Raw genomic sequence first — 57,671 nt, forward strand, 5'->3', positions numbered from 1 at the left:
ACTCTAGTTGCCAACGCAAAAACACCTCCAAGTTGTCCTCCACATCTTACGACATGGGGTCTTTCACTTGAAGGTGTTTTAATTTGTCTCACGTTATGGGGTCAGTCCCGATGTGTTGCTCTGGCAGCAACACAAGCAAAGAAAAAGCCGGCTTTTGGCGGATGTGTTGCTCTGGGAGCAACACATGCAAGAAAAACGCCGGCTATTGGCGGATGTGTTGCTCTGGGAGCAACACATGCAAGAAAAACGCCGGCTATTGGCGGATGTGTTGCTCTGGGAGCAACACATGCAAGAAAAATGCCGGCTATTGGCGGATGTGTTGCTCTGGGAGCAACACAAGCAAAGAAAAAGCCGGCTACTGGCAGATGTGTTGCTCTGGGAGCAACACATGCAAGAAAAATGCCGGCTATTGGCGGATGTGTTGCCCAGGGAGCAACACAGTATATTACCGGTTAAAGAGAGGTAACTGTTACCGTTCCATGAGTGAAATAGTCGGTGTCTAGCTTAAGAGAGGTATCAGATACCGTTCAATGAGTGAAATAGTCGGTGTCCAGCTAAAGAGAGGTAACAGATACCGTTTAATGAGTGAAACAGCCGGTCTCTAACTAATGAGAGGTAACTGTTACCGCTTATGAGCGACATATAGCGAATTCTCGCTATTGACGCAGTCCTCAGCGCTAGCTACTCACCACGTACAGCCAAAACAAAAAGAACCATCCCAAAAGCAGCTAACACACTTATGGGATGGTTTAAAGCTAGGTTCGCGCATGCAACCGCCGGCGGTATTCGCCGGGGGTCTGGCCGGTGTGCTTGCGGAACATGCGGTTGAAGAAGCTGACGTCGTTGAAGCCGACGTCGAGGGCAATGTTGAGCACCTTGTTGTCGGTAGTCTCAAGCAGATTCACGGCATGCCGGATTTGGACGGCATGCTTATAGTCGAGCAGGCTGAGGCCGGTCGTTTCCTTAAACTTGGCGGTGAAAGAAGAGACGCTCATGCCGCATAATTGGCTTAATTGCTGCAAGGTGAGCGGCTGATAATAATGCAGCTCCACGAAGTTGACGATGGACTCCATCCATTCCTTGTCACTGACGGCAGCGGGCTGCAGCGTATTGCGGTTCTCGTGATGGAACCGGCTGAGCCAGACGAGACATTCAATCCATCGCGTCTTAATAATGAGCTGATAGCCTTCCCGTTGTTGACGGAATTCATCGTAAATGATTTGGAGATGGGATTGGATTTGAAGCTTCTGACTGGGCTGAAGGGAGTGATAGGGCACGAAGGATTGCGTTTTGCGCAGAAAGGGGACCAGATAGAAGAAGTTGACGAACGACGGCATCTGCTGCAGCACTTCCATCTCGCGCTGAAGAAAGGAGGCCTCGAAGAGAACATTGTACACAATCGTTTCCTTCTCCGGTGAGCAAGTATAGCTATGATAGACGTTGGGCTCCAGCACGAAAACATCCCCGGCAACAAGCTGGTACGTATGGCCGGACATTTCATGAAGCGCGCTCCCTTCCACGACGAAGACAAGCTCCACAAAGTCATGCGTATGCGAAGGGATATGCTCGCCCTTCTGGATGGTATAGCGATCAATATGGAAGGGGAAATCTTCCTGATGGAAGTAATTCTCACCTCGGAATACGGTCATGGGTTCCTCCTGGTGGGGGGACTGGTTTTTAGGTTCTTACGGTTTAAGAATAGGAAATGAATACCGCGCGAAACCTTCGGCATTATAGCGGTAGCGTTCGCAGATGATATAGTCCCGTGGTTGCGGGTCTGGCTGCAAATCATTCTCTACAATAAAGGCGTCGACAACTTCTCCGGCGCCGTCAAAATCGCCATCTTGGCTTGCTGCAACGACACAGCTTTGTGCGGGGACGGTCATACGTGCATACCATTCCGGTATTCCATCAAACGTAGAAACTTCAACGGATAATAGATAAGCATGCGTATTCGGGACATGCTGCCCAGCAACCTGCGGCCACATGCCATATTGTACGGAAGCGTTAATAATCTGAGGCATATGTGCGGCAAGTCCAAGCAAGCTTTCTTTGGCGTGACGGTACTTGCTCCCCATGTCTTGGAGGCCAATGCAAGGGATGCCGATCAATTTCATTTCCGCATGATCAACGATCTGAGCCCTCTTCTCCGGCAATACCGAAATGTTCAGCTGTCTCACCTAATCACCTCTAAGGAAGATTCATACATTTCCATATTAAGGGAACATCAGTTCCTAGTCAATGAACAAAAAGAAAGGGACAGCACAGCAAATGCTGCCCTGTCCCCAGCCTCTATATAAACACTTCCAATATAAGATCAATTGCGCGATCCGAATCAACGTGAATGCAAACGTCAACCGGGGAGCCGACAACCGGCTTTCTCCGCAGGTCAGCAACGGTCATACCTAAGGTTAGCTCGCCTTTACACTCTACCGAAAGATGCATTTGCTGCGTTTGCACAATGCCGGGCTCCAGTGCAACTAGCACTGCAAGAGGGTCATGCAATGGCGCGCATTGCTGCAAAGCATCCGACTGGCGGTAGAAATTGAAGTAGTAGGACATGGACCGATTCAGGAAGCTGACAATCTCGCGATTCTCCGGCTTGTAGGTTTGCTCCAGCAGATCCAGATGAGATTGACGAAGCCGCGTTTGATACGTGACATCCAAACCAACCATCGTGATCTTCAAGCCGGATTGGAAGACGAAGTCGGCTGCTTCCGGGTCGCCCCAAATGTTCGCTTCGGAAGTCGGCGTCACATTGCCGGCAACGTGAACGGCTCCGCCCATCACGTAGAGATGCTTGATTTTGGATGGGAGCTCTGGGTCCTTCTTCAGCGCATGCGCGATGTTAGTGAGTCTGCCGAGCGCAACGATTACGAGCTCGTTCTGCAGTTCATCTGCCGTGCGAACGATGAAATCGGCTGCGGGTTCCGAGACAGGACGCTGCGTAGATGCGGGAATCTCTACATCTCCGATTCCGTTAACGCCATGCACATGCGTAGGGAAAACTTCTACTTTACGAGTAAGGGGCTGTGAAGCGCCTTGACTGACTGGAATTTTGTTTTCTTGTCCGGCTAGCTTCAGGATTCGCAGCGTATTCTCGGTTGCTTGATCAACGGGAATATTGCCAAAGGTCGTGGTAATCCCTACGATATCCGCTTTGCCGGATTTAATGCCATACAGGATGGCTAGTGCGTCATCGATCCCTGTATCCGCATCGATGATCATTTTCTGTTGGTTCATTTTGCTACCCCTTATCCAGTTGTTAAATCATGCTACAATCCAGTATAACCTTACGGACGCGCCAGCACCAATATTAGGGTGAAAAGTATTGAACATTTTCGCGATGAAAATTAAACTTAGTAGTATTCATTCCTTACGATGTAAGGGCAAAGGAGTAGACTAAAGATGTCGATTGATCGCACAGAAGTAAAACCTGAAATTGCGGCCTACCTCGAGAGGATCGGCTACCAAGGTCCGCTTGACGGCAGTGCAGCAGCGCTCGCCGGTCTGCAAGAATGTCATCAGTACGCGGTGCCTTATGAGAATTTGGACATTATAAACGGCATCCCGCTGTCCCTGCAAATCGACGCCCTCATGGACAAAATCGTTCACCGCCGCCGCGGCGGTTACTGCTTCGAGCTTAATGCGCTGTTCGGCTGGCTGCTAAGGGAGCTGGGATACCCGGTTACGGATCTCGTTGCTCGCTTCTGGCGTGACGTCGATACGCTGCCGCCGAAAAGGCGCCATCATGTGCTGAAGGTAGAAGCTGAAGGGCAAACCTATTTAGTCGATGTTGGCGTTGGAGGCATCGTACCCCGCCGGCCGATTGAACTGGTAGAGAAATTAGAACAGACGCAAGGTGAAGAAGTCTACCGAATGGAGCGAGACAGCGAGTTTGGATGGTTTCTGTGTGAGCTGAAGCGAGGGGAGTGGAGCCGTATTTATTCCTTTACGGAAGAGCCGCAGCTTGCGGGCGATTATGAGTTTGCGACCTTCTGGTGTGAGCATGCACCGGATTCTGTTTTTAGAAAAGCTCCGATCCTGGCTGTCCGGACAAAGGAAGGACGCAATACGGTATCCGGAGAGGAATTCCGTATTTTCGCTGGCGAGGGCGCACCTGTTATCCTGCAAACAGGAACGAAACAAGAGTTTGATGAAGCGCTGGAGAAGTATTTTGGCATCAAGCTTTGATTTAATAGGGGAATAGAAAAAAGCTCTACTCGCAGTCGATCGATTGCGGTAGAGCTTTCTTGTCGTTAGGCTTTCACTTTCCTCATAGCTAACAGCATACGGAAGCAGAGCAAGGCGAATAGCGCAATACCGCCATAGAGCATGAAAGCAAGTCCATAATGATGGACGTAATATTTGACATGCAGCCAGCGATCGCCCAGCAGGAAGCCGATATAAATAAAGAGAACGCTCCAAGACAGCGCGCCGGTGTAAGCATACAGCATAAATGTACTGAATTTCAGCCTCGACATCCCCGCCATATAAGCGGTTATGTGGCGAAGTCCCGGAACGAAGAAGCCCAGGATGAGCAGCAAGTTTCCGTATTTAGTCATCCACCCTTGCGCACGTTCAATCTTAGCTGCGGAAATGTGAATTTTCGGACCATATTTGAGCAGGAAAGGAAGCCCGAATCGGATGCCGATCAGGAAGCTCAAGGTTATACCTAATGCAGAACCGAGAAAGGCACATAACACGACAAGCAGTGGATGCAGTGTTCCGTTGCCTGCAAGGTAGCCGGAGTAGGTGAGCAGTACTTCGTCCGGGACAGGCACACCGACAATGCCAAGCGCAAGCGCGAACGTTAATCCGATATATCCATAGCGGAAAATGAGCAGTTCTAATAGATATTCCAAGCGGTGCAGCCTACTTTCTTATGCGGGTTCAAGTCGAATTCGACTTCCTTGATGACGCTTTTGTTATATGAAAATGAAGTTGTTTTATATTTCTTCCCTTCTCATTATGGACTATACTAGGGTCGAATCCAATTTATAAAAAAGGTGGCCATCACATTGACACGTAAATTGCGTTGGGGCGTTATCGGCTGTGCCGGAATCGCCGTACATTCCGTTATTCCGGGCACGAAACAATCCGAAACCGGAGAAGTGACAGCGATTGCAAGCCGTGACTTGGCAAAGGCGGAAGAAACCGCAGCGAAGCTCGGAATCGCCAAAGCTTATGGAAGCTATGAAGAAATTTTGAATGATGCGGATATCGATGCTATCTATATTCCACTACCGAATCATTTGCATATGGAATGGTCCATCCGTGCGATGGAAGCAGGCAAGCATGTCCTTTGCGAGAAACCAATCGCACTGAATGCCGAAGAGGCTGCGCGCATGGCGGATGCTGCTGCTAAGAACGGCGTTCACCTGGCAGAAGCGTTCATGTATCGCCTGCATCCTCGTTATGAGGATATTCAAGCGATTATCGCTTCCGGCGAAATCGGTGAGCTTCGCGGTATTCATGGGACGTTCACATTCAATAATGCAGGCGATTCCAAGAACGTGCGTTACCGCAGAGATTGGGGCGGCGGTTCCATCTACGATGTAGGCTGCTATCCGATTAGTGCAGCAAGATTGCTGCTCGGTGCTGAGCCGGAGGCGGCAACCGTTCATGCTTTAATTTCCCCTGAGCACGACAATGTCGATATGATGGCATCGGGTATTCTGGAATTCCCGAACAGCGTAGCGCTGACATTCGATTGCGGCATGTGGGCGGCTTTCCGCAACACGCTTGAAATCATCGGAACAGACGGCCGCATTGAAGTGCCTGAAGCGTATATCGGCAATCCTACTTTCTTTGTACATTCGAAAGACGGCAAGCGTGAAGTGACGCAGCCGGCATTGAATCAATATGCACTGCAAGCGGATGAGTTTGCCCGTGTAGTATGGGGCGAGAAAGAAGCTTCCTTCACGCCTGCGGATGCAGTGGCCAATATGAAAGTTATTGATGCTTGTTTGAAATCAGCTTACTCGCGTACTCGGGTTAGCATCTAATCGATGTAGGAGGTCAATGAAACGATGAAACAAATCACACTACCCGGCGTTAAGCAGGGCATCTCTCAGCTTATCATGGGATCGGACTATTTTGCACCAGAAGTATATGAATTGGTGTCTGAGAATTTGGATGCGTTTACGGCAATCGGCGGTAACACCATCGATACGGCCTTTATTTACTATGGCGGCAAGAGCGAGCAAGCAATCGGCATGTGGATGGAGGAGCGCAAAAACCGCGATTCTATTAATGTATGGACGAAAGGCGGCCATCCGAACCACGAGGGTCCGACAGTAAATAAGAAAGCCATCTACGACCAGCTGATGGTCAGCTTGGAGCGTCTGCGCACGGATTATATTGACTTGTACGCTCTTCATCGTGACGATATTAACGTCCCGGTTGGCGAAATCGTTGAGATTCTCAATGAGCATATCGAAGCAGGTCGTATTCGTTCATTCGGCGGCTCGAACTGGACGACAGCCCGTCTGCAAGAAGCGAATGAGTATGCGGCAAAACATGGTCTGCGCGGCTTTGAATTCAGCAGCCCTAACCTAAGTCTTGCGAAAGCACAAGAGCCGTATTGGGCGGATTGTATCAGCGTTGATGAGGAGATTCTGGGCTGGCATGAGCGTACGGAGCTGCCGCTGCTGTCTTGGTCGGCACAAGCACGAGGCTTCTTCACAGGCCGCTTTACGGCTGAAGATCGTACTGATGCAGATTTGGTACGGGTATTCTACAATGACGACAATTGGGAGCGTTACCGCCGTGCAGAGCAGCTGGGCAAAGAGAAAGGCTTCTCTACGATCCAGATCGCGCTTGCATACGTGCTGAACCAATCGTTCCAATCGGCAGCGATTATCGGAGCGCGGAATGAAGCGGAAATGAAATCTTGTTTGGAAGCGACAACGATTACTCTGACGCTGGAGGAAATCAAATGGTTGGATCTGCGGACACGCTAATCGAGCTATGGCCGGAAGGTGCACCGCTTGCTGCAGGAACGACCGACGAGGATCGTCCGGCTCTCACGCCTTATTTGACCCAAGGCAGCGAGAGTGTTGTGATTGTCTGTCCGGGCGGCGGCTATGGGATGCGCGCCGATCATGAAGGAGAACCGATTGCGCTTTGGCTTAATAGTCTTGGCATATCGGCATTCGTTCTTCGTTATCGTGTAGCACCCTATCAGTACCCGTGTGCGCTGTATGATGCGCAGCGGGCGATTCGATATGTTCGGCTTCGTGCCGAAGAGCTTGGCGTGAACACGCGCAAGATCGGTATTCTCGGTTTCTCCGCAGGCGGACACTTAGTCTCTACAGCAGGCACTCATTATGATGCAGGGAATCCGGAGGCGGCTGATCCGATTGAACGCATGTCCTGCCGTCCGGATCTCACAATACTGTGCTACCCGGTTATTACGTTGAAGTCTCCGTATACACACGAGGGCTCCCGGATCAATTTGCTCGGCACGAATCCGTCCGAGGAGATGATCGAGCTGCTGAGCAATGAGCTGCAGGTTACACCGGATACACCGCCGACCTTCCTCTGGCATACGTCCGATGACGGGGCAGTTCCGGTCGAGAACAGTCTGCAATTCGCCTTGGCGCTGCGCCGTGCAGGAGTTCCGTTTGACCTTCATGTATATGAGCAGGGCGCACATGGCTTGGGACTGGCGGAATCAGATCCGCATGTGGCCAACTGGACAACGGTATGCGGACTTTGGCTGAAGCGCAACGGATTTTAGCAAATGGTATGGCAGTAGGCCTCTCTTGTGAGCTGTACGGTCCACGCGGATGTGGACGGTCCTTGCAGGGGAGGATTTTTTTTGAAGAATTCGGGTGATTATCCCCTTATGGCTATGGTAATCTAGTGAGGTAGTCTGTGCGATCCAAGAAGCTAAAGGAGAGTAGAATTGACGATGGACGAGAATCGAGCTTTTGAAGGCAGCTATCAGGGAGAAAAGGCAGTTTGGTTGAGATATGACCGCTACGAGGCGGCAATTCTGCCCGAGGTTGGGGGAAATCTGATCGCTTTCCGCGATGTGGCAAGCGGTACTCAATATCTGCATGAACCAACAATGGACGAAATGGAATCGTTTAAGGCGAGACCCTTCATTCACGGGATTCCGGTCTTATTTCCTCCGAACCGCTTCGAGGATGGCAAGTTTCCTTGGAACGGACGTACGTACCAATTCCCGGTTAATGAACCTGCAACGGGCAACCATCTGCATGGTTTTGTACATAGCGAGACTTGGGTTGTTGAAGAATTCCGCACAACTGCGAGCGAGAGTTATGTAATTGTATCGCTTCAAGTCGATGAGCAGAGTGCCGTATATACGTACCTGCCGCATAAATTCACGATTAGACTTCGTTATGCGATCAGCGCAGACGGTTTGCACCAGCATGTAATGGTTCGCAACGATGGCGATGATGTTATGCCATGTTTATTCGCTTTCCATACTTCGGTGAATGCGCCGTTCGTTCCGGGCGGTTCCGCGCAAGACTACCGCTTGAAACTGACAATCGGCGAGCGCTGGGAGATGAGCGAGCGCATGCTGCCGACAGGCAAACATCAGCCGCTGTCTAAGAACGAAGAGCTGATGAAAGGCGAAGGCGTTTATCCGTTCTTCGAATCGCTGGACAACCACTATACGGCTGCAGCCCAAAATGGCCGCAATCGGATGGAGCTGACCGATACGAAACATGGGATCACGCTCGTTTACGATGTTGGTACTTCGTACAAGCAGTGGATGATTTGGAATAACGGCGCAACAGAAGGTTTCTTCTGCCCAGAGCCGCAAATCAACCTTGTGAATGCGCCGCATGTGGACATGCCTGCGGATGAAATCGGCTTGTTCAGCCTTGCTCCGGGCGAGATTTGGGAAGAGACGGGACGCCTTTACGTGAAGAAAGCTTAACTAGCAGCTATAACAAAGTCCGCATCGGCTGTCGGCTCGCTCACTCCATAAGGAGGGATTGAGTCGCCTGCTGCTGCGGACTTCGTTATTTTAAGGAATGGCTTAGTAGGCTGTAGACATTCGTGTCATACGACTTGCCGTCCTGTACGATATAATCGCGCAGAACCCCTTCCTGCAGAAAGCCGAGCTTCGTTAATAAGGCATGTGAAGCCTTATTTTCCGGAAAAACAACCGCACCGATTCTTGTCAGTTCAAGCTGTTCAAAACCGTAGGCGACGATCGCTGCAACAGCCTCCGACGCATACCCTTTATGCCAGTGGTCCGGATGGAGTTCATAGCCGATCTCGGCTCTGCGATGCTTAGGCGCCCAAGCATTAAATCCAATCGTGCCGATGATACGGTTATCTACGCTGTCTTTGCGCTGAATTCCCCAACGCATACCGCGTTTCTCTTCATAATTACGAGCAAAGAGCTCCACGAAAGCGGCAGCTTGCTCCAATCGTTCGAGCGTTTCTTGTCCATAGTAACGCATCACGTCCACGTTCGAGAAACAATCCAATATCCCAGCCGCATCCGCGTCAGTTAACTCTCTTAAAATCAGTCTTTCGGTTTCTAATGTCGGAAACAGATAAGTCCCTCCTAGTCATGGCTGCGGCAGATGTCCCTTGCGGATTGCTGACGGCGTCGAGTTGCGAACCTTCTTAAACACTCTACCAAAATAAGTCATATTGGAGAAGCCCGCACGTTCGGCGATTTCGGCAACAGGATAATCGGTATCCAGCAGCATCCGCTCGGCTTCCTGCACGCGCAGCATATGAATGTATTCGATCAAGGTTTTGCCGGTGACCTGCTTGAAGATTTTGCAGAAATGAGTCGGACTTAAATTCACCATCCGCGCGGCGTCGTTCACGCTGATCGATTCCTGGTAACGCTCGCGCAGCGTTTGGAGCAAATGCGTGAAATCATATGGCTTCTGTGCGCGCGGCAGAGATAAGTCCGTGTGCTGCTGGGCATATCGAAAATAAAGCCCGAAGATCCGCAGCAGCTCTGCTTTCACGAGCAGTTCATACCCCGGCTGCTTCCCTTGGAATTCCTCTACCAGCCTCGCGAAGGAATGATTCATCTCATCGATGTAGGGAGCTGTCGCCTGCATCAAGCTTGGCCACTTCACCTGCTGCTGCAAGTAGGGCACGAAATAATGATGCTCCGTAATATCAAGCCCGCTTCCTCGCACCAATGCCTCGTTAAACACGATGCATATAAGCTCTGTATCCGGCTCGAGCGTCACAACGCCATGGAGCTGCTTCGTATTGATAAACGCTAATTCGCCCTTATTCAATGGCATAAAAGAAGCATCGACTTGCACACGGGCGCGTCCTTCTTTGACATACACCCACTCCATATGATCATGCCAATGCAAATGCACGTCCCTCACGATAAACACATTGATGGGAAAGGTACGGTCGGGAATCCAAGTATTCTCTTTAAACGGACTTACCGTCATAGGGACAGCCTCCTGTCTATACGTACGATTTTACGTCATAAGCGGGTTGAATCTCAAATGGAATCGCTTTTATAGTCTAACAGATCATAAGATTGTACGAATTGTTCGCAATTTTGTTTCTAGTTTCAACCTCCTGCTTTCGGTACGATAGGAGCAGATACAGCATCTGGAATCGATCGGAAAGGTGATGGAACAAATCGTGAACAATATTCGAATCGGAACACTTGTTAACGGCAGTACAGCAGCATCGGTCCTCCCGCAAATCATCCCGCACGGCTTCGAGTCGTTCGGCTTAACGTTCTGGCAAACGACGCAAGGCACAGATTTGAAGGAGCTCGCTCACCAAGTCAGAGAGCAGCTGGCAGAGCGCGATATTGTGATCTCGACATTAGGCATATTCGGCAATCCTCTCACCGGCGCAGGCGACAACTATGATACATTAGCCAGCTGGGAGCGGTTAATAGATGCTGCAGAAGCTTTCGGCACGGACCTTGTCACCGGATTTACGGGAAGAATGCCCGGCAGCATTGACGAGTCCATGACGAGATTCGGTGAAGTGTTCGGTGAGTTGAGCAAACGGGCAGCGTCACGCGGCGTTCGGATCGCGTTCGAGAATTGCGATATGGGCGGCACATGGGAGCGCGGTGAATGGAATATTGCGCATAACCCGACGGCATGGGAAATGATGTTCAATACGGTGAAGGCGGACAACATCGGCCTGCAATGGGAGCCTTGCCATCAGATGGTGAGCCTGATCGATCCGATTCCGCAGCTTCGCAAATGGACATCTAAAATATTCAACGTCCATGGCAAAGATGCTACAATCGCATGGGATGTTGTGAAGGAATATGGCATTCACGGTCCGCGTGAATTTGTTTGGCACCGGACGCCGGGATTCGGCGATTCCAACTGGACCGATATTATCTCCATTCTGCGTCAAGCCGGCTACAAAGGCAGCATCGATATCGAGGGCTGGCATGATCCGGTCTACAGGGATGAGCTGGAGATGACAGGTCAAGTGCACGGTCTCAACTATTTGAAACGCTGCCGCGGCGGCGACTTTGTTCCTAATCCGGTATAGAAGGAGCTCGATGAACGATGAAGCATCGCATTGTGGTAGCAGGCTGCGGCGGCATGTCCAATACATGGATCGATTACGCGGTTGAACGGGAAAATGCTGAAATTGTCGGCCTAGTCGATATCTATGAAGAAAGCGCCAAAGCACAAGCGGCTAAACGCGGCCTGCAAGTACCGACCTTCACGGATCTGGCGACGGCTTTAGCAGAAACGGATGCCAATCTTGTGTTTGATGTTACCATTCCGGCCAGTCATAAACAGATCGTAACAACGGCCATGCGCGCAGGCTGTAACGTATTGGGCGAGAAGCCGATGGCCGAATCGTATGCTGACGCGGAAGAAATCGTAGCGGTAAGCAAAGAAACAGGCAGAAGCTATGCCGTTATGCAAAATCGCCGCTATAACAAGCAAATCCGTACTTTCCTGGATTTGATCGGCTCCGGAGCAATTGGGACGGTTGGCGCGATACATGCGGATTTCTTTCTCGGACCGCATTTTGGCGGCTTTCGCGATCTGATGGATAATCCGTTGATCGTGGATATGGCGATTCACACCTTCGACCAGGCCCGCTTCCTGAGCGGCGCTGATCCGGTTTCGGTTTATTGCCACGAATATAACCCTCCGGGCTCTTGGTACAAAGGAAATGCAGCGGCCGTTTGTATCTTTGAAATGAGCGACGGTTCGGTATTTACCTATAACGGTTCCTGGTGCGCAGATGGACTGAATACTTCATGGGAATCGAACTGGCGCGTCACCGGCAGCGAGGGAAGCGCGCGCTGGGACGGAGCAACGATGCCGTACGGCGAAAGCTTAGATCGTTCGAAAGCGGAGGGCTTCATTCGTGAAATGAAGCGGGTGGAAGGCAGTCAAGAATGGAACGGACGTGAAGGTCACTTCGGCTGCATGGACGAAATGTTCGCAGCACTCGAGGAGAATCGTCCGGCCGAGACGAACTGCCACGACAATATTAAGAGTGTTGCCATGGTGTTCGGCGCGGTAGAGAGCGCGCGTTTGGGCCAGAAGATTAAGTTGTAAGCTGCAAGAGCTGGAAGGAAGAGAGAGTCTGCCATTATGGCGGCTCTCTTTTTGTTGTGCGGTTAGAGTGCTTCCATTCGATACATAATAACGGAAAAACTATCCAGCGGAGGCATGTGTATGACTTCAACACAAGAGCATAATCTACCTACGCTTGCACATACCCTTCATGAGTTTCAGGACTGTAGTGACCTGATTCATCGAACAATCCCAAATTTAGGTGTCGATATTCTCTTTATTGGCAACCTGATTTCAGGGGACAAGCTTTACAGAGATTTGCTGAACCTGATCGAGTATACGGATCAAGAGCAGCTGCTGCATCTCGTAACGCAGTCGCAGTTTGTTCCTGTGACGGATAGCAAGAAGCTCATTATCGCTATATTGTCCGGACATGCAGCCTTTTTCTATGAAAATATGGCTTATGCAGTCGATGTTTCCGGCAATGAGGGACGCTCCGTTTCGCAGTCGGAACAGGAAACAACCATTACCGGCCCTCATGATGCGTTCACTGAGGATGCCGGCGTCAGTCTCGGATTGCTGCGCAAGCGGATTAAGAGCTCCCATCTTAAAGTGATCCGACTCTCTGTAGGGGAAGTCACGAAGTCGGATGTCTATGTACTCTACATCAAAGACATAGCCAATATGGAGTATGTGAACGAACTGAAGAAACGAATTCAGGACATTGAAATAGATGCGGTGCTCGATTCGAACATGCTGATTCAGCTTATCGATGACAGTCCATATGCCCTTTTTCCGCAAATATTGACCTCGGAGCGGCCTGACGCCATCGCTTCCAAGCTTGTAGCCGGAAGAGTGGTCGGGCTCATGGAAGGAAGTCCGACTGCGTTTAGCATCCCGGCCTCATTCGTGGAATTCTTCTCCTCTTCCGACGATTATTACATGCGCTGGATGCTCGGCTCGGCGACGCGAATTTTAAGGTTCATTGCTCTCTTCATCACCATGATCTTCACAGCGCTCTATGTGTCGGTCACAACCTATCATTACGAAATGATCCCGCAAAACCTCATTTTGACTCTGGCGGAATCCCGAAGCAGAGTGCCTTTCCCTCCCGTGTACGAGGCGTTGCTGATGGAGCTTACAATCGAGCTGCTCCGAGAAGCCGGCGCCAGATTGCCGACAAAAATCGGGCAAACCATCGGTATCGTCGGCGGTATCGTTATCGGTCAAGCCGGTGTGCAAGCAGGCTTAACCAGTAATATTCTCATTATTGCAGTTGCTTCCTCGACCATTGCTTCATTCGTTATCCCGAACTATACCATGAGCGCTTCGATACGTCTCATCCGATTCGGTCTGATCTTGTTGGCCGGATTCTGGGGGAATCTCGGACTGGCAATGGGCCTGGCTGCTGTCATTATTCACCTGAGCGGTATGACCAGCTTCGGGTCTTCTTACTTGACTCCAATCGCACCTAATCAGCCCGTGGAGTGGAGTGATGTGCTCTTCCGCGCTCCATTCAACAAATTGAATTACCGCCCTTCTCAGACGCGCACGAAGAATAAAGTTAGAAACAAAATGAAGAGGTGAGCTGCCTATGAATGGGTCAGAGAAGCTGTCCGCATTCCATATGACCATACTTGTCTTCATGTCGCAGTTTGGAGTCGTTATCTTCATGCTTCCGCAGATGCTGAGCAAGTCCTTCGGAACGAATGGATGGATCGTACTCCCCGGGTATGGAATAATTGTAGTCCTCAATTTGCTGCTGATTGGGGCTGTTTATAAACTTGGCAAGGGCAAGTCGATCTTCGATATTCTGGAACATGCAATTCCTAGAATACTGTTGCTGCCGCTCTATTTGTTGCTAATGGGCGTATGGGGAATGCTGGGTTGTTTAGTTGCCAAAGAATATGTGCTTATTTTTCAAATGCTGGCATTTCCTACGACAAACCCAATGCTCTTCAAGCTTGTCTTGGATGTGCTGACATTCTGGTTGATGATCAAAGGACTGTACAATATTTCCAAAGCCGCCACGATGTTCTTCTGGTTCTCTGTGTGGATGCTGCTGCTTGTTTTTTTCTTCTATGGCGAATTTAGCTTTGCGAGGTTAACGCCGTTCTTTCTTAAGGGTGGAACCGGTTCTTTATCAGACTTTATCGCCATTTATTCAGCCTTTCTCGGATATGAACTAGTGATGCTTACCTTTCCTTCTACCGATGCCAAGACTAAATTTCTCCGTTCAACCATCATCGGCAGCTTAGTGACAACGGTATTCTATACGTATATTTGCTTAATCGCATTTGGCTTCTTAAGCCCGCTACAATTGAACCGAATGCTGTATCCGCTGCTTGACCTCATGGCGTATATAAAATTCCCATTCGTCGAACGGTTGGAAAACTTTTTCTACGGTTTCTTTCTCTTCACGACATTGCTTACAGTCGTCATGTATTTATGGTCGGCTAAAGAGACAAGCCGCAGAATATTTCCAAAAATCAAAGAAAATCTGCTTGCCGGCATAATTGTGCTGCTTTGCTATTTTATCGCCTTCATTCCCGAGACGCTAAGCGAAGTCCAGACATGGCTCAAAATGTTCAGTACGGTGGAGTGCGTCATTGCCTTTACCTTACCGCTGCTGCTCATTATTGTGCTGGCGTTCACGCGAAAGAAAGTGGCATCCGCATGAAGTTGAAGATGAGAAAAACAATACTGCTGCCGGTTACTTTGACCTTTGCATTGAGCATTACGGGGTGCGGCGACCAGCGCGTACTCGAGAAGCTCGGTTTCTCCCAAACGAGCAGCTATGATTTGGTGGATAACAACAGGCTTGAGATTGCCGTTTCCATACCGAAGGCGGATCCGCAGGCGCGCACGCAGCGCGAGGTGCTGAGTGCGATCGCAGCAAGCGGCAAGGAGGCTAGAACCAAGCTTGCAAAACAGACCAATCTGCTGCTGGTCAGCGGTCAACTTCGCAATGCGTTATTTAGTATGTCATTTGCAAGAAGCGGAATGTTGAAGCATTTGGACACGCTTCTGCGCGATCCTTCGATCTCTCCGAGGCTCAAACTAACCGTCGTGAACGGGAATGCCAAACATTTGCTGCAGAAGGACTACAAACAGCATCCCATTACCGGTAAATACATCGACGGAATTCTGGATAAGGAAGCAATGGGCAGGACGATCCCTTTAACGTCGCTCTATTCCTTCACGCGAGATCTATTCGATGACGGGATTGACCCTGTTATGCCTGTGCTCAGAGATTCCGGCGAGCATATCAATATCGACGGTATAGGTTTGTTTCGAGATGACCGATACATAACGATGATTCCTGCACATGAAGGGCTCATCTTTGCTTTTCTAAAAGGTTCATTCAAGCAAGGCGAGGTAAGCGTCCAATTGAACGGCCAGCAGAGTGCGGGAGATACCATCATGTTCAGTTCGTTAATCAGTCGCCGGAAAGTGGAGGTTAGGCGCGATTCCTTCGGCGTACCTTCGATTCACATTCATATCAAGCTGAAAGGCTCGGTTCTCGAATACACCGGCAAGCTCTCGCTCGCTGAGCCGAGAGACCGGAAACGAATTGAGCAGCAGGTTGCGAAGAAGCTGACCGAGCGGGGACAGAAGCTGATTGACTATGTGCAGAAGAACCGAGTCGATAGCTTTGGAATGGGCATTCCGATACGCAATCATATGAGCTATGCCGCTTGGAAGAAGCTAAACTGGTCGGAAGTTTATCCTTCGATAAAGGCAACGTGCAGCTTCACGGTGATCATTAATAATACCGGGAAGGCAGCGTAAGCCGAAGAAACCGAATAAAACAAACAAATAGAAAAATGCAGCAATGTTCCGAAAGCCAACGGTTTTCTATACTGAATATAGGAGAGGAGTGCCTGCTAAGTAGACTAGATGGCGGGCTGGTCGGCATGCAGGAAAGGAGGGAAGCGCGTCCGCAGGTTAGCGGCTTGAAACCGAAGCAATACCATATGATCCGAGAGGGAGTGTATGATATGTTAACCGGTTTACGTGTAGGGGTGAGAAGGCGGCGGTTCAGCTCGTTAGTGCTGGCTTTCGCCATCATGATGGCGGCGCTTGTCATCCCGCAGCAGGCTTTCGCGGCAGATTACACCGTTCAGAAATGGCAGACTGTCGAAATTTCGTTGACCAGCTCCAAGACCTACACAAACCCGTTTCAAGATGTGGATGTGACCGCAACCTTCAGCGGACCAGGCGGCGTTACGATTACTCGCCCGGCTTTCTGGAATGGCGGCGCAGTGTGGAAAGTGAGATTCGCCCCAACGGTGACCGGTGCCTGGACGATGACGACGACGGCTAACGATACTACGGATACCGGATTGCACAATGTAACGAAAACGATTCAAGCCGATGCCTACACAGGAAGCCAGGCCATCTATCAGAAAGGGTTCCTTAAGGTAAGCAGCAATGGCCGCTACCTTACTTACAATGATGGCACGCCGTTCTTCTACTTGGGCGATACGCATTGGATTTTGCCGCATGAACGGTTCGCGACCTCGAATAAGGCAGGGGTTGCCTCACAGTTCAAATACGTGGTCGATAAACGCGTAAGCCAAGGGTTCACTGTGTATCAATCTGAGCCGATCTGGCAGCCGCATGGCGGTGGCACGCATACCGGAGCGGATGAAGAAGCGGTAGCGAACCTCAGCGATGGTTTCTCGAGCACTGACTTGCCCGGCTTTGATAACTTGGATCGGAAATTCAAGTATATTGCCGATCAAGGTCTTGTCCATGCCAATGCGCAAGTATCTTGGGCACTTGATCCGGCCAGTTACAGCGGTGTGTATACCGATGCCTACATGGCTCGAGTGGCAAAATATTGGGTTGCAAGGTACGGCTCCTATCCGGTGATCTGGACAATTGCGCAGGAAATCGACCGCAACATGTACAACAACTACAACGCCACGACGATGAGCAAATGGTATGCCGTCGGGCAGAGCATCTCGGACAATGACGCGTACAACCAGCCGCTCATGCCGCATATGGAGAATACCGGTACATCGGTTGCATCGAATTCCACTTGGGCGAGCAAACCGTATCATGATGGCTGGGCGATTCAGTGGCAAGGCGATATGACCGGCATGAGTACGGCTAAGGACTTCTGGAACTTTACGACAGCCAAACCTTCGGTTATGTATGAAAGCGCATACGACGGCTTCTGGACGGATTCTCGCGGCGCTTTAGGCGCTGCGTATAAGTCGTTCCAGTATGGGATTTACGGGTATGGCTATGGAGCTTCAGGCACGTGGAACGATGTGTATTCCGTTTCGGGTGCAGCAGATGATTTCGGCACCGGCTACGAGCTTCCGGCGCGGTACACCTGGTGGTATGATGGCGCGAACTATGCAACGGGCGACCAATTGACGTATTTCAAAAGCTTCTATACATCGCTGGAGTGGTGGAAGCTAGTTCCGCGATTCGATGATGCCAGCTGGGGTGCGTTCAATGATACGTCGAAGTCGCTGCTTTCCTCCGATGGTAATTCGGTGTATTCGGTCTTCTTCTTTAACGGCACGACCAGCACCGGCACCTTGAAGCAAATGGACAATGCGTTCCTCTACAATGCCCGTTGGTACAATCCGAGAACCGGCGCCTACACGGCGATTAGCAGCAGCGCGCAGGCAATATCCGGCCAGTGGAACATACCGGCCAAGCCGGACTCGAACGATTGGGTGCTTCTTGTGCAGAAAACGTCGACTCCTGCGCCTAACTTAACGAATTTGGCGCTGAACAAGACGTATTCCAGCTCCTCCTCGTGGGATGCGAATCAGCAAGCGCCGAAAGCCTTCGACGGCACAACGGCGACGAACTGGCAGGCGTGCAATACCTGCTGGAACGGTCAATGGCTGGAAGTGAATTTCGGTGCGAACACGACTTTCAATAAAGTGGTGCTCACCGAATATGACAGCCGGACAACAGGGTACCGGATCGAATATTGGAATGGTTCCACATGGCAAACCGCTTATACCGGTACGAGTATCGGTGCAAGCTTCGTGCCGAAGACCATTACGTTTAGCGCAGTAACCGGCAGTAAAGCGAGAATTTATTTTACTTCGGGAACAGCGAATGCCCCGATTATTTATGAATTCGAGGTTTATTATGATGTGCCGAACCTGGCGCTAGGCAAAACCTATTCGAGCTCCTCCTCATGGGATGCCAATCAGCAGGCGCCGAAAGCCTTCGATGGCACAACGGCGACGAACTGGCAGGCTTGCAGCGGCTGCTGGAGCGGACAGTGGCTGGAGGTGAACTTCGGGGCGAACACCACCTTCAATAAGGTTGTGCTCACCGAGTATGACAGCCGAACGACGGGTTATCGCATCGAGTATTGGAACGGCTCTTCGTGGGTGACGGCTTACACGGGAACGACCATTGGAGCAAGCGGAGTGCCGAAGGTGATTACGTTCAGTGCGGCAACGGGCAGCAAAGCCCGCATTTATTACACCTCGGGAACCAGCTACGCGCCTATTATTTATGAGTTCGAGGTTTATAATCAGTAATAGCACGCAGGAAAGGCCGGGTGTCTCGCTAGCAGCGAGATGCCCGGCCTTTCTTATTCATGGATTAAACAATATTAGGTGCATCTACGTTCGGATCCGTATCTGCTTCATAATCGACGCCTGCCGTTTCGAAGCCGAACAGCTGGAAGAACTCTTTGCGGTAACCTTCGAGATCCGAAAGCTGCTCAATGTTTTCCGTAGTAATGGCCTCCCATATCTTCGCCACTTCTTCTTGTACATCCTCGCGCAGCTCCCAATCGTCTATGCGAATGCGGCCTTCCGCATCTACCGGAACCTCGCCGCCTGCATATAGGCGCTCGGTGAACAAACGATAGGTTTGTTCGATACAGCCTTCGTGCAGCCCTTTCTCCTTCATGACCTTGTATAGTGCGGAGATATAGAGCGGTACAACAGGGATCGCCGAGCTGGACTGCGTTACAAGCGCTTTGCTGACGGTAACGAAGGCGCGGCCGCCGATTGCGCTTAGCTGCTCATTGAGCTTCTTCGCTGTAGCTTCCAAATGATCTTTCGCTTGGCCGATGCTGCCTTCGCGATAAATCGCTTGCGTAATCTGCGATCCGATATACGAGTAGGAGATCGTTGTAGCGCCTTCGGCGAGCACGCCGCCTTGCTGCAAGGCGTCAATCCACATTTGCCAGTCGTCGCCGCCCATAACCGTTACCGTATCTTGAATCTCCTGTTCCGTCGCAGGCTCGATCGTAATCGAGGTGACTTCGCCGCTGTGGAAGTTTACGGTTTTGTTCGTGTATGTAGTACCGATCGGCTTCAATACGGAATTCGCCGTTTCGCCTGTCTTCGGATCCGTTCTGCGCGCGGAAGCGACGCTGTATACGACCAGATCAACTTGACCCAGCTCCTGCTTGATCAGGTCAACCGCTTTCTGTTTCGTCTCATCCGTGAATGCATCGCCTGTCACGCTGAATGATTTCAGGCCAGCTTGCTGCGCGGCCTGTTCGAATGCAGCGGAGTTGTACCAGCCTGCCGATGCCGTGCGGTTTGCTTTGCTCTCACTTTGGCGGTAGACGCCAACCGTATTAGCACCGGCACCGAATGCCGCGACAATACGGGCTGCAAGGCCATAACCCGCGGATGCGCCGATGACGAGCACGTTGCGAGGCCCGTTGATGGCTGCGTGTTCTTTAACATAATCAATTTGTTCCTGCACTTGAAGGGCACAGCCCGTTGGGTGAGCGGTCGTGCAGATAAAACCGCGCGTTCTTGGTTTGATAATCATGTGTGTCTATTCAATTCCTCTCATACGGTTGTTTCGCATTATAAGTATAGGCAATGCTCAATGTTCTGATAGTACCTTTAATGAGGGAAATCCGCAACATTTGAAGCAATTTCCGTCGATTTTATATGGGGTGGAAACATTTTCCTTTGCTATAATAGAACTAACGTTAAGTTGCCGGAGCAAGACGCGGAATAGACTGGGACGAAGGGCGTAACCTAACGAACGTAAAGTGGGGAGTGGATTCAGATGGTTAACGTTATCAGTCCGATTCAACATGTCGTGGGAAGTGTGTTTGTCCACGTCACGGACCTCCGCCGATCCGCGGCGTGGTACAGCATGGTGATGGGGCTGCCTGTATTGGAGGAGCGCTTAAACGGAGGCAATGTGTATTGGTTGTCCTTGCAAGGTGGGACAGGCCTCATACTGGATGACAACAAGAGCAACTCGCCTGATGTGCCGCAAGTTAGATTCATGTATAAAACCGATGATATAGAGGCGGCTCGCCGATTCCTGGAGGAGAGAGGGATAAGCAGCATCAGCGAAATCGATCGCCCCCATCCGGGACTTTCTTTCTTCCGATTCGAGGATCCGGATCGCAATTCGGTCATGGTTACGCAATCGGACTATGAGTCTGAGGTCGTGGAACGCGATGAAGGTACGGAGAGTCCCATTATGAATCAAATCGGCGGCGTTTTTCTGAATGTTACGGATATGAAGCGTGCTGTCCGGTTTCATAGCGAGGCGCTGGGGCTGACATACAAGTTAGACGAGATCGGGCCGGAGGACTCCATCTACAGCCTGCTGATGAAGAGCGGCAGCGATATTCTGATCGATGACAACCGTCATCGACATGGCGATGACTATGAGACGTTATTTATGTTGGTAACGAATGATATAGAGGGGGCACGCGCTTATTTGGCATCGCAAGGTGTGCCTGTGTTTACCGATATTGAACGGCATGGCGATAGCCTTGCTTTCTTCACGGTAAAAGATCCGGATGGTAATGTTATTATGATCTGCTCGGAGTAGGCGTATAGAAAAAAAACGGCTTCTCTTCACATGAACGGTGAGGAGAAGCCGTTTTGGTTTATTTCTTCTGGCCAATCGGCATCATCATGCCGTTGTCCATGCCCATCATGCTGACGCTGCCGTCACTGTCATCGCCTTCGTACAAATACACCTCGGTGCCGAAAGCCGGCTCCGCATAAGGAAGGTGAGTGCGGCCGCGTGCGAGAATTTGGCGGTAGTTGCCGGAATCCCCTTCGTAGCCGTCATGATCCCATGGCACCCAAGAGCGTGCATTGCAATAGTGACAGACGTAGGAACGGCGGAAGCGGTCGGTTGTCTTATTCGGGTACGACCGGTGAAACAGGTGCGAGTGGAAGAACAAGACGTCGCCCGGCTGCATCGGAACCGAAATCGGTGGCGGATATTTGGCAACCACCTTCGATAACGTGTTTACTTCATCGTCCAGATGGCTCACGTTCTGTACGCCATTCAAATTCGAGAAGGCATCCAAGGCATGCACATTACCGCCGCCGATTCCGTCCGGTGGATAGATCGGTTCATGATTGGAGCCCGGTGCTACCCAGAGGCAGCCATTCTCTTCGTCGACTTCTTCGAGCGCGATCCATGCGCCGATCAGCGTGTCCGGATGCGTCTTGATATAACAAGCGTCCTGATGCCAGCCTTGGCCGCCGCGGCCGGGTGGATTCAGGAACATCATCGATTGTACGGCATACACATCCGGCCCGATCAGTGCCTCGGTCACATCCAGGATGCGAGGGTTCAGCATGCCGCGTTCAGCGGCAGGTTCGATGCGAGAGAGCATGTGGACGCGTGTCGCATCCAGAAATTCTTCATGAAGCGGGTCGCCGCCATTGGACTCGCGAGCGGGTTTCTTATTCTTGGTTCTCGTCTTCTCGGCAAGCTCATAGAGTTCGGCGATGTCTTCTTTTGACACCAGCCCTCTTACAATGAGGTAACCGGTGCGATGATAATGCGCATATTCCTCCACACTGACCAGATAACGGTCAACCCGCTCACGGGACTTAGGCGTATAGTAAGTTGCCATCGATTCTATTCCTCCAGTAACGAGATGATATGCTTTTATTGTGCAATATTAAGAGAGCGGTTTCAATGGAAGGAAACGATTTTCGATGTGTTTATTTGATATCCGGGTTTACGACGATATGCCGATTGACGAAAGTGCGATCCGGATCGACGCCAATCGCCGTATGGCGGAAAATCGGACCTTTGCAGCGCTCTATATATTCGGTTGCGGTAATGCCGCGGATCCGTTTGTACATTTTGGAGAAATGATGCTCATCGCCGAACCCGGCCAGGTAGGAGATTTGCTTGACCGTCCCCGCGCCTTTCATCATCAATTCCTCAGCACGATGCAGTCTGCGCTCGAGCAGCATCCGTTTGGGCGACATGCCGACAGCTTCGACGAACATCCTTGTAAAATGCGCATGAGACCAGCCGGACTGCTGAGCCACATTTTCGATCGTAATCGGCTCTGTGAGATGCTCTTCCATGTAGGCGATGCTGGTTGCGATTTGCACAGGATAGCTGCTAATTGCGAACTCAGGCGTTTTATCGGCGAAGGCGGCCAGTTCTTCGATGGCTGTCGTTAACAGCGAGGCGAGCCTGCGCCGCCAGTGGTGGGATTGATAGTTGGCGACCACGACGATCTGATTCATGATGGCGCCGATCAAGCTGCTTTGTGCGGCCGGAACCACGTGAATCGTGCTGAGCAGCGCGTTGAAACGCGAATCCTTCTCCCGCAGGAGATCGTAGTCGAAGTGAACGAATAGATGCCGAACGTTGCGGTCGCGATCAAACAAGTACCGGTGTGCGGTATCCGGTTGCGTGAACACGAAACAAGGCGCGCTTAGTCGGTGCTGGATGGGCTGCGGCCCTTGAACCTCATACACGGTATCTGATCCTTCGGGAAAATAGACCAGCTCATAATCGACAATGGTGCGTGGTCCAAGCTGGTGACCGCCCGCTTGCACGATAATATCGCCAATACTGTTAATGATCGGTGAACCGCTTTGATTGGGCAGCATCCGGCGGACTTCCTTTCTTTCAGCTGAATCTCGTATAGGCGCGCAGGGGATTCGGCGTCCTTTGGGTATATTATTGCTGAGGTTCAGCCTTCTGTGCAATAGATTTGCGAAGAGGCTCGCAACTGTTTGCTGCTGAGGAGCGTCCATAGTAGAAAGGATAACTATTTCCGCGTATGAGGAGATGTCGTGATGAAGAAGAAATGGATTGCCGTGTTGTGCGTGGTATGTTCGCTCGTAACAGGAACGGCTGTTTACGCCGCTGGCCAGTTGTCGCTTAAGATAAATGGGGTACTCGTAAAAGATAGCGGATCGTACTTGCGAGATAGTCGCGTATATGTGCCTCTTCGTATCGTGGCAGAACAGCTGGGCGGTGAAGTGGCGTGGAACTCGGCTAAGAAGGAAGTCAGCATCACGGGCGGTGGGAGCGGCACGGTTGATATTTGGAAGGATGATTCTTTTCCCGGCTATATCCAATACAACAGCGTCATTAATGTAGTGAACCGCTATATGGCTGCGCTTCAAGGTGCATTCTCCAGCTCTTATAATGCGGATGAAGATTTCAAACTCGTGCTCTCGGCGCAGGCGATCCAGGATGATGTGCGCGTGTGGCATCCGTTCTCGGGAATGGTAGGCTCGTCGATGCGCAGCATTTCGAGCTATAAGATTATAGACGGAAGGACGACGGGCAAAGACGCTGCCAACAGGCCAATCTACGAAGTCGCGGTGCGCTATAATGTCATCAACCCCGGCGACGACAGCACCTATAAGCAAATTACAAAGGCTTATACCGTCATCACCGAAGTGATTAACAACCAGCTGTTTTACAAAATCGATCAGGAACGCCTCCTCAGCACTGTCAAGCTGAATCAGGAGCCGAGTCCGTTTAAGTGACTTGTTGTTAATGAAAGTGGGAGCGGGTTGTTCGCTCTCGCTTTTTTGCGTTATGGTGGCGCGCGGCCGTGCTGCACACGCTTCTTCGCAGCGTGCTCGTTCGTGTGCTCGCCAAACCATCCTTAATTCCGCCCGAACAGCATTTACCGAGGAGCTTTAAGCGGTTATACCGCTTAAAGTCGCAAAACTAACCCAAATGAAGCATCATAAGCGGATATGCCGCTTAAGATCGCCAACCCCACCTCAAACCTGCTCGAACAGCCTATTTCGGGGAACTTTAAGCGGATATACCGCTTAAAGTCGCTAAACTAACCCAAATGAAGCATCATAAGCGGATATGCCGCTTAAGATCGCCAACCCCACCTCAAATCTGCTCGAACAGCCTATTTCGCGGAGCTTTAAGCGGATATACCGCTTAAAGTCGCCAAACTAACCCATATGAAGCATTATAAGCGGATATGCCGCTTAAGAACGCCAACCCCACCTCAAACCTGCTCGAACAGCCTATTTCGTGGAGCTTTAAGCGGATATATCGCTTAAAGCGGCCAAAATAACCCAAAATGAAGCATCATAAGCGGATATGCCGCTTAAGATCGCCAACCCCACCTCAAACCTGCTCGAACAGCCTATTTCGGGGAGCTTTAAGCGAATATACCGCTTAAAGCGGCCAAACTAACCCAAAATGAAGCATGATAAGCGGATATACCGCTTAAGATCTGCACCTCGCCCCAAATTCCGCCCGAACCGTACAATCTGCACAACTTTAAACGGCTATATTGCTAACTGCTCCATCCCGCCCCACGCCCCCATTCCAACCCAAATCCTCCAATTTTCTTATTGAAATTACCAACTGGGCGAGCTATAGTGAAAGGAGTAGTTAGGTTTACTATAAAGAAGTTGGTTTTATATATAAAACCAACCCATCAACAATGGATGAGGCGATTGGCGTGTCTGAGGAACGCAAGTACTGGGTGCCTGCGCTGGAGAAAGCGGATAAAGTGTTGGCCGTTTTGGCGCGGGAGCCAGCCAAGCATAAGCTGATCGACTTATCGAAGAAGCTTGAAATCAACAAGAGCTCGATGTTCTCCATGCTGAGCACGATGGAAATTCTCGGCTGGGTGAAGCGGGCGGCAGGCGATACGTATGTGCTTGGCCATGCTTTTGCCGAGTTCGGCTCCTCGTATTTGAAGCAATATGATCTGCATCAATTTTTCTTGGACGAAGCGATATCGGTTCGAGATCGGCTGCAGGAGACCATTCAGCTCGCGAAACGAGTGGATGACCAGGTGCTGTACATGGGCAAAGTGGAAGCGATTTCGCCGGTCCGGCTGCAATCCGAGCCAGGCATGCGGCTTCCTGCACATGCAACGGCGCTAGGCAAAGCCATGCTCTCGCAATTAAGCGAACAAGAACGGCTCGCCTTGTACCCGCAGCATGAGCTGAGGAAGCTGACACCCCATACGATCGACAACCGTGACGAGCTGTTTGCTCAGCTGGATGTCATTCGTAAGCAAGGTTACGCCTTAGACGATCAAGAGTCCGTGATGGGCTTCCGATGCGTGGCGGCTCCAATTATAGCCGGCACGAACGCGAACCAAACGGCTGCCGTCAGCTGCTCCATGCTGCTTCACCAATGGGAGGTCAAGTCGAGCCAAGCGATTGAAGAAATGACAGGGCTTGCGCAGCGACTATCGGTACCCAAGTAACGCGATCACCTGCCTAGGTGTCGCACACGACTACAACCACAATGTATGAGGGAGATGAGAGAATGCGATTGCAAAATAAAGTAATTCTCATTACAGGCTCGGGCTCCGGTATCGGCAAGAGCACTGCGCTATTGTTTGCGCGCGAAGGTGCAAAGCTCGTCATCAATGATCTGTCCGAGCAGAACGGAACAGCTACGGTGAATGAGATTAAAGAAGCGGGCGGAGAAGCGATCTTCATCCGTGCAGACGTCACCAATCCGACTGAGGTTTCCGCCATGGTTGATCAAATTATCGCTCATTACGGCGTCATCGACGTGCTCTTCAACAATGCGGGAATCAGCGGCGTTGGCCTGCTGCATGAGATCGAACCGGAAGCTTGGGACCGCGTCATTAACGTCAACATTCGCGGCGTCTTCTTGCCTTCCAAATATGTCATTCCTCATATGATGGAGCGCCGTGTTGGCTCGATCATCAACATGTCTTCCTGTATTGCCGAAATCGGTCTGGCACGCCGTGCTTCCTATGCTGCGACCAAAGGCGCCGTTCTTGCGCTTACGAAGTCGATGCAAGTAGACTACGCGCCTTATAATATTCGTGTTAATGCACTTCTACCGGGTACCATCATGACCCCATTCGTAGAGAACTACCTGAAAACCTCTTACGCCGATCCGGAAGAGGCGATTGCAGGCTTGAAGAAACGCCAACTTAGCGAAGAATTGGGGTTACCGGAGGATGTTGCCAAAGCAGCGCTCTTCCTGGCATCCGATGAGTCTTCGTTCGTGATGGGCGCCCCACTCTATGTGGACGGCGGCGTCGTATTCGGCAAGAACGCTTAAGCCTAACTAATCCAAGGTAATCTAGCTTTTTCCTTTCATTCACTTTCTACTATAAGATCGGAGGCCAATTCACTTATGAAACTCATTAGCATTTCTAAACAAGGTCGTAATGCGCTTGGCGTAGTAACAGAGAACGGGGTTGTAGATGTAGAAGCAGCCCTTCAGGCGGCTGCCGGAAGCGCGAGCGCGGAAGTGCCATCTACGGTGATGGCCGTTATTGAAGGCGGAGAGGCTGCTACAGCTTCCCTTAGAAACTATATCGCTTCCCTTCAAGTAGCTGGCGGCGAATCCTATGTTCGTCAAGAAAGCGAAATCGAGTGGGGACCATGCGTCACGCATCCGAACAAAATCATTTGCATCGGGCTCAACTACCGCAAGCATGCGGAAGAAACGAACGCGCCAATTCCGGCTTATCCGATTCTGTTCAATAAATTCAACAACACATTGACAGGCCATTTGAAAGACATCGCGGTTCCGAAAGTAACGGAGAAGCTGGATTATGAAGCGGAGCTTGTTATCGTTATCGGCAAGAAAACCAAGTATGTGGCCAAAGAAGACGCACTCTCTCACGTATTCGGCTACTGCGCCGTGAACGATCTGTCCGCGCGCGACCTGCAGCTTCGTACACAGCAATGGCTGCTGGGCAAGTCCTGCGACGATTTCAGCCCGCTCGGTCCTTACCTGGTAACTGCCGATGAAGTTGGCAATCCGAATGATCTGTGGATCAAATCCACAGTGAACGGCGAAGTTCGCCAGAATTCCAACACATCGGATATGATTTTCGCTTGCGATGAGATTGTCAGCTATGTGTCGCAGCATATGACGCTTGTACCGGGCGATGTGATTTTGACGGGGACGCCTGAAGGGGTTGTGCTTGGTCTTCCGGTCGAGCAGCAAGTGTACTTGAAGCCGGGCGACGAAGTAACAATTGAAATTGAGAAACTGGGCGCGCTGACGAACCGTTTCGTAGCAGACGCAGAATAAGAGAAAAGGAGTGCCTCGGCACTCCTTTTTTTAAGAATTTAACGCCGTTCGACAGTCGCGACGACCGGATAATGATCCGAAGGATAGCGACCGTTATAGAGATTCCGGTCAACATGAACGTTACGTACAAGGGCATTAGGTGTAACAAAAATATAATCAATCGGTACGCCGTCTTCGCCCCCATGATAGTCGTGGAAGGTGAGACCAGGTTCTCCGGCAAGCGAAGTGTAAGCGTTTAGGAGTCCGAGTTCGTTCAAGGCGCCGATGACATCGCTGTCAGGCCCGCAATTGAAATCGCCTGTAAGAATAGCAGGGATATCGCCTGCAATGGCAGAAGACTGTTTCATTCGCTCCACGATCAGCCTAACCCCGTTCGTACGAGCCTCAGCGCTTATATGATCCAAATGAGTGTTGAACACGACCCATTCTTCGCCGTTTGTTTGACGAAGCTTGGTCCAGCTGCACATGCGGGGATAGGCGGAGTTCCAGCTTGTGTAGCCTAGCTGCCCGGGAAATTCAGACAGGCCGAAATGTCCGCTTTCGACGGGCTCAAGCACGGCATGCCGATAGAATATCGCGCAATATTCGCCTTCCAGCTGGCCGGTGCGGCTAATGCCAATCCATCGATATTCAGGCAGCAGCGCTTGCAAGTCCTGAAGCATAGCAGCAGTACCTTCCTGCGTACCGACGACATCGGCATCTGCTTGCTTAATGGCTTCAGCTGCTTCTTGAATCCGGTGTGGCCAAGCGTTGTCGCCGTCTGATTCAACATGGACTCTCAAGTTAAACGTCATGATCTTCACGGTCGTGTTCCTCCAATCAATTTCACTTCTCGGAAAACCAAAATATAACATGGAAGCGTTTCAACTCACAACTACTAATTCGTTCCTAAAGGAGTCAAATCAGGATGATAAGAATTGATACCCACCAGCACTATTGGAAATTAGACCGCGGTGACTATGGCTGGCTGACACCGGCAGCAGGTCCGATATTATTCCGCGATTATAGTCCAGCGGATTTGGAACCGGCGCTCGAGGCTGCCGGAGTATCGCGTACGATCGTAGTCCAAGCGGCAGCGACCCACGAAGAAACGGCCTACATGCTATCGCTCAGTGATCATGCGGAATCCATTGCCGGCGTAGTTGGCTGGCTGGACTTCCAAGATCCGAATTGGCGCAGCGCGTTGGATAGCTTCCGGCAGCATCCGAAATTTGTCGGCATCCGCGTGATGATTCAAGATATGAGCGATCCTTTCGAGGCGCTGAATCCGCAATCGCTGGAGGCGCTTCGCTACTTGGCTGAGATCAAGCTTCCCGTTGATTTGCTCATTGTTTCGCATCAATTGCCTGCAACACTAGCGTTGCTTAAGCAAGTACCGGGTCTGCATGCGGTCATCGATCATATCGGCAAACCGCAAATTCGCGAGGGGATACTCGAGCCGTGGGCAACACAAATGAGCGAGATCGCAGCGCAATATCCAGGCGTCTATTGCAAGCTGTCGGGCATGATTACCGAAGCCGCGCATGATGACTGGAAGCCGGAGCAATTTACGAGCTATGTAAGACATATCGTTGCGTCCTTCGGTACGAAGCGAATAATGTTCGGCAGTGACTGGCCGGTTTGTCTGCTTGCCGGGAGCTACAAGGATGTATGCGATGTACTGGATGAAACACTGCCAACAACGCTTAGCGAAGAAGAGCGAGAGGCTTTATACGGCGGCAATGCGGCTGCCTTCTATAAACTGTCGTTATAGAACATTTAAACCTTGGGGGAGCTTAATCCTATAGCTCATCTGCCCAAGGTTTTTTTATTTTCTCATGCCGGAGGCGGTTGACAGTAACTGTTCTATTTCGTATAGTCGAAATGGACTATGAGTGAGTTCGAATCATTTCTTAAGGGAGTCCTTAAAGGATGGCCAAACGAAAAGTAAGCAACATGCTGGCGCTAGCCGTCTTATCGCTGCTGAATGAACGACCGATGCATCCGTATGAAATCGCCGCCACGATGAAGCAGCGCGGCATTCCGGATGTCATCAAGCTTAACAATGGCTCGCTTTATTCGGTAGTGGATTCGCTGCTCAAGCTGGCGTGGATCGTGCCGCTGGAAACACAGCGGGAAGGGAGACATCCCGAACGGACGATCTATGCGCCGACGGATGCCGGTGTTGCGGAGTTTCACGAGTGGATCCGAGAGCTGATTTATGCCCCCGTGAAAGAATATCCGCAATTGCCGGTGGCATTATCGTTTATCGGCCATATTTCGCCGCAGGAAACGGCTGCTCTTCTGGAGCGGCGAATTACCTCCGTGCAGCAAGACATCGTGCAGCGCCGTGCAGGGAATGATGCAGCGGTTTCACAAGGACTTGCGCGGATTTTCCTAATTGAGCAGGAGTTTATCGTCAACCAGTTGGAGTCAGAGCTCGCTTGGCTGCAATTGTTTATCCGTGAGATCAAGGCTGGCAGTTTGACGAGGCTGGAGGATGGGGAGCAGGTGTGGATCAATTCGACACCTATGGATGACGAAGACTCCGATGCATGACGGATGAACCGTCTGGACAGAACAAAGATGTACACAATGGAGGGGAACTACTCAAAATGATGGCAAAACGAAGTAATGTAGGCATTGTTGTCGCGGGTTTGCTGCTGGGCATTCTTATGGCTTCCATGGACAACACCATCGTAGCTACGGCGATGGGTACGATCGTTCATGACCTTGGCGGCATGGACAAATTTGTATGGGTCACATCCGCTTATATGGTGGCTGAGATGGCAGGCATGCCGATCTTCGGTAAACTGTCCGATATGTATGGACGCAAAAGATTCTTTATATTCGGGATTTTAACCTTTATGCTCGGTTCCATTCTTTGCGGAACTGCGCACTCGATTATCGAGCTTAGTATTTACCGCGCGATTCAAGGAATCGGCGGCGGCGCGCTCGTGCCGATTGCTTTCACCATTATGTTCGATGCCGTTCCGCTCGAGAGCCGCGGTAAGCTGGGCGGTTTATTCGGTGCCGTATTCGGTATGTCGAGCATCTTCGGACCGCTGCTTGGTGCGTATATTACAGACTATATCGCTTGGGAATGGATTTTCTACATTAACCTGCCGCTTGGACTAATTGCTTTCTTGATGATTGCGATCTTCTATAAAGAATCGGTTGAGCATGCCAAACAGCGAATCGACTGGGGCGGCGCCATCACGCTTGTTGCGGGTATCGTGTGCCTCATGTTCGCGCTTGAGCTCGGTGGTAAGAAATATGCTTGGGATTCATCCATGATTCTTGGTTTGTTTGCAGGCTTCGCCGTATTGCTGATAGCCTTTATTATGATTGAGCGTAAAGTGTCGGAGCCGATTATTTCGTTTAACATGTTCCGTAAACGGCTGTATTGGAGCAGTAATGCAATTGCGATGTTCAGCGGTGCCGCATTCATTACCGCTTCCGTTTACATTCCGATCTTCATTCAAGGCGTGCTCGGCGGTAAAGCGACGAATGCCGGCATGGTTCTTCTGCCGATGATGCTCGGAACGGTTGTGACGGCAACGGGCGGCGGTTTCTTGATGACGAAGATGACCTTTCGTTCCATCATGATTCCTACCCTTGCGATTCTGGTTGCCGGTAACGTGCTTCTGACAACGCTTGGCGTCGATTCGACGCGGTTTATCGTGACGGTGTTCATGATATTGGTCGGACTTGGAATCGGAGCTTCGTTCTCGGTGCTCAGCAACGCAGCCATCTATTCTTTCTCGCCAAGGGAGCGCGGAGCTGCGAGTGCAACGCTTAACTTCCTTCGTTCGCTTGGGATGACGATCGGCATTACCGTATTCGGTATCGTTCAAAGCCACGTGATGACGAATAAATTGAAGGATGCCTTTGCGGGTTCTGGCGGCGGCGCTGCTGAACTGCCGGCAGGTCTGGATCTCAGCGATCCGCGTGCCATTCTGACACCGGAAACGAGAAAGCTGATCCCGGCTGAAGTGCTGGATAAGATCGTAGCCGCGCTTTCATCCTCGATTACGTACACCTTCATGTGGGCGATCATTCCATCGGTGCTTGCCCTGGCATTCGCATTCTTCATGGGTCGCCAGAAGCTCGATGCTATGGCCGAGAGCAGCGAATACGGCACATCCTCTCATTAATCAACCAAAGCTGTCTCAAAACGCGCAACTTGCGACGTTTGAGGCAGCTTTTTTACTTAAAGAATCCCAGCACGCATAGCAATAATCAACTACTTGGATTAAGAAATCCTCTTCTTGTTCATATTGAATAAGAAAGGGAGGATTATTGCGTGAACCTGATCGTGAATGTGAAAAGAAGTTTGACTGTCCTGATGCTGACCTTTGCAATCATGGCCTCAGCCTATGGAGGAGCTTCACATGTGAATGCATCACCGGAGAACAAACAAGTCATCTACATCGATGAAAGCGACTATGAGGGTGAGTTTCTGCAATGCGTTAAGCTCATTAATATGAATATCAATTATAGGAATGAAGAAGATAATGCCGCGAATAAGAGAATTCTGACTTCCAGCTATCAAGCTAGAGTCGGTGAGTTTACACCCGGATTTCGTATATCCGAAGCTAAGCTGCGTAACCTGGGCAAAAATCAAAACGGTGAATATGTAGCCTATGTAGATGTGGACAGTAAATTAGAGAAGAAACCGATGATCACGACGATCATGTACGTCTTGAAACAAGAAAACAACAAATGGCTGATCGATCAAACCGACTAATCGGCTCGTATTCCAGAATCGTCTAAATTCGACTTCACCGACTGACAGTATAATCGCCCTCCTTCTGGTAAATTAGGACCAAAGGAGGGGAAGTTATGCCAAACCCAAGCAAAGCAGGGCAGCCTGCGAGGTCCACAACAGGTGGAATCAATCCGCTGCCGAGCTCGCCGCCTCAATGGGATTCTTTTAAAGTGACCATTCATTTGACGATTGCGCTAGTTTTTGCCTTCCTCAGTGCATGGTTTCTGCCTAAAGGCTATAATCTGTCAGCTGTCATTCTTTCGGAAGTATATATGATCTTCGCCGTCGGCAAAGGCAAGCTAAACCACCTGCTAGGCATTCTCATTAATGAACGGAACCTCATGAGTCTGTCCAGGCTGCAGATCACGCTTTGGACGGTGCTTTTCACATCGACCTATTTTACCGTCCTGGTTGGGAATCTCGCACTTCATCCCGAACATCCGCTGGAGCTTAAGTTTGATTCGACGGTTCTCGCACTCATGGGCATCAGCAGTGTATCGGCGATCTTTAGTCCCCTGATTAATGGGGCGAAGAAGAACCGCGCAATTGACGATTCCCTAAAGAATCAGCTGGTGCAAAGCGCCGCAGATGCTTATAACAAAAGTACGGAGGAAATCGAAACGAGCATGCAGGGGACGCTCTACGCGAATCCTTCTTATAAAGACGCGCAGTTCACCGATATATTTGAAGGGGAAGAAATGCAGAACCATGCGTACATCGACATAGCCAAGGTGCAGATGTTCCTGTTTACCATGATGGCCTTGATGATCTACTCCGCGACGATCTTCTCGACAATTATGACGCAAGAGCTTTCCGCGATTGATCGTTTCCCAGTGCTGCCGGAAGAGCTTATTGGACTTATCGGGATCAGTAATGGGGGATTTCTGACCAGCAAGATCATCAATTTTACAAAATCGACGCCAACTTAGCCAACCTAAACTTTTCCTAAAATTTGGATAGAGCCGCTTTTCCTATGCCGACAGGCAGGATGAGCGGCTTTTTTGTGCGGCCGAAAGTAGAATGCTTCTTACCCAATCTTTCGATTGTCTAAACCTATCAATTAGGCCTAATGGCACATCTTAACAAATCCTTCATAATACATTAACCGCTGCTTTACAATACCAGCCTCGCCATTAACTGCCGCTTTACAATGCGTACTTATAATCAGAATTGTACATAACGAAATCGACAATAAACCATTCCAGAAGGGTGATACGAGCTAAATGTCTATGAAAAAAACGCTAATGATTTCCGCACTTGCCGCAGCACTGAGTACTTCGGCAGTGAGTGTAGTCTCCGCCGCATCCGTAGCAAACGCAACGACGGTAGATCTCACAATCAATGATACTGCATTCCATGTCCGTTCCATCCAAGCAAACAATACGGTGCTATACGCACTGAGAGATTTGGGTACTGCGGCAGGTGTGCAATTCATGGTCAATGTTAAATCGGGCGTAACAGCATACTTCAACAACCACGCGATTGAGCTTCATGCAGGTTCAAATGCAGCATTGGTTGATGGAGAGGCCGTAAGTTTAGAGCAAGCCGTACAAAGCGTAAACGGCAGCTACTATGTTTCGCTAGAAGATTTCGTAAGTGCATTTGGTGTTGATTCTTCGACAGATGCTTCCGGCATGATCGCAATTGATGCTGTTGCTAAAGTCCACGCTGACGATATCCGCTGGATCGACGCAGATCGTTTGCTGGCATCCCAATTGACTGAAGAAGGCCGTATCGACTATATCGTTAACGCTCACACAGGTGCATATACGCAATTGTTGGTTTCTACAGCGGCTTCTGACCTGACTGTAGCTCCTAATGGTAAATCAGCTGTTTACACAGACGGCGATGGCATCGTAAATATCATTGATCTAACTAGCAAGGTTCCGGCTGCTAAAGTGGTATCTTCGGACAACTCCATTAAACCAGAGCTTGTATGGGCTGCCGACAGCTCCGCAATCTACTTCCTGCAAGGTGACAAAGGCTCCGTTATCGCGAAGATGAACGTTGCTGATGGCACAATTACAAAAGTATTGGATGACAAAGTCGATTACAAATCCGGACTGGCTGTTTCCGCTGACGGCAAGAAGTTCTTCTACACGGTTATCAAACCGGGTGCAGTAACTGCTGATGCTACTAAGCCGGTTGATGATGATGATGTAGCCATCGACAATACGGGTACTGAGCCGCAACTCTACAGCTTTGATTTCTCGATTAAAGATAACAAACCTGTGAAACTGACTACAACGACAGATGACAAAGTGTTCGTTGGCGCAGCAGCAGACGGCAGCAAAGCATACTACGTTAGCGTTGAAGACAACAAGCCATCTTCGCTCGTAGGCGTTGCCTTGGACAAAACAGTAACGAAGCTGATCGGCGATAAAGATGTATTGCAAGCAACTGTAGCCGGCGATAAAATCTATGCACTTGCTGATTCCGCTGACGTAACAAGCGCGTATGAAGTAAACATCGCAACAGGCGCAGTAACGACGCTTGGCAAAGTAGAAGGCAACGTAAGTGAAGTTGTCGTTTCTGCCGGAACACCAATTGCATTCGTAATCGACGACGCGGTTTATGTGAAATCGGATAGCGGCCTGAAGAAAGTAACGAACTAATACAATCTTAGTGTTCTAAATTGAGAGGAGAACTTCCACAGATGAAAACAAAATGGTTTAAAAGTTTAAGCTTTGCCCTTATCGCACTTACAGTCGCATTCGGTTCCGTATCCGTTGCGAGCGCATCCAGCAAATTGAGCGGCCGCATCGTCATTAACGGTTCGTCGGCTCTTCTGCCACTGACTTTGCAAGCAGCTAACGAATTCAAGAAACTCAACCCGAAAGTTAGAATTTCCGCATCGGCTGCAGGTTCCATCACAGGTCCTCAATCCGTACGTAAAGGCATTGCAGACATCGGAGCAGTAGACTGGGATGCAACGAAAGACGTACCTGGTTTCAAAGCTTTCACAGGTCAAGTTGCCAATAAAGTTGCGGTTATCCCTTTCGCAGCGATCACAAACAGCAATGTTGGCATCAGCAGCTTGTCCACTGCGCAGCTGCAAGGTATTTTCTCCGGTAAAATCACCAACTGGAAAGAAGTTGGCGGAGCAGATAAAGACATTATCGTAGTAAACCGCGCATTTGGTTCCGGTACACGCGTTAACTTCCAAATCAAGGCGCTGAATGGTACTGATTACATGACAAAAGGTTCCAACTATAAAGAAGTGAAGTCGAGCGGCGACATGAAAACAGCCATCGAAACGACGCCAAATGCAATCGGTTATATCGACCTTGTCTATGTAACAAGCAAAATGACTGCACTGAAAATCAACAACGTTGCTCCAACAGAAGCTAACGTAATCAACGGTACTTACAAAGTGTGGGGCTTTGGCTACTACATGACAAAAGGCGCACCAACTGGCGCAACTAAAGCATTCATCGACTACGTTCAAAGCAAGAAGTTCCAAACCGGATCGCTTAAAAAGCTCAAATTTATCCCGATCTCGGCCATGAAATAAGATGTAGCGGAGCCGGCTTATCGCATTTACAACTGCGAGGCCGGCTCTAACTTTGAACACTTGAAAGGAGAGCAGCGTCATGAGCATGATTGACATCCCTGTATCCAGCGAATTGGGACGTAGCCTTGAGAATTCATCCGGTCGTAAATTCAGCCGCAAAGCACGGCTTTCGTTCTACAACCGTACATTCCGCATCATCTGTATCGCAAGTGCTGTCTTCGTATGTGTCATTCTTTTCTCTATTTTGTTCCTAATGGGCCGTACAGGCGTACTAACGTTCGAGACGGTTTCCTTGAAAGACTTCTTCTTCTCCACGGAATGGGTACCCGAAAACGATCAATACGGCGCATTTATCTTTATTTTCGGTACATTCGCCTTAACACTGCTGACAATGGTGATTTCCGTACCGCTGTCTGTCATAATTGCTATCTTCTTATCCGAAATGACGCCGGCATGGCTGAAGACGATGCTGCGCCCTGTGCTTGATTTGCTCGTTGGCATTCCATCTGTTGTTTACGGTTTTCTAGGTATGACCGTTCTAATCCCCATGCTTCGTACTGTAACAGGAACGAATATGGGTGATGGCATTTTGGCTGCAGCTATCGTGCTTACGATAATGACTTTGCCTACCATCAGTCGGATCACGGACGATTCTATCGTAGCGGTTCCGAAGAAATTCCGGGATGCATCCTATGCCCTAGGCTCCACTAGGTTTCAAACTATAGTAAGAGTCGTGCTGCCTGCTGCGAAGAGCGGCATCATGTATGCCGTCATTCTGGGTATGGCTCGTGCAATCGGCGAAACGATGGCCGTCGTTATGGTTATCGGTAATACACCGCAGCTGGCGGACGCGCTGTTCAAGCCGACGGCTGTTTTGACAAGCAATATCGTTATGCAAATCGCGAATGTCCCGTTTGATTCCACTTGGAACTACGCGCTATATATGATGGGCTTTATCCTGCTCATTATCTCCCTCCTCATGATCGTAATCGTAAGACTATTCCAAGGCAGAGGAGTGAAATCATAGTCATGAGTACAGGCAAAGGGACGCCGGTCCCACATCCGTTTGCGGCGCGCAGGGGGTTCAATCACCTGAGCAACAGGCTGTTTACTTCCGTTGTATGGATTATCGGGATGTGCACGATACTATTTATTTGTGGGCTGCTGTTCCTGATTTTGCAAAAAGGGCTGCCGAAACTTGACTGGGGTTTCTTGTATGGCCTTCCGAGTGAGATGGAAGAAGGCGGCGGTATCGGTCCGTTACTCTTCAATTCGTTCTATGTGCTTACCATTTCACTTGTCATTTCGATCCCGCTCGGGATGGCAGCAGGTATTTACTTGGCTGAGTTCGCCCCAGCGACGAAGTTTATCGCCTTTATCCGAATTTGCGTAGAAGGACTCGCTTCTGTACCTTCGATTATTTTCGGTTTGTTTGGAATCGCGTTGTTCGTTGAAGCATTTGATATTGGCCTTACGATCATTGGCGGTGCTGTCAGCTTGGCCTTCCTGAACCTGCCGGTTCTTACCCGCGTAACGGAAGAAGCGATTCGCGCGGTACCGAAGGAAATGAAGCATGCATCATTCGCACTCGGAAGCACTCATCTGCAGACAATTCGCAGCGTGCTGATTCCGGTTGCATTGAACGGTATTATTACCGGTATCTGTCTGACTGCGGGCCGTGCCTTCGGTGAGAGTGCCGTTATCATCCTGACTGCCGGTGTTTCGTCCTCCGGTGAAATGTGGGATTTCAGCTTGTTCTCGCCCGGTGCAACGCTTGCGGTTCACCTGTGGTACGTACAATCGGAAGCTATCGTCCCGGATGCGCAGCTTATCGCAGAGAAAGCGGCTGCCGTACTCGTCTTCGTCGTCCTGCTCATTAATATTGTCTTCCGTGTTCCGCTGTGGCTGAATGCGCGCAGATCACGTTAATTTATTAAGCTTGCCGGATTGAAAGGAGAGATATGCATGACAATTGCTGTATTGGAACGGCTGACAACTGAAGAACTGCTTACGAATATGCCGACTGCAGAAGGACAGGTAACGACTTCAGATCATGCATTATTGAAAGCTTTCATTAGGGAAGCAGCAATCGTGAACGTCTCTCACACTTGCCAGGATGTCATTTCGCAATTCGCGTTAACGCCGGATCATGAATGTGTCGTAGTTTGCGATGATTTGGAACGACCGATTGGACTTGTAATGCGTAACAAACTTACCATCATCCAGACGCATCGTTTCGGCAGAGAGCTGTATTACGGCCGTTCGATCGCGAAGCTGATGGATCGTCAGCCGCTCATCGTGAATCAAGGGATTTCGATGCAGGAGCTGCTTGATCGCGCCCTTGGCCGTGAAGAGAAAACCTTGTACGACTGTGTGCTCGTTACGGAGAATGAGCGTTTTATCGGCATGCTGACCATGGCGGATTTGTTGAAAATGTCCCGTTTGCTTCAACAGCGGAGTGTAAAGGCACAAGTGAACATGATTCACGGCGCAGAAGTGATGATCGAGGAAATCGATCGTTCCATCGTCCATGTGCAGGAAGCTTCGTTGTTGGGCGAATCGATGTCCAAAGAAATGCTGGAATTGACGCTGAAAGGTAAGAACGAGCTCGATAAAGTGTCGATGGCCTTTCATAATCTGACGAAGCGTACGGACGTTCAGGAAAGCCAAATCAGCGAACTGCAAGATCGTGCGGGATCAATTGATAAGGTGTCAAAGCTGATTCGCGGCCTTGCTGATCAGTGTAACTTGCTGGCTGTTAACGCAGCGATTGAAGCGGCGCGCGCCGGTGAGCATGGCAGAGGATTTGCGGTCGTTGCCGATGAGGTTCGGAAGCTGGCTACGCAGACCAAGGAGTCCGCAGAGGATATCAATCGGATGATTGGCTCTATCATGGAGGCGGTCAAAGAAACGGTTCATCTGGTCGGACTAGGCAAGACGGAAGCAGATACAAGCCAAGTGTACATAAAAGAAGCAGCGGATGTATTCCAGCAGCTGTTCCATGCAGCGGCAGGAAGCAGCAACAGCTCCGGTGAGATCGGCAAACTGTCGAATCAAGCTTACTTGCAATCTCAGCGCGTAACGGAGCAGATGAAGCAATTAATCCAAGATTTACAGGTGAAAGAGTAAATTTTAATACTGCGTTTACAAAACGAACATATTCGATAAACAAATTCACGCTATCCTTGTTCAAGGAAGGCCTGAAACGGACGGTTAGCAAGTCCACCCAATACGGAGGAATAAGCCATGCAATCAACAGCTTCCCAAACCTTAATTGATATTCATAAATTAAATTTACATTATGGACAATTCCACGCCTTGAAGGACGTAACGATGGATATTCCGGAGAAAGCAATTACGGCTTTCATCGGACCATCGGGCTGCGGTAAATCGACGCTGCTTCGTACGCTTAACCGGATGAATGATATGATTCCAGGCACAAGAATCGAAGGCAAGATTACAATCGGCGGTGCTGACATCTATTCGAAAGAAGTGGATGTGGAGACGCTGCGCAAGAAAGTCGGCATGGTATTCCAACAGCCGAATCCATTTCCGAAATCCATTTATGATAATGTAGCCTATGGCCCGCGTTTGCACGGCATTCGCAGCAAACAGAAGCTCGATGAAATCGTAGAATCAAGCCTTCGTTCTGCGGTATTGTGGGATGAAGTAAAGGATTACCTGAAGCGTTCCGCGCTTAGCCTCTCCGGCGGACAACAGCAGCGTCTATGTATTGCGCGTGCAATTGCCGTTAACCCTGACATTCTGCTTATGGACGAAGCGACTTCCGCACTTGATCCGATCTCGACACTGAAGATCGAAGAACTGGCACAAGAGCTGAAAGATAAATATACAATCGTCATGGTTACACACAACATGCATCAAGCGGCCCGTGTTTCCAACCAAACCGTATTCTTCTTAAATGGCGAAGTGGTGGAATTCTCCGAGACAGAGAAGCTCTTCTCGAATCCACGAGATCAACGCACGGAAGATTACATCAGCGGCCGTTTCGGCTAATTCCTAAACCACAGAGGGAGAGCATTTAAGCGATGATGACGAAGCGTAAAGAATTTGATCATGGTCTCGAGGAATTGAACGAGCTGATCGTTGAAATGGGTCAAAAAGTAGAGGCGGTTATTGCGAAGGCGATGAACGCACTCGAAACGATCGATGTGCCTACAGCAAAGCAAATCATTCAAGATGACAAATCGATCAACAAAATCGAAGAGAAAATTTCGGAACTAGGTGCGATGCTGATTGCCACTCAACAGCCGGTTGCTAAGGATCTAAGACGGATCCTGGTCGCTTTCCGAATTGCCGCCGACCTGGAGCGGATGGGCGATTTGGCAGTAGACGTAGCAAAAGTTGTGCTGAGATTGGAAGGGCAAGTGTTGATCAAACCATTGATTGATTTGCCGAGAATGACCCAGATCGTACAAATGATGACCTATGAAGCGATTCAATCGTTCGTCCAAGAGAATGTCAACATGGCTTACAAAATGGCCAAAGATGATGACTTGGTCGATGCGCTTTATTCCCAAATTATTCGCGAGCTGTTCTCGCTCATGATGGAAAATCCGAAAACGATCTCCCAAGCGAATCTGCTTAGCTTCGTTGGACGTTACATCGAACGTTTCGCGGATCATGCAACGAATATCGGAGAATCGGTTGTGTACTTGGTAACAGGTTCAAGACCCGATTTGAATTCCTAATCAGCAAGCACTTATAACTGTATATAACATGCCCTAAAGCAGCCCATTCGAAGCGTATCTTCACTTCGAATCGGCTGCTTTTTGCAGCTTAGGCAGCTCTTTAAGCAAGGCGATCATCCGCTGCTGCTGCGCCGGATTCCAATAATCAGAACGCCAAGCGGCAAACAGCTTCCAGCTTTGCTGCCGGCCGGGAAGCGGGAGTCGTAGAATACCTTCGGGCAATTGAGGAGCTGCAGAGCTAGGGAGAAACGCCAGCAATGAACCGGCTCGGACCGCGTTCAGTGCCAAATCGATACGATCCGTTGTCAGCGGGCTGGCAAGTTTGAGCTGTTCGTTGGTGCTCCAGCTGCTCACTGCCTCCTCTAAGGAGGGATCTGCAAGCTTTACATAAGCTTGACCTTGAAGTAAATAAGAAGACGCGGTGTTGTCGCGTGCATCAAGGAGCGGGTGCGCTTTTGTTGTATAAAGGGATAGCCGATCTTCAAACACCAGTTCATATTGGCAGTTGTGCAGCTCCGGCTGATTATAAAGCGTTGATTCTCCGTACACAATAAGGTCGAGCTTACCTGCATGAAGCTGCTCAAATAAGCGGCCGGTATCGCCGGTAACCAGGTTGATTTGTAAAGTGGTGGCCGCTTCTGCGAGCCGATACCAATTGCCGCTGAACAGAATGGAGGAAGCGACATCCGTGCAGCCGATGACGAAATGATGTTTGCCATCTTGGCGGTAGGAAGCGAAGCGTTCCTGCGCCTCGCGATAAAGACGGTCAATGCCTTCGGCATACTGATAAAGCAATTTGCCGGATTCAGTCAGCATAACCTTCCCTGTTTTCATCTCGAAGAGCGGCATTCCCCATTCTTCCTCGAGTTTCTTCATATGAAAGCTGACTGTAGGCTGTTTAATTCCGAGCTCATCGGCAACAGCTGTCACTTTACGGAGGCGTTCGATCAATACCAAAATCTGCAATCTTAATATATTCATAATATTAGCGCTCCAATAACATCTTATTATTTATTAATTCTATAGCAGCTATTCATATTATACAATTCCTCTATATAGTTTTTGCATTGCGTTAACACTTCGAAAATATAAGATTAATACGCGGCGGCTATACTAAGTCTTGTAAAACAAATAACCGCGCAGGAGCGGAAGGAGAAAAGAACTGAAATGAAAAAGGCATTACTTATTGTTGTGGCACTAATGTTGACTATCGGTTTGGCGGCTTGCGGCTCGAAGAATGAGGAGAGCACGAACTCCAACTCACAAAATAGCGGTACGAATAACGCAGGTGCAGGCGAAGCGCTAAGTGGATCGCTTCTGGCAACCGGATCATCGGCACTTCAACCACTTGTTGAGCAAGTTTCCAAGAAGTTCATGGAAGACGCGAAATACTCCGGTATCACCGTTCAAGTTCAAGGCGGCGGCAGCGGCACAGGCTTGACTCAAGTATCCGGCGGACAAGCAACAATCGGTAACTCCGACATTTTCGCAGAAGAGAAGTTCACGGATGCAGATGCAGACAAAGCGAAAGAACTCGTTGACCACCAAGTCGCAGTTGTAGCAATGGCAACAGTTATCAATAAAGACATCGCAGTAGATAACCTGACTAAACAACAACTTGTTGACATCTTCACTGGTAAAGTGACGAACTGGAAAGAAGTTGGCGGCGCAGATGAGAAAATCACAATCGTTAACCGTCCGGGCAGCTCGGGTACACGGAAAACTTTTGAGAAATACGCGCTTGGCACTAAATCCGAAGATGTTCAAGGCTCCATCCAAGAAGATTCCTCAGGTACAGTTAAAAAGCTGGTTGCTGAAACACCGGGCGCTATTGGTTACCTTGCACTTTCCTACATCGACGACACTGTAAAAACAGTGAAGTATGAAGGCGTAGAAGCAACTGAAGCAAACATCGTAACAGGCACTTATCCGGTATGGGCTTACGAGCACATGTACACGAAAGGCGAGCCGGATGCAGCAACTAAAGCATTCCTTGACTACATGATCAGCGATGAAGTTCAAAACGGTGATGTTGTAGAACTTGGTTACATCCCAATGAGCAAAATGCAAGTGAAACGCGATGTTGACGGTAAAATTACGAAATAATTACCCCTAAACAAATAGCACAGACATTAGAGGTGGATACACTCCGCCTCTAATTGCCTGTCATGAGAATGCTAGTTGAAGGAGAGAACATTCATGGAGCAGCCCGCTCGTACAAATAAGAAACGGATTCAAACGGGGAAGACAACAAGAGCTATCGTGAAACCGCATGTCATGGAGGAATGGGTAGGTAAAGTTTATACGGCGCTTTGTATTCTAGTCCTCGTCATTACGATCGCTGCTATTGTCTATTTCGTTTCTTCCCGTGGTTTGACTACGTTTATTATGGATGGCGTGAGCCTCGGCGGGCTGCTTAGCGGCTTGAAATGGGATCCGGAAGGTGATATTCCGCTTTATGGTGCTCTGCCATTCATCTTCGGATCCTTCAGTACTTCACTACTGGCAGCTTTGCTCGCAGCGCCGCTTGGTATATGCGCAGCCGTTTTTATGACCCAGATTATGCCTGGTATTGGTAAAAAAGTGTTGCAGCCGGTTATCGAGCTGCTCGCAGGTATTCCATCCGTAGTTTTTGGTTTTGTTGGTCTTAGTGTTGTTGTGCCGGCGCTCCGGGCTTTATTCCCGGGACAGGGCATCGGGATTGCGGCGGGAGCCATCGTGCTCTCGCTAATGATTTTGCCAACTGTAACAACGATTGCTACGGATGCGCTGGCTGCATTGCCCCGCGGTTTGAAGGAAGCTTCCTACGCGCTTGGTGCTACTCGCTGGCAGACGATTTACCGCATTGTGCTTCCAACCACGCTGCCGTCACTGTTAACGGGTGTCGTTCTTGGTATGTCCCGTGCATTCGGTGAAGCGTTGGCCGTACAAATGGTCATCGGTAACTCGCCACATATCCCGCATTCGTTGTTTGAATCAGCATCGACGCTGACGAGTGTCATCACACTCGATATGGGTAACACCGTTATGGGCTCCACGCACAACAATGTATTGTGGTCACTTGCGCTCATACTGCTTAGCATGACCTTTGTATTTGTATTCATAGTCCGCTTCTTGGAAAGGAGAAACCAACGATGAACGCCAAAACCGCAGATCGCATTGCCACAGGTGTCATTATCGGTGTAGCATCACTTATCGTTCTTATTTTGGCGGGATTGCTCGGTTTTATCCTCTTCCGTGGAGTAGGACATATCAGCTTTCATTTCTTGACCTCCGCGCCGCAAACGATTAAAGCCGGTGGCGGTATCGGGCCACAGCTCTTTAATTCCTTGTTCTTGTTAGTTTTGACACTTATCATTACCATTCCGCTCGGACTTGGCGCCGGGATTTATATGAGTGAATACGCAAAACCGGGTCGCCTTACAGACTCCATTCGCTTGGTAGTCGAAGTGCTCTCGTCTTTCCCTTCTATCGTAGTTGGTTTGTTCGGACTACTTGTTATCGTTAACTTGTTCGGCTTTGGGTTCTCGCTGTTCTCGGGTGCACTTGCGCTGACGGTGTTTAACCTGCCGCTTATGGTTCGGATTACCGAGCAATCGCTCAGCGGCGTACCGCGTGAGCAGAAGGAAGCCAGCTTGGCGCTTGGATTGTCGCGCTGGAAAACGATCACCTCCGTTATGCTTCCGATCGCAATGCCAACGATTGTAACAGGTACGATTCTTGCTTCGGGCCGTGTATTCGGTGAAGCGGCTGCGCTGCTATTTACAGCCGGCATGAGCTCGCCTCGTCTTGATTTCACGAATTGGAACCCGCTCAGCCCGTTCTCGCCGCTGAATCCGTTCCGTCCGGCAGAGACGCTGGCCGTGCATATTTGGAAAATCAACAGTGAAGGCTTAGCTCCGGATGCAGCTGAGATTGCTGCCGGTGCTTCTGCAGTTCTGCTTATTATGGTGCTATTGTTCAACTTCTCGGCCAGATGGTTCGGAAGATACTTGCATCGTAGATTTACAGCAACCAAATAGGGAAGGGTGACGAACATGCAAACAGAAGGATTGGAAGCCAAAAATCTACGTGTATTCTACGGAGAGAAGGAAGCAATCAAGGGCGTGTCGCTTGCTTTTGCCCCGCGTGAAGTTACGGCATTGATCGGTCCTTCAGGTTGCGGTAAATCAACTTTTTTACGCAGCTTGAACCGAATGAATGATACAATAGATGGTGTACGCACTTCCGGAGAAATCTGGATGGATGGCGAGAATATTAATGAATCCGGCGTCGATGTTGTATTGCTGCGTCAGAAGATCGGAATGGTTTGGCAGCGTCCGAACCCGTTTCACAAGTCTATCTATGAAAATATCGCGTTCGGACCACGTTATCATGGGGTGCGAAACAAGAAGCAGCTGGACGAAATCGTAGAAGACTGCTTACGCAAAGCGGCACTATGGGATGAAACGAAGGATCGCCTTCACAATTCCGCGCTTGCGCTGTCGGGCGGTCAACAGCAGCGTCTTTGCATCGCTCGTTCGATTGCGGTCAAACCGAAAGTTATTTTGATGGACGAACCTGCATCCGCACTCGATCCGGTATCGACTGCGAAAGTGGAGGAGCTGATTTCAGAGCTGAAGCAGGATTTCAGCATCGTAATCGTTACTCACAACATGCATCAAGCAGCAAGGGTGTCGGATAAGACAGCGTTCTTCTATATGGGCAAAGTCGTGGAGTATGATCAAACCGACAAGATCTTCACGAATCCGTCCGAGAAAGCTACTGATGATTATATCTCGGGACGTTTCGGGTAATCCATCATTGGGAGGCGACGCAGATGATCAAGCGCAGAGAGCTGGACGAGGGATTGGAGCTTCTTAAGAAGAAGCTGATTGAGATGGGCAACCGCGTCGAAACGGGACTAGCCGCCGCGATGAAGGCACTCGAGGAAGTGGATGCTGATTCGGCGCGCACTATTATTGCGGAGGACATGAAGCTTAATCAATTGGAAGAGAGTATTGATGAGCTAGGTGCTCGCATGATTGCAACGCAACAGCCGGTCGCGAAGGATTTGCGCCGCGTTCTGATCGCCTTCAAGATGGCGGCTGATCTGGAGCGAATGGGCGACCTGACGGTCGATATTGCCAAGGTAGTTGTGCGCCTTGAAGGGCAGACCCTTATGAAACCGTTGGTTGATCTTCCGCGCATGGCTGAGATTACCGGCCAGATGATCCGCGAATCGATCCAATCTTATGTACAGGAAAATGTGAATCTCGCCTGCAAAATGGCAAAGGACGACGATCAAGTGGATGCGCTGTTCGCGGAAGTGATCCGTGATTTGTTCGCTGTGATGATCGAGAATCCGAAGACCATTTCGCAAGGCAGCTTGATTAGCTTCGTCGGCCGCTATATTGAACGGATCGCCGACCACGCCACGAATATCGGCGAAAGCGTCGTCTTTCTCGTGACAGGCAAACGACCAGACCTAAATATGTAATACATGGGTGAAACAGGTGCTGCGCATGATGCGCAGCACCTGTTTTTTTACGTGGAGTTAACAATAGGACAATACTTCCATCACATTTTATTCCTACAATGGAACATAAGGGATAGTCAAAATGACTCACGCCTAAGAGGGATTCATATGAACGAAATCAGCTATGGATTATTAGACAAAACAATGCTGCATCGTTTAAAGGAAAGCTGGCATCAAGGCGGCATTGGTGTGATTGCCTTACAACTGCTTCAGGGCACTCCTGACGCGGTTGATGAGGTATTGAATGAATGGGTGACTGAACAGGAAGGGCTTGTTTGGCACAGCGCGATGGGGGATGACCGGTTCTATTTCTGGGCATGCGGTTTGGCTGCGGCGGCGGACAAAGAACTCGAGTTAAGGCTCCGACTGGGTATCGATGAATTGACAATGAAACTATGTAACGCCTTCGAGGCAAATCGGATCGCCAACATGAAGGAGAAGGATGGAAAACCGGATTTTGCGGTTGGCCATGCTGTTTCCTACCCTTCAACGGCAAATGGCCGCTCCATTGAAGTTAGTATGTATGAAGTAATTAAAGAAGCCTATGAGATGATAGTCCGTTTCCAATCTGGGGAGCGGGATGAACAGCAGGAGCATCAACAGGAAGAAGCTTACTTAAGCGGCGTCCCATCGTATGTGACGATCGGATCATTAGCCAAGACTGTGCCTATGTTTGCGCCGGGCTCGCTTGTATCTGACCTGTCTCGCATGTTCGAATCTAACCCGCATATCCAAGGTGCGGTTGTAGTTCAAGAGGGCAAGCCGCTCGGGCTTGTGATGAAAGAAAATATGAATCAGCTGCTGGCGGGGCAGTTTGGTCTTCCGCTCTATTGGAATAGGGCGATTGCCCGAATTATGGATAAGGAAGCCCTTGTCGTCGATGCAGAGCTGCCGGTGGAGCAAGTGGTACAGTTGGCAATGGCAAGGGATATTTCCCGGCTCTATCATCTCGTGCTCATTACGCGAGGTGACAAATTTGTTGGCGCAGCCTCAGTCCGCTCGATTCTAGAGTGTATGACGCAGCTGCGAACGGAGGAAGCTCGGACAGCAAACCCGCTTACGGGGTTACCGGGCAATGCATCTATTCAGCGGGAGATGCAGCGGCGGATTGATGGAGGCAGACCGTTCACCATCATTTATGCGGATTTGGACTATTTCAAATGGTTTAATGATTGCTTCGGGTTCAGCCAAGGGGATGCGCTGATCCGTTTTCTCGCTTCCGTTCTGCAAGAGGTTGCGCAGGTTGGCGGAAAACGGGATGATTTTATCGGCCATATCGGCGGGGATGATTTCATCATGCTGACCGATCGCTCCGAATCGGAGAAGCTGTGTCGCCTGCTGCTTGCCAGGTTCGACAGCGGCGTCAAAGGTTATTATGGCACGACGCATGTACCGGGTGTTGTGGACCGAAGCGGGGTGGCGGTGCAGCAAGAGGGCGTCACATTATCGTTGTCGCTGCTTAGGTGGAATGGGAACCATCCATTAACAACAGCCATTATTTCACAAGCGGCAGCGCGGGTAAAGAAGCAGGCGAAAGGAATTCGCGGCAGTGCCTATGTTGCCAGCGATGTATTCGGAGAGCAGCTGGGAGAGGGAATGACGTGACAGTAACTAGAGAATCCAATCAGATGGGCATTATATATTTTGCTTGGCAAGGCAAAGCGATCGAGCAAGAAGACGTAAAGGTGAAACTCGATGCCAAGTGGCGCCGTTTCGCCGAACGGGTCATGATGGAACAAGATGCAGTCAGTACGACCGGACTTTCGAAGCTATGGCTGCGCGATGACCTGTTTGTGTGTCTTTCCCTTCCGCCCTCGTGCTTCCGTTCACCGGAAGAGGACCTGCTGACGTTGGGCAGCAGACTGAAGCTCGACTGGGAGGAGCGGTTTATGGACGCCGAGTTCGGTGGCGCGATTCCCGAGCTAAAGCTGCATGCGGGCGTCTCCTTCTTGAATGGCGGCATCGTGTCGGAGGAAGAGCGGCTGTATGATGGCATCAAGCGCGCGATCATCCACGGACAGCCCACCGGCGCAACGGAGCGCAGCTTGAAGCGCAGAGCGCTGGAGCACATCCTCATGGAGCGGCTCATTCATCCGGTCTATCAGCCAATTATCTCGCTGCAATGCGGGACGGAAGCTGCATACGGATATGAGGCGCTTTCTCGCTTGCCGGACAAACGCTGGTTTGACGGACCGCTGCAGCTGTTTGATTTTGCCTCTGAAGAGGGGCTTACTTACTCCCTTGACAGGCTGGCTCGGGAGCGTGCAATCGAAGGAAGCGCAGGGCTGTCGGCAGGGCAGAAGCTGTTCATCAACATTACCGCAAAAATTATGAATGACCCCTCCTTCACAACCGGACGCACGATGCTGCTGCTCGAGCAATATGGGCTGTCTCCGCATCATGTCGTGTTCGAAATTACGGAGCGCAGCTCCATTGAGGATTTTGGTGCAGCGAAGAAGATTCTGCAGCATTACCGTACTCAGGGCTATCAGATCGCTATCGACGATGCAGGGGCCGGTTATTCGTCGCTGCAGTCCATCGTTGAGCTGGAGCCGGATTATATCAAAATCGATCGCTCCCTCATTCATGGCATCCATCAGGATGGAATGAAGGCCCATCTGGTCCAAACGTTCACGGAGCTGGCTGCCAAAATGGGCATCTCGCTTGTGGCGGAAGGCATCGAGGAAGAGAGCGAGCTTCAATATATCAAGTCCATCGGCGTACACTACGCGCAAGGTTACTTACTGGGGAGACCGCAGCCTACAATTGCTTAACAGCTTGAAGTGAATGGGGGATTATCGCGTAAAAGTTGTAGGATATGTGGGGAAGCGGAGGGCGAGTTGCGAAAGAGCGAAGTGTGGCGAAGCGAGGGCTGGTCGCGAAAGTGCGAAGTGCTTCGAAGCGGAGGGCTGGTCGCAAAGGTGCGAAGCGCGGCGAAGCGGAGGACCGGTCGCGAAGGTGCGAAGTGCGGCGTGTGCCGCGCGTTTTGCGAAGCGTGAAATGCTCTAACGAACCGTGGAGGGCTTATTCGTCCCCAGATGGCCCTCAAAAAATTCTAACGAACCATAGAGGCCTTATTTGTAGATTTTTAGGTGCTTTGGAGCCGATTTACCCCAAATAAGGCCTATACGGTTCGTTAAATTTTAAAAGCCTAGAGATTCGGCGAAATAAGGCCTGTACGGTTCGTTAGACTTTGCGATGCGCTCGTGTTCCTGTGGAGAGAGTGGATCTTGAAAGCGGAGTGCGGCAAGTTGAATGCGAATGCCAAAAAGCGGAGTGGGTATTCAAAATTGTAAGCTGGCGGCATAGGGTGAAACCCTGTGCCGCCTTTTATATTAGTGGAGCAGATAGGCCGATCTGTTCCACCGTTGATTGATGATTTTAAGCTTCGCTTCCTATCATCATTCTGCCTGGGAAAGTGTGTTCGCTTTATGCTATGATAAGCACTAGGAATAATAAGGTGAGGTGTGCTTGTCGGATGGATAAATGGGTATTGATTGATGGTAACAGTATCATTTATAGAGCATTCTTCGCGATGCCGCCGCTTACGAATTCGTCGGGGCTGCATACGAATGCGGTGTACGGCTTTACGACCATGCTGCTGAAGCTGCTGGAGGAAGAGAAGCCGACACATATACTTGTCGCCTTCGATGCGGGCAAGACCACGTTCCGTCATGAAGGATATGCGGAATACAAAGGCGGTCGGGAGAAAACACCGTCGGAGCTGTCAGAGCAATTCCCTGTGCTCAAGGAGCTGCTGCGCTCTTTCGGGATTGCGCAATATGAGCTTCCTGGTTATGAAGCGGATGATATTATCGGGACACTCAGCCGATTGGCGGATGAAGGCGGGATTGAGACCGTCGTCGTGTCCGGTGACAAGGATATGCTGCAGCTGGCTTCCGATCATGTCACCATTGCGCTCACGCGTAAAGGGGTTACGGACGTGGAGCGTTACGATCCAGCCGGTATCCAAGAGCGTTATGGCTTAACGCCGCTGCAAATTATCGACCTTAAAGGTCTGATGGGCGATACATCCGATAACATCCCGGGCATTCCGGGTGTCGGAGAGAAAACAGCGCTAAAGCTGCTGCACGAGTTCGGCAGTGTGGAAGGCGTCCTTGCCAATACGAGTGAAATCAAGGGCAAGATGAAGGAAAAGGTTGAAGAGCATCAGGAAAGTGCCATCATGAGCAAGAAGCTGGCTACGATCTATCGCGAGGTGCCCCTTGAGAATAAAGCGGACGAGCTGGTGTATAGCGGCTATGACGAGACAGCGCTCGGCGACATGTTCCGCAAGCTGGAGTTCAAGTCGCTGATCGAGCGGCTGCAGCTTCCTGAAGCAGGCGGATCCGCCGCTAATGCGATGGCAGTAGCGACCTATGAGGTTGTGACTGCGAGTGAGCTGACTTCAGATGCGCTCACTGAACTGCTTGCGACCTCCGAGAGCTTCTACATTGAAGCAATTGGGGACAATCCGCATCAAGCGAGATTCGTTGGACTAGCCGTGACAAGCGGCGAACGCGTCGTTGTTGTGACTTACGATGAGCTGATGGATGCGAAAATAGCGGCGCCTGTGCGCAAGTGGCTTGAGGACGAGAAAGCACCGAAGAAGGGCTACGATTTGCACAAAGCAGAGCTTGTCCTATCTTGGCTTGGCATTGAGCTCCGCGGAACAACCTTCGATGCATTGCTTGCCGCGTACCTTCTCGATCCGACCGAATCAAGCCAAACATTAGCTGCGCTCATTCAGCGTCACGGTCTTGCAGCGATTCAAACGGATGAATCTGTTTACGGCAAAGGCGCGAAGTTCCAAGTGCCTGCCTCCGGCGTGCTCGCAGGCCATCTGGCCGCTAAAGCAGATGCTGTCCGCAGACTCGTTCCGATGCTGACCGACGAGCTGGAGACCGGTCACATGAGCAAGCTTTGCTATGAGCTGGAGCAGCCGCTGGCCGTTGTTCTTGCCGGCATGGAGAAGCAGGGCATTAAGGTGAACGCTTCCGTGCTTGAGGATCTTGGCGCGGAGCTGGAGAAGAACATCTCGCAGTACATGAGCGATATCTATATGCATGCCGGTATGGAGTTCAACATTAACTCGCCGAAGCAGCTGGGAGAGGTACTCTTCGAGAAGCTGGGTCTTCCTGCGTGGAAGAAAACGAAGACAGGTTATTCGACCGATGCGGAAGTGCTGGAGAAGCTCGAGCCTTACCACGAAATCGTGAAGCTCATTCTGCTGTACCGCCAGCTGGCGAAGCTGCAGTCGACTTATGTTGAAGGATTGTTGAAAGAGATTCGCCGCGACACGGGCAAGGTGCATACCTTCTACCGCCAGACTATCGCTGCAACCGGACGTCTATCAAGCCAATTCCCGAACTTGCAGAACATTCCGATCCGGTTGGAGGAAGGACGCCGTATTCGCAAAGCGTTCGTGCCGTCAGAGCCGGGTTGGACGATTCTCGCAGCCGACTATTCGCAGATCGAATTACGCGTTCTGGCGCATATTTCCGGTGACGAGAAGATGAAAACTGCATTTATCGAGGATACCGATATCCATACGAAAACAGCGATGGACGTCTTCGGCGTAACTGCGGATCAAGTGGATGCGAATATGCGCCGGCAAGCAAAAGCGGTTAACTTCGGGATCGTGTACGGGATCAGCGACTTCGGTCTGTCGAACAACCTTAACATCGCTCGCAAGGATGCGGCGAAGTTTATTGAGCAATATTTTGAAGTGTTCCAAGGGGTTCGGGCTTACATGGACAATATCGTTGCCCAAGCCCGCACAGACGGCTTCGTGACGACGCTCCTTGAACGCCGCCGCTACTTGCCGGAAATCAAAGCGTCGAATTTCAATCTTCGTTCGTTCGCCGAACGGACCGCGATGAACACGCCGATTCAAGGTACTGCGGCGGATATCATCAAGCTGGCGATGGTGAACATGGACAAGGAGCTGCGTGATCGCGGACTCCGCAGCCGCATGCTGCTGCAGGTACACGATGAGCTCGTCTTCGAAGTGCCGGCCGAGGAGCTGGAACTGATGAAGACGCTCGTACCGGAGGTTATGGAAGGCGCGCTGAAGCTGGATGTACCGCTCAAAGCAGACGTCAGCTTTGGCGATAACTGGTATGAAGCGAAGTAAAGTTTCACGCTAACCGAGGTGAAGATGAGGAAGCTTTAGCACGTTCTGCTGCGCACACAGTGTAGCTGGGGACGTTCTAGAGCTTTTTCTTTTTTCTATCTTGTTTTGTATAAAGGCAGATGGTAATATATATATAGAACATGTGTTCGTGTTGTGGTGAGGTTTTTCTACGAATACTGGGGGGGGAAAACATGGTCGAAATCAGGGAGAAACAACCATTTTCGGTGATTGGTAAATTGGGACAAGGTCTTGCAAATGAAGGGTCGGCATGGATACCGCCTTTATGGCAAGAAGCCAATAGTCACTTCCATGAAATTAGCAGCCTCGCGAAGCTGGACAGTGAGGGCAATATCGTTGGAATTTGGGGAGCCATGAGTGATGTTGGCGAGAGCTTTGAACGGTGGCAAGATGAAGGCATATATTTAGCAGGATGCGAAGTTGTCGATGATGCAATTGCCCCCAGTGGATGGACGAAATGGGTCATACCTGCATTTACATATGCTGTAGTTGCCTGTACGCAAGACACGTATAAAGAAACGTTCCATCGGATGATGTCCGAGTATCTGCCGACTCATTCGTACAAACTTGCCGGAGCCGTTCATGAATATTACAATCCCAAAGCCAACCATGGAGAATTATCACTCTACTTCCCAATTGAAAGCATAGTGAATGGTTAATCGAAATTTCAGCATCGTCTTCTAGAATTGGCTATTCTCGCCATTCCTTCCATGAGGTAAGCTAGTGAGGAAGGCAAGAGTAGACGAGGAGGCCAATATGACTATTATTCCTGGGGATTATGTGGAACGCGTTTATGCCGGCTGGCTCGGTAAAGTCATCGGTGTGCGGCATGGCGGTAATATCGAGCAGTGGACATATGAACGAATTGCCCGTACGTTTGGCGAAATAACCGGATATCTGCATTCATTCAGAAACTTTGCCGCAGATGACGATACGAATGGGCCGATGTTCTTCCTTCGCGCCCTTGAGGATTATACGCATACAAGCGACATTACCGCGGAGCAAATGGGACTGACCTGGCTCAACTATGCGCCGGACGGTCATGGTTTCTATTGGTGGGGCGGTTACGGCAAATCGACGGAGCATACGGCTTATCAGAATTTAAAGAATGGGATTATGGCGCCTCGTTCCGGATCTATCGCACAGAACGGCGCGGCAGTAGCGGAGCAAATTGGCGGACAGATTTTCATCGATACATGGGGCTTGATCGCACCTGGCAATCCGGCGCTCGCAGCCGAATATGCGGAGAAAATTACAAGCGTTTCCCATGATGGAAACGGCAAATACGGCGGCATGTTTATTGCGGCTTGTATCGCGGCTGCTTTCGTTCATAAGGATATTCGCAAGATATTGGAAGCGGGACTTTCCGTCATCCCCGCTGATTGTGAATATGCCCAAATGACCCGAGCTGTGATGGAATATCACGCAGGACAACCGGAACAATGGCGGGATGCGTTCCGTTTCGTAGAGTCGCGCTATGGCTACCACCTCTACCCGGGCGAATGTCATATCATTCCGAATGCATCCGTTATTATACTTTCTTTGCTTTACGGCGAAGGCGACTTCTCCCGTGCTATTAATATTTGCAATATGTGCGGTTGGGACACAGACTGCAACGTTGCTAATGTCGGCACGATTATGGGTGTCTTGAATGGCCTTGAGGGGATAGATGTTTCGTGGCGTCAGCCGATCAACGATTTCCTATGCTGCTCCAGTGTGATCGGCACATTGAATATGTTGAATATTCCTTGGTGCGCAACCTATATCGCGAGCTTTGGATACAAAATCGCAGGCAGTGAAGTACCGGCCAGATGGTCAGCGATACTGAATGGCGAAGCACCTCAGTTTCATTTCGAACTACCGGGATCGACGCATGCATTCCGCACGGATTCGGATGACAGCGGCATGCATGTCACCAGCTTCGTCCAGAATTCGGACGAGGTAGCGGCGTGCGGCTCGCGATCGCTGAAGGTCGTGTTCGACAGGGCAACGGGCGGCTATGGCTATCGAGCCTATTATCAGACGTATTATCGCCCGCATGATTTTAACGATAGCCGATATGATCCCAGCTTCTCGCCGCTTATCTATCCGGGGCAAACGATTACAGCGAGCCTGATGGTGCCCGAATATATCGGCGCTCCGATCCAAGCACGGCTTTATGTGAAAGACGGTCATGCTAACGTTCGTCACTACGGAGAGTCTGTCCTCCTGACGAAAGGGGAATGGACGCGGCTTACGTATGAGCTGCCAGCGATGGCGAATGTCTGCTTGGAGGAAGCGGGCATTGAGCTGCTGCCCCTGGAAGGCTGGCACGAGAATTTGATTGCTTATGTAGATCACATGGATTTCTCCGGTGAGCCGAACTACTCGATTGATTTCAAGCATGAGCGGACGGAACGGTGGCATGGCTTGCATCAGGAAGTGAGCCAGTTCACCTACTTGCGCGGTTTGTGGGCGCTGGAGAACGGAGAGCTGTCCGGAAGCTATAGCGGCGAGCCGGCGGAATGTTACACCGGTGATTTGAAGTGGCAGGATTACGAATATGAAGCCGTGATTACGCCTCAAGCCGGCGGCTATCATAATATGCAGTTCCGCGTACAAGGCGGAATTCGATCCTATGCTGTCGGGCTGGCTCCAGGCAACCAAGTGAAGCTCTATAAGAATGCGAATGGATATTCAGTGCTGGCAGCAGGAGAATATGAATGGTCTCATAGCCAAGATTATACGATTAAGGTCGCAGCCCAAGAGAACCGCTTCAGCATCTCCATCGATGGCCGGCAAGTGCTCCAATTTGAGGATGCGGACCAACCTTACTTGACCGGTCAAGTCGGCTTCTCGACGCTGCATGGAAGTCATACTCACTATAAGCAGTTTTCGGTGCGAGGATTGTAGATAAGAAGATCCAGATGATGCGCTTGAACGTACACTTTGAGGCCTTCTATTCGCTGTAAATTTCAGCGTGGAAGGCTTCTTTTTGCATGGAAATGTGGTTTCATGAATAGAAGGCTTACAAGTCGGGAAGACGGCTAGGAGATTTGGCTTTGCTGAGGTATAATGAGGTCTGAACCATGGCTTGGGAGGGAATTATGCAATGCCGGAATTACCGGAGGTTGAAACCGTTCGGCGCACGCTGAATGAGTTAATTAGGGGAAAACGGATCGAGCGGGTAACCGTGTCGCTTCCGCGTATTATACAACGACCGCATGAGCCGGAGATTTTTGCTGCTGCACTTGCGGGTCATACCATTGAGTCCGTGGAGCGCCGAGGTAAATTTCTGCGTATTCTGCTAGATGGCCTTGTGTTGGTCTCGCATCTTCGCATGGAAGGCCGTTATGGCGTCTACGAAGCCGATGACCCGGTGGAGCTTCACACCCATGTTCGTTTTCATTTCGAAGATGGTACGGAGCTGCGCTATAAAGATGTACGCCAATTCGGTACGATGCATCTGTTTGCTCCAGGCGAGGACTTAGTCCTTCCCCCGCTGAACAAACTGGGGATCGAGCCGCTAAACGAAGCATTTACATTGCAAGCCTTTAAGAAGGAAGTCGCTCATCGGACGACGAAGATCAAGCCGCTCCTGCTGAATCAGGAATATATCGTTGGACTTGGCAATATCTACGTGGACGAGGCGCTATTCACGGCTGGCATTCATCCCGAGCGGACAGCGGATTCCATAAAGCCTGCGGAGTGGACGAAGCTTCATGAAGCGATTCGCGCAACGCTTTCGCGCGCAGTAGACGCGGGCGGATCGTCGATTAAGTCCTATGTAAACGGCCAAGGCGAAATGGGGATGTTCCAGCATGAGCTGCTCATATATGGCCGCAAGAACGAGCCTTGCCGCAAATGCGGTGCAAGCATAGAGAAGACCGTTGTTGGCGGCCGGGGCACACATATTTGTCTCAAATGCCAGCCGCTTACGAAGAAACGGGGTAACAGTAAGGCAGCCAAGCCAACGTCTAAATAAGGAACGACTGTGGGCAGCGTGCATATGATGTACCATTCATGTTTTCTAGGCGAGTGCACAGATCCTGCGCTATCGTCATCATGGGAGGGACATCAAGTTGCTCATTCATGCTGCATCATTGCTGCTGCTTGCTTTTGCCGTTAGCTTGGATGGTTTCGGCGTTGGCGTTACGTACGGCCTTCGGCGCATCCGAATTCCTGTCGCGTCGATCGTAATTATCGCTTTTTGCTCCGGGTTGGTCGTTTGGCTGTCCATGCAAATTGGTTCGCTGCTTACCGGTTATATGTCGCCGGATGTGGCGAAATGGATCGGTGCGGTCCTGCTGATGTTGATTGGCGTTTGGGCGCTCATCCAGTATTGGAAGCGTAGATCCGAAGGGGACTCGGGGGAATCGGATGAAGCCTCTGCTTCATCTGCCTCCGGATCCGCCTCTACCTCCGCCGAGAGCGGTGGTAATGATGGGACCGGCGCTGTCATGGCGGCGGGCAATATTCGGATGGCGGCATCCACGATTGTCATTCTCGAACTGAAACGACTGGGTATTGTCATTCAGATCTTACGTACGCCGCAAATGGCCGACGTGGACCGATCCGGTATCATTTCTGCATCAGAGGCCGTGCTGCTTGGATTCGCGCTGTCGCTCGACAGCTTCGGAGCGGGACTGGGCGCGGCGATGGTTGGTTTCAATCCGCTGTTGACTGCAGTAGTCATTTCCGGGGCAAGCGGGATGTTTCTGCTTGCGGGCATGCGGCTAGGATTCCGGTTCGCAGCCTGGCGCGGTATGCGTGCTTTGTCGGTGCTGCCTGGTATTATGCTGATTGTAATGGGCGTTATGCGTTTAATGTAGGTGTAGGACAGAATTTGAGGTGAACGTATTGATACTGGGATTAACCGGCGGCATCGCTTGTGGTAAGAGCACCGTCAGCGCCATGCTTGTGTCGCATGGCGCCAAGCTGATCGATGCCGACCAGGTCGCCCGGGAGGTCGTACTCCCCGGCGAGCCGGCGCTGGCAGCGATCGTTGCTGAATTCGGACAAGCTGTCTTGCATGAAGACGGCTCGATGAATCGGGCTGAGGTGGGGAAGCTGGTATTCGGCGATCGCGAGCGATTGACGAAGCTGGAAGGCATTCTGCACCCTGCGATTCGAGAGCGAATGTGGGAGCGAATTAACGTCTATGCGGCGGAAGACCCGAATCAATTGATCGTAGCGGATATTCCTTTATTGTATGAAACCGGACAAGCAGCTTTGTATGAAGCTGTTATGGTCGTTTATGTACCGAAGGAAATTCAGATC

Annotated in this window: 53 protein-coding genes and 1 pseudogene (1 of these 54 running past the window's edge); 43 read left to right on the forward strand and 11 right to left on the reverse strand. The window is 50.5% G+C overall.

Annotated elements, in window-relative coordinates:
* Window positions 1–456: hypothetical protein (locus tag AC50Y3_RS00005; RefSeq protein WP_494816736.1), on the forward strand; the 456-nt coding region annotated here is incomplete at its 5' end.
* Between the two features lie 299 nt (window positions 457–755).
* Here AC50Y3_RS00005 and AC50Y3_RS00010 read toward each other — a convergent pair.
* The 3 genes from AC50Y3_RS00010 to AC50Y3_RS00020 all read right to left on the reverse strand — a co-directional run bounded on the left by AC50Y3_RS00010 (window position 756) and on the right by AC50Y3_RS00020 (window position 3,243).
* Window positions 756–1,649, reverse strand: coding sequence for a helix-turn-helix domain-containing protein (locus AC50Y3_RS00010; RefSeq protein WP_494816737.1), 894 nt, complete (start codon window positions 1,647–1,649; stop codon window positions 756–758).
* A 36-nt stretch (window positions 1,650–1,685) separates the two neighbouring features.
* Entirely contained in the window at window positions 1,686–2,180 is a 495-nt protein-coding gene (locus tag AC50Y3_RS00015) for an AraC family transcriptional regulator (protein ID WP_494816738.1), read from the reverse strand.
* Window positions 2,181–2,292: 112 nt separating this feature from the next.
* Window positions 2,293–3,243, reverse strand: coding sequence for a nucleoside hydrolase (locus tag AC50Y3_RS00020; protein ID WP_494816739.1), 951 nt, complete (start codon window positions 3,241–3,243; stop codon window positions 2,293–2,295).
* A 165-nt stretch (window positions 3,244–3,408) separates the two neighbouring features.
* Between AC50Y3_RS00020 and AC50Y3_RS00025 the strand changes: the two genes are divergently transcribed.
* The gene (locus tag AC50Y3_RS00025) at window positions 3,409–4,194 is read left to right on the forward strand and encodes an arylamine N-acetyltransferase family protein (RefSeq protein ID WP_494816740.1); all 786 of its coding nucleotides are present in this window, start codon (window positions 3,409–3,411) and stop codon (window positions 4,192–4,194) included.
* A 65-nt stretch (window positions 4,195–4,259) separates the two neighbouring features.
* Here the strand turns inward: AC50Y3_RS00025 and AC50Y3_RS00030 are convergent, their stop codons facing one another.
* Window positions 4,260–4,865 (reverse strand): DedA family protein, encoded by a 606-nt coding sequence (locus AC50Y3_RS00030; protein ID WP_494816741.1) that lies wholly within the window; start codon window positions 4,863–4,865, stop codon window positions 4,260–4,262.
* A gap of 156 nt (window positions 4,866–5,021) precedes the next feature.
* Between AC50Y3_RS00030 and AC50Y3_RS00035 the strand changes: the two genes are divergently transcribed.
* From AC50Y3_RS00035 to AC50Y3_RS00050, 4 genes are all read left to right on the forward strand, one after another.
* Window positions 5,022–6,008, forward strand: coding sequence for a Gfo/Idh/MocA family protein (locus AC50Y3_RS00035; RefSeq protein ID WP_494816742.1), 987 nt, complete (start codon window positions 5,022–5,024; stop codon window positions 6,006–6,008).
* A 24-nt stretch (window positions 6,009–6,032) separates the two neighbouring features.
* Window positions 6,033–6,965, forward strand: a complete 933-nt coding sequence (locus tag AC50Y3_RS00040; protein WP_494816743.1) for an aldo/keto reductase — start codon at window positions 6,033–6,035, stop codon at window positions 6,963–6,965.
* Window positions 6,941–7,744, forward strand: coding sequence for an alpha/beta hydrolase (locus AC50Y3_RS00045; protein ID WP_494816744.1), 804 nt, complete (start codon window positions 6,941–6,943; stop codon window positions 7,742–7,744). The genes AC50Y3_RS00040 and AC50Y3_RS00045 overlap by 25 nt, the downstream gene beginning before the upstream one ends.
* Before the next feature lie 174 nt (window positions 7,745–7,918).
* On the forward strand, window positions 7,919–8,917 hold the full coding sequence (locus tag AC50Y3_RS00050) for an aldose 1-epimerase (RefSeq protein ID WP_494816745.1): 999 nt from the start codon (window positions 7,919–7,921) through the stop codon (window positions 8,915–8,917).
* 85 nt (window positions 8,918–9,002) lie between these two features.
* Here the strand turns inward: AC50Y3_RS00050 and AC50Y3_RS00055 are convergent, their stop codons facing one another.
* A complete protein-coding gene (locus AC50Y3_RS00055; protein ID WP_494817756.1) occupies window positions 9,003–9,545 on the reverse strand; it encodes a GNAT family N-acetyltransferase in 543 nt (180 codons plus the stop codon).
* A gap of 15 nt (window positions 9,546–9,560) precedes the next feature.
* Window positions 9,561–10,421, reverse strand: coding sequence for a helix-turn-helix domain-containing protein (locus tag AC50Y3_RS00060; protein WP_494816746.1), 861 nt, complete (start codon window positions 10,419–10,421; stop codon window positions 9,561–9,563).
* Between the two features lie 187 nt (window positions 10,422–10,608).
* Between AC50Y3_RS00060 and AC50Y3_RS00065 the strand changes: the two genes are divergently transcribed.
* From AC50Y3_RS00065 to AC50Y3_RS00090, 6 genes are all read left to right on the forward strand, one after another.
* Window positions 10,609–11,502 carry a sugar phosphate isomerase/epimerase family protein gene (locus AC50Y3_RS00065; RefSeq protein WP_494817757.1) on the forward strand — a complete coding sequence of 298 codons (894 nt, stop codon included), beginning with the start codon at window positions 10,609–10,611 and terminating at the stop codon, window positions 11,500–11,502.
* A 17-nt stretch (window positions 11,503–11,519) separates the two neighbouring features.
* Window positions 11,520–12,533, forward strand: a complete 1,014-nt coding sequence (locus AC50Y3_RS00070; protein WP_494816747.1) for a Gfo/Idh/MocA family protein — start codon at window positions 11,520–11,522, stop codon at window positions 12,531–12,533.
* A gap of 120 nt (window positions 12,534–12,653) precedes the next feature.
* A complete protein-coding gene (locus AC50Y3_RS00075; RefSeq protein WP_494816748.1) occupies window positions 12,654–14,078 on the forward strand; it encodes a spore germination protein in 1,425 nt (474 codons plus the stop codon).
* 7 nt (window positions 14,079–14,085) lie between these two features.
* On the forward strand, window positions 14,086–15,171 hold the full coding sequence (locus AC50Y3_RS00080; RefSeq protein WP_494816749.1) for a GerAB/ArcD/ProY family transporter: 1,086 nt from the start codon (window positions 14,086–14,088) through the stop codon (window positions 15,169–15,171).
* A complete protein-coding gene (locus tag AC50Y3_RS00085) occupies window positions 15,168–16,283 on the forward strand; it encodes a Ger(x)C family spore germination protein (RefSeq protein WP_494816750.1) in 1,116 nt (371 codons plus the stop codon). Before AC50Y3_RS00080 ends, AC50Y3_RS00085 begins: the two co-directional genes overlap by 4 nt.
* Before the next feature lie 125 nt (window positions 16,284–16,408).
* On the forward strand, window positions 16,409–19,018 hold the full coding sequence (locus AC50Y3_RS00090) for a discoidin domain-containing protein (protein WP_494816751.1): 2,610 nt from the start codon (window positions 16,409–16,411) through the stop codon (window positions 19,016–19,018).
* A 64-nt stretch (window positions 19,019–19,082) separates the two neighbouring features.
* Here AC50Y3_RS00090 and fabV read toward each other — a convergent pair whose 3' ends face one another.
* On the reverse strand, window positions 19,083–20,273 hold the full coding sequence (gene fabV, locus AC50Y3_RS00095) for an enoyl-ACP reductase FabV (protein WP_494816752.1): 1,191 nt from the start codon (window positions 20,271–20,273) through the stop codon (window positions 19,083–19,085).
* Window positions 20,274–20,519: 246 nt separating this feature from the next.
* Between fabV and AC50Y3_RS00100 the strand changes: the two genes are divergently transcribed.
* Window positions 20,520–21,302, forward strand: coding sequence for a VOC family protein (locus tag AC50Y3_RS00100; protein ID WP_494816753.1), 783 nt, complete (start codon window positions 20,520–20,522; stop codon window positions 21,300–21,302).
* A gap of 58 nt (window positions 21,303–21,360) precedes the next feature.
* Here the strand turns inward: AC50Y3_RS00100 and AC50Y3_RS00105 are convergent, their stop codons facing one another.
* Both AC50Y3_RS00105 and AC50Y3_RS00110 read right to left on the reverse strand, forming a co-directional pair.
* Window positions 21,361–22,347, reverse strand: a complete 987-nt coding sequence (locus AC50Y3_RS00105) for a phytanoyl-CoA dioxygenase family protein (RefSeq protein ID WP_494816754.1) — start codon at window positions 22,345–22,347, stop codon at window positions 21,361–21,363.
* Between the two features lie 91 nt (window positions 22,348–22,438).
* The gene (locus AC50Y3_RS00110) at window positions 22,439–23,347 is read right to left on the reverse strand and encodes a helix-turn-helix transcriptional regulator (protein WP_494816755.1); all 909 of its coding nucleotides are present in this window, start codon (window positions 23,345–23,347) and stop codon (window positions 22,439–22,441) included.
* A gap of 189 nt (window positions 23,348–23,536) precedes the next feature.
* Here AC50Y3_RS00110 and AC50Y3_RS00115 point away from each other — a divergent pair, with 189 nt between their 5' ends.
* From AC50Y3_RS00115 to AC50Y3_RS00130, 4 genes are all read left to right on the forward strand, one after another.
* On the forward strand, window positions 23,537–24,238 hold the full coding sequence (locus tag AC50Y3_RS00115; RefSeq protein WP_494816756.1) for a stalk domain-containing protein: 702 nt from the start codon (window positions 23,537–23,539) through the stop codon (window positions 24,236–24,238).
* 947 nt (window positions 24,239–25,185) lie between these two features.
* A complete protein-coding gene (locus tag AC50Y3_RS00120) occupies window positions 25,186–25,944 on the forward strand; it encodes an IclR family transcriptional regulator (protein ID WP_494816757.1) in 759 nt (252 codons plus the stop codon).
* A gap of 62 nt (window positions 25,945–26,006) precedes the next feature.
* On the forward strand, window positions 26,007–26,780 hold the full coding sequence (locus AC50Y3_RS00125) for an SDR family NAD(P)-dependent oxidoreductase (protein WP_494816758.1): 774 nt from the start codon (window positions 26,007–26,009) through the stop codon (window positions 26,778–26,780).
* A 75-nt stretch (window positions 26,781–26,855) separates the two neighbouring features.
* Entirely contained in the window at window positions 26,856–27,764 is a 909-nt protein-coding gene (locus AC50Y3_RS00130) for a fumarylacetoacetate hydrolase family protein (protein ID WP_494816759.1), read from the forward strand.
* A 38-nt stretch (window positions 27,765–27,802) separates the two neighbouring features.
* On the opposite strand, the gene AC50Y3_RS00135 is transcribed toward AC50Y3_RS00130, so the two are convergent.
* Window positions 27,803–28,558: an endonuclease/exonuclease/phosphatase family protein gene (locus AC50Y3_RS00135; protein WP_494817758.1), complete on the reverse strand. Its 756-nt coding sequence runs from the start codon at window positions 28,556–28,558 to the stop codon at window positions 27,803–27,805.
* A 113-nt stretch (window positions 28,559–28,671) separates the two neighbouring features.
* Here AC50Y3_RS00135 and AC50Y3_RS00140 point away from each other — a divergent pair, with 113 nt between their 5' ends.
* The 13 genes and pseudogenes from AC50Y3_RS00140 (at window position 28,672) to phoU (AC50Y3_RS00200) (ending at window position 40,740) form a co-directional block, all read left to right on the forward strand.
* Window positions 28,672–29,517 (forward strand): amidohydrolase family protein, encoded by an 846-nt coding sequence (locus AC50Y3_RS00140; protein WP_494816760.1) that lies wholly within the window; start codon window positions 28,672–28,674, stop codon window positions 29,515–29,517.
* 158 nt (window positions 29,518–29,675) lie between these two features.
* Window positions 29,676–30,302: a PadR family transcriptional regulator gene (locus AC50Y3_RS00145; protein ID WP_494816761.1), complete on the forward strand. Its 627-nt coding sequence runs from the start codon at window positions 29,676–29,678 to the stop codon at window positions 30,300–30,302.
* Window positions 30,303–30,361: 59 nt separating this feature from the next.
* Entirely contained in the window at window positions 30,362–31,900 is a 1,539-nt protein-coding gene (locus AC50Y3_RS00150) for an MDR family MFS transporter (RefSeq protein ID WP_494817759.1), read from the forward strand.
* A gap of 149 nt (window positions 31,901–32,049) precedes the next feature.
* Entirely contained in the window at window positions 32,050–32,493 is a 444-nt protein-coding gene (locus AC50Y3_RS00155; protein ID WP_494816762.1) for a YqhG/Tai3 family protein, read from the forward strand.
* 95 nt (window positions 32,494–32,588) lie between these two features.
* Window positions 32,589–33,443, forward strand: coding sequence for a hypothetical protein (locus AC50Y3_RS00160; RefSeq protein ID WP_494816763.1), 855 nt, complete (start codon window positions 32,589–32,591; stop codon window positions 33,441–33,443).
* 294 nt (window positions 33,444–33,737) lie between these two features.
* Window positions 33,738–35,129, forward strand: coding sequence for a stalk domain-containing protein (locus tag AC50Y3_RS00165; RefSeq protein ID WP_494816764.1), 1,392 nt, complete (start codon window positions 33,738–33,740; stop codon window positions 35,127–35,129).
* Between the two features lie 41 nt (window positions 35,130–35,170).
* Window positions 35,171–36,028, forward strand: a complete 858-nt coding sequence (locus tag AC50Y3_RS00170; RefSeq protein ID WP_494816765.1) for a phosphate ABC transporter substrate-binding protein — start codon at window positions 35,171–35,173, stop codon at window positions 36,026–36,028.
* 79 nt (window positions 36,029–36,107) lie between these two features.
* Window positions 36,108–37,055, forward strand: coding sequence for a phosphate ABC transporter permease subunit PstC (gene pstC / locus AC50Y3_RS00175; protein WP_494816766.1), 948 nt, complete (start codon window positions 36,108–36,110; stop codon window positions 37,053–37,055).
* Window positions 37,056–37,057: 2 nt separating this feature from the next.
* Window positions 37,058–37,957 carry a phosphate ABC transporter permease PstA gene (gene pstA / locus AC50Y3_RS00180; protein WP_494816767.1) on the forward strand — a complete coding sequence of 300 codons (900 nt, stop codon included), beginning with the start codon at window positions 37,058–37,060 and terminating at the stop codon, window positions 37,955–37,957.
* A 348-nt stretch (window positions 37,958–38,305) separates the two neighbouring features.
* Window positions 38,306–38,449, forward strand: a pseudogene (locus AC50Y3_RS00185) (CBS domain-containing protein); the annotation flags it as partial.
* Between the two features lie 78 nt (window positions 38,450–38,527).
* On the forward strand, window positions 38,528–39,157 hold the full coding sequence (locus AC50Y3_RS00190; protein WP_494817760.1) for a methyl-accepting chemotaxis protein: 630 nt from the start codon (window positions 38,528–38,530) through the stop codon (window positions 39,155–39,157).
* Between the two features lie 117 nt (window positions 39,158–39,274).
* Window positions 39,275–40,045 carry a phosphate ABC transporter ATP-binding protein PstB gene (gene pstB / locus AC50Y3_RS00195; protein WP_091214203.1) on the forward strand — a complete coding sequence of 257 codons (771 nt, stop codon included), beginning with the start codon at window positions 39,275–39,277 and terminating at the stop codon, window positions 40,043–40,045.
* A 35-nt stretch (window positions 40,046–40,080) separates the two neighbouring features.
* Window positions 40,081–40,740 (forward strand): phosphate signaling complex protein PhoU, encoded by a 660-nt coding sequence (gene phoU / locus AC50Y3_RS00200; RefSeq protein ID WP_494817761.1) that lies wholly within the window; start codon window positions 40,081–40,083, stop codon window positions 40,738–40,740.
* Window positions 40,741–40,800: 60 nt separating this feature from the next.
* On the opposite strand, the gene AC50Y3_RS00205 is transcribed toward phoU (AC50Y3_RS00200), so the two are convergent.
* Window positions 40,801–41,721 carry a LysR family transcriptional regulator gene (locus AC50Y3_RS00205; RefSeq protein WP_494816768.1) on the reverse strand — a complete coding sequence of 307 codons (921 nt, stop codon included), beginning with the start codon at window positions 41,719–41,721 and terminating at the stop codon, window positions 40,801–40,803.
* Window positions 41,722–41,907: 186 nt separating this feature from the next.
* On the opposite strand from AC50Y3_RS00205, the gene AC50Y3_RS00210 reads away from it, so the two are divergent.
* From AC50Y3_RS00210 to coaE, 13 genes are all read left to right on the forward strand, one after another.
* Window positions 41,908–42,846: a phosphate ABC transporter substrate-binding protein gene (locus AC50Y3_RS00210; protein WP_494816769.1), complete on the forward strand. Its 939-nt coding sequence runs from the start codon at window positions 41,908–41,910 to the stop codon at window positions 42,844–42,846.
* A gap of 93 nt (window positions 42,847–42,939) precedes the next feature.
* Complete coding sequence (gene pstC / locus AC50Y3_RS00215; RefSeq protein ID WP_494816770.1) at window positions 42,940–43,878, forward strand: phosphate ABC transporter permease subunit PstC; 939 nt, start codon at window positions 42,940–42,942, stop codon at window positions 43,876–43,878.
* Window positions 43,875–44,762, forward strand: a complete 888-nt coding sequence (pstA, locus tag AC50Y3_RS00220; RefSeq protein WP_494816771.1) for a phosphate ABC transporter permease PstA — start codon at window positions 43,875–43,877, stop codon at window positions 44,760–44,762. The genes pstC (AC50Y3_RS00215) and pstA (AC50Y3_RS00220) overlap by 4 nt, the downstream gene beginning before the upstream one ends.
* Window positions 44,763–44,777: 15 nt before the next feature.
* Window positions 44,778–45,536 carry a phosphate ABC transporter ATP-binding protein PstB gene (pstB, locus tag AC50Y3_RS00225; RefSeq protein ID WP_494816772.1) on the forward strand — a complete coding sequence of 253 codons (759 nt, stop codon included), beginning with the start codon at window positions 44,778–44,780 and terminating at the stop codon, window positions 45,534–45,536.
* Window positions 45,537–45,559: 23 nt separating this feature from the next.
* Window positions 45,560–46,219, forward strand: coding sequence for a phosphate signaling complex protein PhoU (phoU, locus tag AC50Y3_RS00230; RefSeq protein ID WP_494816773.1), 660 nt, complete (start codon window positions 45,560–45,562; stop codon window positions 46,217–46,219).
* A 147-nt stretch (window positions 46,220–46,366) separates the two neighbouring features.
* Window positions 46,367–47,863: a GGDEF domain-containing protein gene (locus tag AC50Y3_RS00235; RefSeq protein ID WP_494816774.1), complete on the forward strand. Its 1,497-nt coding sequence runs from the start codon at window positions 46,367–46,369 to the stop codon at window positions 47,861–47,863.
* Entirely contained in the window at window positions 47,860–49,032 is a 1,173-nt protein-coding gene (locus tag AC50Y3_RS00240; protein WP_494816775.1) for an EAL domain-containing protein, read from the forward strand. The genes AC50Y3_RS00235 and AC50Y3_RS00240 overlap by 4 nt, the downstream gene beginning before the upstream one ends.
* Before the next feature lie 704 nt (window positions 49,033–49,736).
* Window positions 49,737–52,394 (forward strand): DNA polymerase I, encoded by a 2,658-nt coding sequence (gene polA / locus AC50Y3_RS00245; protein WP_494816776.1) that lies wholly within the window; start codon window positions 49,737–49,739, stop codon window positions 52,392–52,394.
* A 191-nt stretch (window positions 52,395–52,585) separates the two neighbouring features.
* Window positions 52,586–53,071 (forward strand): GyrI-like domain-containing protein, encoded by a 486-nt coding sequence (locus tag AC50Y3_RS00250; RefSeq protein ID WP_494816777.1) that lies wholly within the window; start codon window positions 52,586–52,588, stop codon window positions 53,069–53,071.
* 97 nt (window positions 53,072–53,168) lie between these two features.
* Window positions 53,169–55,304 (forward strand): ADP-ribosylglycohydrolase family protein, encoded by a 2,136-nt coding sequence (locus AC50Y3_RS00255; protein WP_494816778.1) that lies wholly within the window; start codon window positions 53,169–53,171, stop codon window positions 55,302–55,304.
* 199 nt (window positions 55,305–55,503) lie between these two features.
* On the forward strand, window positions 55,504–56,376 hold the full coding sequence (gene mutM / locus AC50Y3_RS00260; protein WP_494816779.1) for a DNA-formamidopyrimidine glycosylase: 873 nt from the start codon (window positions 55,504–55,506) through the stop codon (window positions 56,374–56,376).
* A 97-nt stretch (window positions 56,377–56,473) separates the two neighbouring features.
* Entirely contained in the window at window positions 56,474–57,223 is a 750-nt protein-coding gene (locus AC50Y3_RS00265; RefSeq protein ID WP_494816780.1) for an MntP/YtaF family protein, read from the forward strand.
* Window positions 57,224–57,251: 28 nt separating this feature from the next.
* Window positions 57,252–57,671 carry the 5' portion of a dephospho-CoA kinase gene (gene coaE / locus AC50Y3_RS00270; RefSeq protein WP_494817762.1) on the forward strand. The gene runs 180 nt beyond the window's last position, so the window shows 420 of its 600 coding nt (coding positions 1–420); it begins with the start codon at window positions 57,252–57,254; the stop codon falls past the right edge of the window.

Source organism: Paenibacillus sp. J22R98 (genome assembly GCF_059383835.1).

Bases quoted from the DNA above. Each gene is read 5' to 3' on its own strand.
- AC50Y3_RS00010 (WP_494816737.1), bottom strand. From the start codon at position 1,649: ATGACCGTATTCCGAGGTGAGAATTACTTCCATCAGGAAGATTTCCCC.
- AC50Y3_RS00020 (WP_494816739.1), bottom strand. From the start codon at position 3,243: ATGAACCAACAGAAAATGATCATCGATGCGGATACAGGGATCGATGAC.
- AC50Y3_RS00025 (WP_494816740.1), top strand. From the start codon at position 3,409: ATGTCGATTGATCGCACAGAAGTAAAACCTGAAATTGCGGCCTACCTC.
- AC50Y3_RS00040 (WP_494816743.1), top strand. From the start codon at position 6,033: ATGAAACAAATCACACTACCCGGCGTTAAGCAGGGCATCTCTCAGCTT.
- AC50Y3_RS00045 (WP_494816744.1), top strand. From the start codon at position 6,941: ATGGTTGGATCTGCGGACACGCTAATCGAGCTATGGCCGGAAGGTGCA.
- AC50Y3_RS00050 (WP_494816745.1), top strand. From the start codon at position 7,919: ATGGACGAGAATCGAGCTTTTGAAGGCAGCTATCAGGGAGAAAAGGCA.
- AC50Y3_RS00060 (WP_494816746.1), bottom strand. From the start codon at position 10,421: ATGACGGTAAGTCCGTTTAAAGAGAATACTTGGATTCCCGACCGTACC.
- AC50Y3_RS00065 (WP_494817757.1), top strand. From the start codon at position 10,609: ATGGAACAAATCGTGAACAATATTCGAATCGGAACACTTGTTAACGGC.
- AC50Y3_RS00070 (WP_494816747.1), top strand. From the start codon at position 11,520: ATGAAGCATCGCATTGTGGTAGCAGGCTGCGGCGGCATGTCCAATACA.
- AC50Y3_RS00075 (WP_494816748.1), top strand. From the start codon at position 12,654: ATGACTTCAACACAAGAGCATAATCTACCTACGCTTGCACATACCCTT.
- AC50Y3_RS00080 (WP_494816749.1), top strand. From the start codon at position 14,086: ATGAATGGGTCAGAGAAGCTGTCCGCATTCCATATGACCATACTTGTC.
- AC50Y3_RS00085 (WP_494816750.1), top strand. From the start codon at position 15,168: ATGAAGTTGAAGATGAGAAAAACAATACTGCTGCCGGTTACTTTGACC.
- AC50Y3_RS00090 (WP_494816751.1), top strand. From the start codon at position 16,409: ATGCAGGAAAGGAGGGAAGCGCGTCCGCAGGTTAGCGGCTTGAAACCG.
- fabV (WP_494816752.1), bottom strand. From the start codon at position 20,273: ATGATTATCAAACCAAGAACGCGCGGTTTTATCTGCACGACCGCTCAC.
- AC50Y3_RS00100 (WP_494816753.1), top strand. From the start codon at position 20,520: ATGGTTAACGTTATCAGTCCGATTCAACATGTCGTGGGAAGTGTGTTT.
- AC50Y3_RS00105 (WP_494816754.1), bottom strand. From the start codon at position 22,347: ATGGCAACTTACTATACGCCTAAGTCCCGTGAGCGGGTTGACCGTTAT.
- AC50Y3_RS00110 (WP_494816755.1), bottom strand. From the start codon at position 23,347: ATGCTGCCCAATCAAAGCGGTTCACCGATCATTAACAGTATTGGCGAT.
- AC50Y3_RS00115 (WP_494816756.1), top strand. From the start codon at position 23,537: ATGAAGAAGAAATGGATTGCCGTGTTGTGCGTGGTATGTTCGCTCGTA.
- AC50Y3_RS00125 (WP_494816758.1), top strand. From the start codon at position 26,007: ATGCGATTGCAAAATAAAGTAATTCTCATTACAGGCTCGGGCTCCGGT.
- AC50Y3_RS00130 (WP_494816759.1), top strand. From the start codon at position 26,856: ATGAAACTCATTAGCATTTCTAAACAAGGTCGTAATGCGCTTGGCGTA.
- AC50Y3_RS00135 (WP_494817758.1), bottom strand. From the start codon at position 28,558: ATGACGTTTAACTTGAGAGTCCATGTTGAATCAGACGGCGACAACGCT.
- AC50Y3_RS00140 (WP_494816760.1), top strand. From the start codon at position 28,672: ATGATAAGAATTGATACCCACCAGCACTATTGGAAATTAGACCGCGGT.
- AC50Y3_RS00145 (WP_494816761.1), top strand. From the start codon at position 29,676: ATGGCCAAACGAAAAGTAAGCAACATGCTGGCGCTAGCCGTCTTATCG.
- AC50Y3_RS00150 (WP_494817759.1), top strand. From the start codon at position 30,362: ATGGCAAAACGAAGTAATGTAGGCATTGTTGTCGCGGGTTTGCTGCTG.
- AC50Y3_RS00160 (WP_494816763.1), top strand. From the start codon at position 32,589: ATGCCAAACCCAAGCAAAGCAGGGCAGCCTGCGAGGTCCACAACAGGT.
- AC50Y3_RS00165 (WP_494816764.1), top strand. From the start codon at position 33,738: ATGTCTATGAAAAAAACGCTAATGATTTCCGCACTTGCCGCAGCACTG.
- AC50Y3_RS00170 (WP_494816765.1), top strand. From the start codon at position 35,171: ATGAAAACAAAATGGTTTAAAAGTTTAAGCTTTGCCCTTATCGCACTT.
- pstC (WP_494816766.1), top strand. From the start codon at position 36,108: ATGAGCATGATTGACATCCCTGTATCCAGCGAATTGGGACGTAGCCTT.
- pstA (WP_494816767.1), top strand. From the start codon at position 37,058: ATGAGTACAGGCAAAGGGACGCCGGTCCCACATCCGTTTGCGGCGCGC.
- AC50Y3_RS00190 (WP_494817760.1), top strand. From the start codon at position 38,528: ATGATCGAGGAAATCGATCGTTCCATCGTCCATGTGCAGGAAGCTTCG.
- pstB (WP_091214203.1), top strand. From the start codon at position 39,275: ATGCAATCAACAGCTTCCCAAACCTTAATTGATATTCATAAATTAAAT.
- phoU (WP_494817761.1), top strand. From the start codon at position 40,081: ATGACGAAGCGTAAAGAATTTGATCATGGTCTCGAGGAATTGAACGAG.
- AC50Y3_RS00205 (WP_494816768.1), bottom strand. From the start codon at position 41,721: ATGAATATATTAAGATTGCAGATTTTGGTATTGATCGAACGCCTCCGT.
- AC50Y3_RS00210 (WP_494816769.1), top strand. From the start codon at position 41,908: ATGAAAAAGGCATTACTTATTGTTGTGGCACTAATGTTGACTATCGGT.
- pstC (WP_494816770.1), top strand. From the start codon at position 42,940: ATGGAGCAGCCCGCTCGTACAAATAAGAAACGGATTCAAACGGGGAAG.
- pstA (WP_494816771.1), top strand. From the start codon at position 43,875: ATGAACGCCAAAACCGCAGATCGCATTGCCACAGGTGTCATTATCGGT.
- pstB (WP_494816772.1), top strand. From the start codon at position 44,778: ATGCAAACAGAAGGATTGGAAGCCAAAAATCTACGTGTATTCTACGGA.
- phoU (WP_494816773.1), top strand. From the start codon at position 45,560: ATGATCAAGCGCAGAGAGCTGGACGAGGGATTGGAGCTTCTTAAGAAG.
- AC50Y3_RS00235 (WP_494816774.1), top strand. From the start codon at position 46,367: ATGAACGAAATCAGCTATGGATTATTAGACAAAACAATGCTGCATCGT.
- polA (WP_494816776.1), top strand. From the start codon at position 49,737: ATGGATAAATGGGTATTGATTGATGGTAACAGTATCATTTATAGAGCA.
- AC50Y3_RS00250 (WP_494816777.1), top strand. From the start codon at position 52,586: ATGGTCGAAATCAGGGAGAAACAACCATTTTCGGTGATTGGTAAATTG.
- AC50Y3_RS00255 (WP_494816778.1), top strand. From the start codon at position 53,169: ATGACTATTATTCCTGGGGATTATGTGGAACGCGTTTATGCCGGCTGG.
- mutM (WP_494816779.1), top strand. From the start codon at position 55,504: ATGCCGGAATTACCGGAGGTTGAAACCGTTCGGCGCACGCTGAATGAG.